53 protein-coding genes and 1 pseudogene (1 of these 54 cut by a window edge) are annotated in these 54595 nt (G+C 66.0%); 30 read left to right on the forward strand and 24 right to left on the reverse strand.

The window, feature by feature from the left end:
• Positions 1 to 934 (reverse strand): alginate export family protein (locus tag F3I62_RS17450; RefSeq protein WP_160490919.1); only part of this gene is annotated, 934 nt, incomplete at its 3' end.
• 337 nt (positions 935 to 1271) lie between these two features.
• Between F3I62_RS17450 and F3I62_RS17455 the strand changes: the two genes are divergently transcribed.
• Positions 1272 to 2051, forward strand: a complete 780-nt coding sequence (locus F3I62_RS17455) for a PhzF family phenazine biosynthesis protein (protein WP_160490920.1) — start codon at positions 1272 to 1274, stop codon at positions 2049 to 2051.
• A gap of 188 nt (positions 2052 to 2239) precedes the next feature.
• Here F3I62_RS17455 and F3I62_RS17460 read toward each other — a convergent pair whose 3' ends face one another.
• The 4 genes from F3I62_RS17460 to F3I62_RS17475 form a co-directional block, all read right to left on the reverse strand.
• Entirely contained in the window at positions 2240 to 3346 is a 1107-nt protein-coding gene (locus F3I62_RS17460) for an ABC transporter ATP-binding protein (RefSeq protein WP_160490921.1), read from the reverse strand.
• On the reverse strand, positions 3343 to 4263 hold the full coding sequence (gene argF, locus F3I62_RS17465; RefSeq protein ID WP_160490922.1) for an ornithine carbamoyltransferase: 921 nt from the start codon (positions 4261 to 4263) through the stop codon (positions 3343 to 3345). The genes F3I62_RS17460 and argF overlap by 4 nt, the downstream gene beginning before the upstream one ends.
• 24 nt (positions 4264 to 4287) lie before the next feature.
• Positions 4288 to 4923, reverse strand: a complete 636-nt coding sequence (locus F3I62_RS17470) for a tyrosine-type recombinase/integrase (RefSeq protein WP_256667808.1) — start codon at positions 4921 to 4923, stop codon at positions 4288 to 4290.
• Between the two features lie 144 nt (positions 4924 to 5067).
• Entirely contained in the window at positions 5068 to 5391 is a 324-nt protein-coding gene (locus tag F3I62_RS17475) for a hypothetical protein (protein WP_160490923.1), read from the reverse strand.
• Between the two features lie 386 nt (positions 5392 to 5777).
• On the opposite strand from F3I62_RS17475, the gene F3I62_RS17480 reads away from it, so the two are divergent.
• The 3 genes from F3I62_RS17480 to grxD all read left to right on the forward strand — a co-directional run bounded on the left by F3I62_RS17480 (position 5778) and on the right by grxD (position 8972).
• Positions 5778 to 6209 carry a hypothetical protein gene (locus tag F3I62_RS17480; protein WP_160490924.1) on the forward strand — a complete coding sequence of 144 codons (432 nt, stop codon included), beginning with the start codon at positions 5778 to 5780 and terminating at the stop codon, positions 6207 to 6209.
• Positions 6210 to 6393: 184 nt separating this feature from the next.
• Positions 6394 to 8502 carry a molybdopterin oxidoreductase family protein gene (locus F3I62_RS17485; RefSeq protein ID WP_160490925.1) on the forward strand — a complete coding sequence of 703 codons (2109 nt, stop codon included), beginning with the start codon at positions 6394 to 6396 and terminating at the stop codon, positions 8500 to 8502.
• A gap of 140 nt (positions 8503 to 8642) precedes the next feature.
• Complete coding sequence (gene grxD, locus F3I62_RS17490) at positions 8643 to 8972, forward strand: Grx4 family monothiol glutaredoxin (protein ID WP_160079218.1); 330 nt, start codon at positions 8643 to 8645, stop codon at positions 8970 to 8972.
• A 56-nt stretch (positions 8973 to 9028) separates the two neighbouring features.
• Here the strand turns inward: grxD and bfr are convergent, their stop codons facing one another.
• Positions 9029 to 9499 (reverse strand): bacterioferritin, encoded by a 471-nt coding sequence (gene bfr, locus F3I62_RS17495; RefSeq protein WP_160490926.1) that lies wholly within the window; start codon positions 9497 to 9499, stop codon positions 9029 to 9031.
• 325 nt (positions 9500 to 9824) lie between these two features.
• Here bfr and F3I62_RS17500 point away from each other — a divergent pair, with 325 nt between their 5' ends.
• Together F3I62_RS17500 and F3I62_RS17505 are read left to right on the forward strand one after the other, a co-directional pair.
• Complete coding sequence (locus F3I62_RS17500; RefSeq protein ID WP_160490927.1) at positions 9825 to 10193, forward strand: DUF2784 domain-containing protein; 369 nt, start codon at positions 9825 to 9827, stop codon at positions 10191 to 10193.
• Positions 10194 to 10327: 134 nt separating this feature from the next.
• Positions 10328 to 11137 carry an SDR family oxidoreductase gene (locus F3I62_RS17505; protein WP_160490928.1) on the forward strand — a complete coding sequence of 270 codons (810 nt, stop codon included), beginning with the start codon at positions 10328 to 10330 and terminating at the stop codon, positions 11135 to 11137.
• 203 nt (positions 11138 to 11340) lie between these two features.
• Here F3I62_RS17505 and rapA read toward each other — a convergent pair whose 3' ends face one another.
• A complete protein-coding gene (rapA, locus tag F3I62_RS17510) occupies positions 11341 to 14202 on the reverse strand; it encodes an RNA polymerase-associated protein RapA (protein WP_160490929.1) in 2862 nt (953 codons plus the stop codon).
• A gap of 179 nt (positions 14203 to 14381) precedes the next feature.
• On the opposite strand from rapA, the gene F3I62_RS17515 reads away from it, so the two are divergent.
• The 7 genes from F3I62_RS17515 to F3I62_RS17535 all read left to right on the forward strand — a co-directional run bounded on the left by F3I62_RS17515 (position 14382) and on the right by F3I62_RS17535 (position 19021).
• A complete protein-coding gene (locus F3I62_RS17515; protein ID WP_160490930.1) occupies positions 14382 to 14687 on the forward strand; it encodes an aspartate-semialdehyde dehydrogenase in 306 nt (101 codons plus the stop codon).
• Between the two features lie 33 nt (positions 14688 to 14720).
• Entirely contained in the window at positions 14721 to 15323 is a 603-nt protein-coding gene (locus F3I62_RS17520) for an alpha-ketoglutarate-dependent dioxygenase AlkB (protein WP_160490931.1), read from the forward strand.
• Entirely contained in the window at positions 15320 to 15481 is a 162-nt protein-coding gene (locus F3I62_RS20180; protein WP_178116701.1) for a hypothetical protein, read from the forward strand. The genes F3I62_RS17520 and F3I62_RS20180 overlap by 4 nt, the downstream gene beginning before the upstream one ends.
• Positions 15482 to 15647: 166 nt before the next feature.
• The gene (gene ccoM, locus F3I62_RS20445; RefSeq protein WP_305984780.1) at positions 15648 to 15767 is read left to right on the forward strand and encodes a cytochrome c oxidase subunit CcoM; all 120 of its coding nucleotides are present in this window, start codon (positions 15648 to 15650) and stop codon (positions 15765 to 15767) included.
• Between the two features lie 177 nt (positions 15768 to 15944).
• On the forward strand, positions 15945 to 17939 hold the full coding sequence (locus F3I62_RS17525; protein ID WP_218572928.1) for an FUSC family protein: 1995 nt from the start codon (positions 15945 to 15947) through the stop codon (positions 17937 to 17939).
• A complete protein-coding gene (locus F3I62_RS17530) occupies positions 17926 to 18132 on the forward strand; it encodes a DUF1656 domain-containing protein (RefSeq protein WP_160490932.1) in 207 nt (68 codons plus the stop codon). The genes F3I62_RS17525 and F3I62_RS17530 overlap by 14 nt, the downstream gene beginning before the upstream one ends.
• A gap of 10 nt (positions 18133 to 18142) precedes the next feature.
• On the forward strand, positions 18143 to 19021 hold the full coding sequence (locus F3I62_RS17535) for an HlyD family secretion protein (RefSeq protein ID WP_160490933.1): 879 nt from the start codon (positions 18143 to 18145) through the stop codon (positions 19019 to 19021).
• Between the two features lie 26 nt (positions 19022 to 19047).
• On the opposite strand, the gene F3I62_RS17540 is transcribed toward F3I62_RS17535, so the two are convergent.
• The 3 genes from F3I62_RS17540 to F3I62_RS17550 all read right to left on the reverse strand — a co-directional run bounded on the left by F3I62_RS17540 (position 19048) and on the right by F3I62_RS17550 (position 21297).
• Positions 19048 to 19518 (reverse strand): MaoC family dehydratase, encoded by a 471-nt coding sequence (locus F3I62_RS17540; RefSeq protein WP_160490934.1) that lies wholly within the window; start codon positions 19516 to 19518, stop codon positions 19048 to 19050.
• Positions 19515 to 20474, reverse strand: a complete 960-nt coding sequence (locus tag F3I62_RS17545) for an alpha/beta hydrolase (RefSeq protein WP_160490935.1) — start codon at positions 20472 to 20474, stop codon at positions 19515 to 19517. The genes F3I62_RS17540 and F3I62_RS17545 overlap by 4 nt, the downstream gene beginning before the upstream one ends.
• A 67-nt stretch (positions 20475 to 20541) precedes the next feature.
• Positions 20542 to 21297, reverse strand: coding sequence for an ABC transporter substrate-binding protein (locus F3I62_RS17550; protein WP_256667809.1), 756 nt, complete (start codon positions 21295 to 21297; stop codon positions 20542 to 20544).
• 20 nt (positions 21298 to 21317) lie between these two features.
• Between F3I62_RS17550 and F3I62_RS17555 the strand changes: the two genes are divergently transcribed.
• The 3 genes from F3I62_RS17555 to fadD1 all read left to right on the forward strand — a co-directional run bounded on the left by F3I62_RS17555 (position 21318) and on the right by fadD1 (position 25084).
• Positions 21318 to 21482 (forward strand): hypothetical protein, encoded by a 165-nt coding sequence (locus F3I62_RS17555; RefSeq protein ID WP_160490936.1) that lies wholly within the window; start codon positions 21318 to 21320, stop codon positions 21480 to 21482.
• Positions 21472 to 23154: a long-chain-fatty-acid--CoA ligase FadD2 gene (gene fadD2 / locus F3I62_RS17560; RefSeq protein ID WP_160490937.1), complete on the forward strand. Its 1683-nt coding sequence runs from the start codon at positions 21472 to 21474 to the stop codon at positions 23152 to 23154. Before F3I62_RS17555 ends, fadD2 begins: the two co-directional genes overlap by 11 nt.
• 238 nt (positions 23155 to 23392) lie before the next feature.
• Complete coding sequence (gene fadD1, locus F3I62_RS17565; protein ID WP_160490938.1) at positions 23393 to 25084, forward strand: long-chain-fatty-acid--CoA ligase FadD1; 1692 nt, start codon at positions 23393 to 23395, stop codon at positions 25082 to 25084.
• Positions 25085 to 25187: 103 nt separating this feature from the next.
• Here fadD1 and F3I62_RS20600 read toward each other — a convergent pair whose 3' ends face one another.
• Both F3I62_RS20600 and F3I62_RS20605 read right to left on the reverse strand, forming a co-directional pair.
• On the reverse strand, positions 25188 to 26072 hold the full coding sequence (locus F3I62_RS20600) for a methyl-accepting chemotaxis protein (protein WP_372240152.1): 885 nt from the start codon (positions 26070 to 26072) through the stop codon (positions 25188 to 25190).
• Positions 26058 to 26699: pseudogene (locus tag F3I62_RS20605) on the reverse strand (HAMP domain-containing protein); the annotation flags it as partial. The gene F3I62_RS20600 and the pseudogene F3I62_RS20605, both read right to left, overlap by 15 nt.
• Before the next feature lie 264 nt (positions 26700 to 26963).
• Here F3I62_RS20605 and hrpA point away from each other — a divergent pair.
• Positions 26964 to 31034 (forward strand): ATP-dependent RNA helicase HrpA, encoded by a 4071-nt coding sequence (gene hrpA, locus F3I62_RS17575; protein WP_160490940.1) that lies wholly within the window; start codon positions 26964 to 26966, stop codon positions 31032 to 31034.
• A gap of 153 nt (positions 31035 to 31187) precedes the next feature.
• Positions 31188 to 31988 carry an ABC transporter substrate-binding protein gene (locus F3I62_RS17580; RefSeq protein ID WP_256667810.1) on the forward strand — a complete coding sequence of 267 codons (801 nt, stop codon included), beginning with the start codon at positions 31188 to 31190 and terminating at the stop codon, positions 31986 to 31988.
• A 142-nt stretch (positions 31989 to 32130) separates the two neighbouring features.
• Here the strand turns inward: F3I62_RS17580 and F3I62_RS17585 are convergent, their stop codons facing one another.
• The gene (locus F3I62_RS17585) at positions 32131 to 32430 is read right to left on the reverse strand and encodes a DUF3303 domain-containing protein (protein WP_160490942.1); all 300 of its coding nucleotides are present in this window, start codon (positions 32428 to 32430) and stop codon (positions 32131 to 32133) included.
• Positions 32431 to 32721: 291 nt separating this feature from the next.
• Between F3I62_RS17585 and F3I62_RS17590 the strand changes: the two genes are divergently transcribed.
• Positions 32722 to 33249: a DUF3087 domain-containing protein gene (locus tag F3I62_RS17590; RefSeq protein ID WP_160490943.1), complete on the forward strand. Its 528-nt coding sequence runs from the start codon at positions 32722 to 32724 to the stop codon at positions 33247 to 33249.
• An 86-nt stretch (positions 33250 to 33335) separates the two neighbouring features.
• Here F3I62_RS17590 and lpdA read toward each other — a convergent pair whose 3' ends face one another.
• From lpdA to F3I62_RS17610, 4 genes are read right to left on the reverse strand one after another with little or no spacing between them, the layout of a single operon-like run.
• Positions 33336 to 34742, reverse strand: coding sequence for a dihydrolipoyl dehydrogenase (gene lpdA / locus F3I62_RS17595; protein ID WP_160490944.1), 1407 nt, complete (start codon positions 34740 to 34742; stop codon positions 33336 to 33338).
• 4 nt (positions 34743 to 34746) lie between these two features.
• Positions 34747 to 36027 carry a dihydrolipoamide acetyltransferase family protein gene (locus tag F3I62_RS17600; RefSeq protein ID WP_160490945.1) on the reverse strand — a complete coding sequence of 427 codons (1281 nt, stop codon included), beginning with the start codon at positions 36025 to 36027 and terminating at the stop codon, positions 34747 to 34749.
• On the reverse strand, positions 36028 to 37080 hold the full coding sequence (locus F3I62_RS17605) for an alpha-ketoacid dehydrogenase subunit beta (RefSeq protein ID WP_160490946.1): 1053 nt from the start codon (positions 37078 to 37080) through the stop codon (positions 36028 to 36030).
• Positions 37077 to 38309 carry a 3-methyl-2-oxobutanoate dehydrogenase (2-methylpropanoyl-transferring) subunit alpha gene (locus F3I62_RS17610; protein ID WP_160490947.1) on the reverse strand — a complete coding sequence of 411 codons (1233 nt, stop codon included), beginning with the start codon at positions 38307 to 38309 and terminating at the stop codon, positions 37077 to 37079. The genes F3I62_RS17605 and F3I62_RS17610 overlap by 4 nt, the downstream gene beginning before the upstream one ends.
• 289 nt (positions 38310 to 38598) lie before the next feature.
• On the opposite strand from F3I62_RS17610, the gene F3I62_RS17615 reads away from it, so the two are divergent.
• On the forward strand, positions 38599 to 39060 hold the full coding sequence (locus F3I62_RS17615; RefSeq protein WP_160490948.1) for an Lrp/AsnC family transcriptional regulator: 462 nt from the start codon (positions 38599 to 38601) through the stop codon (positions 39058 to 39060).
• 243 nt (positions 39061 to 39303) lie between these two features.
• On the opposite strand, the gene F3I62_RS17620 is transcribed toward F3I62_RS17615, so the two are convergent.
• Positions 39304 to 40743, reverse strand: a complete 1440-nt coding sequence (locus F3I62_RS17620; protein WP_160490949.1) for a hypothetical protein — start codon at positions 40741 to 40743, stop codon at positions 39304 to 39306.
• Positions 40744 to 41055: 312 nt separating this feature from the next.
• Between F3I62_RS17620 and F3I62_RS17625 the strand changes: the two genes are divergently transcribed.
• Both F3I62_RS17625 and F3I62_RS17630 read left to right on the forward strand, forming a co-directional pair.
• The gene (locus F3I62_RS17625; RefSeq protein ID WP_160490950.1) at positions 41056 to 42345 is read left to right on the forward strand and encodes an MFS transporter; all 1290 of its coding nucleotides are present in this window, start codon (positions 41056 to 41058) and stop codon (positions 42343 to 42345) included.
• Positions 42346 to 42628: 283 nt separating this feature from the next.
• Positions 42629 to 44074 carry a SulP family inorganic anion transporter gene (locus F3I62_RS17630; RefSeq protein ID WP_160490951.1) on the forward strand — a complete coding sequence of 482 codons (1446 nt, stop codon included), beginning with the start codon at positions 42629 to 42631 and terminating at the stop codon, positions 44072 to 44074.
• Between the two features lie 77 nt (positions 44075 to 44151).
• Here the strand turns inward: F3I62_RS17630 and F3I62_RS17635 are convergent, their stop codons facing one another.
• Positions 44152 to 44583 (reverse strand): helix-turn-helix domain-containing protein, encoded by a 432-nt coding sequence (locus F3I62_RS17635; protein WP_160490952.1) that lies wholly within the window; start codon positions 44581 to 44583, stop codon positions 44152 to 44154.
• A 93-nt stretch (positions 44584 to 44676) separates the two neighbouring features.
• Here F3I62_RS17635 and F3I62_RS17640 point away from each other — a divergent pair, with 93 nt between their 5' ends.
• The 3 genes from F3I62_RS17640 to F3I62_RS17650 are packed head-to-tail and all read left to right on the forward strand — an operon-like array spanning position 44677 to position 46024.
• Complete coding sequence (locus F3I62_RS17640) at positions 44677 to 45162, forward strand: DUF2938 domain-containing protein (protein WP_160490953.1); 486 nt, start codon at positions 44677 to 44679, stop codon at positions 45160 to 45162.
• A 38-nt stretch (positions 45163 to 45200) separates the two neighbouring features.
• A complete protein-coding gene (locus tag F3I62_RS17645) occupies positions 45201 to 45800 on the forward strand; it encodes a flavodoxin family protein (RefSeq protein WP_160490954.1) in 600 nt (199 codons plus the stop codon).
• Positions 45797 to 46024 carry a DUF2798 domain-containing protein gene (locus F3I62_RS17650; protein WP_160490955.1) on the forward strand — a complete coding sequence of 76 codons (228 nt, stop codon included), beginning with the start codon at positions 45797 to 45799 and terminating at the stop codon, positions 46022 to 46024. Before F3I62_RS17645 ends, F3I62_RS17650 begins: the two co-directional genes overlap by 4 nt.
• Positions 46025 to 46117: 93 nt before the next feature.
• Here the strand turns inward: F3I62_RS17650 and F3I62_RS17655 are convergent, their stop codons facing one another.
• Positions 46118 to 46822: a glutathione S-transferase N-terminal domain-containing protein gene (locus F3I62_RS17655; RefSeq protein ID WP_160490956.1), complete on the reverse strand. Its 705-nt coding sequence runs from the start codon at positions 46820 to 46822 to the stop codon at positions 46118 to 46120.
• Between the two features lie 131 nt (positions 46823 to 46953).
• Between F3I62_RS17655 and F3I62_RS17660 the strand changes: the two genes are divergently transcribed.
• Positions 46954 to 47388: an HIT family protein gene (locus F3I62_RS17660; protein ID WP_160490957.1), complete on the forward strand. Its 435-nt coding sequence runs from the start codon at positions 46954 to 46956 to the stop codon at positions 47386 to 47388.
• Positions 47389 to 47441: 53 nt separating this feature from the next.
• Here F3I62_RS17660 and F3I62_RS17665 read toward each other — a convergent pair whose 3' ends face one another.
• Positions 47442 to 48296 carry a tetratricopeptide repeat protein gene (locus F3I62_RS17665; RefSeq protein ID WP_160490958.1) on the reverse strand — a complete coding sequence of 285 codons (855 nt, stop codon included), beginning with the start codon at positions 48294 to 48296 and terminating at the stop codon, positions 47442 to 47444.
• A 247-nt stretch (positions 48297 to 48543) separates the two neighbouring features.
• Between F3I62_RS17665 and F3I62_RS17670 the strand changes: the two genes are divergently transcribed.
• The 4 genes from F3I62_RS17670 to F3I62_RS17685 all read left to right on the forward strand — a co-directional run bounded on the left by F3I62_RS17670 (position 48544) and on the right by F3I62_RS17685 (position 52311).
• Positions 48544 to 48975: a 3-isopropylmalate dehydratase gene (locus F3I62_RS17670; protein WP_160490959.1), complete on the forward strand. Its 432-nt coding sequence runs from the start codon at positions 48544 to 48546 to the stop codon at positions 48973 to 48975.
• 137 nt (positions 48976 to 49112) lie between these two features.
• Complete coding sequence (locus F3I62_RS17675) at positions 49113 to 50000, forward strand: LysR substrate-binding domain-containing protein (protein WP_160490960.1); 888 nt, start codon at positions 49113 to 49115, stop codon at positions 49998 to 50000.
• A 97-nt stretch (positions 50001 to 50097) separates the two neighbouring features.
• Positions 50098 to 51210 (forward strand): agmatine deiminase, encoded by a 1113-nt coding sequence (aguA, locus tag F3I62_RS17680; protein WP_160490961.1) that lies wholly within the window; start codon positions 50098 to 50100, stop codon positions 51208 to 51210.
• A 9-nt stretch (positions 51211 to 51219) separates the two neighbouring features.
• Complete coding sequence (locus F3I62_RS17685) at positions 51220 to 52311, forward strand: extracellular solute-binding protein (RefSeq protein ID WP_160490962.1); 1092 nt, start codon at positions 51220 to 51222, stop codon at positions 52309 to 52311.
• A 181-nt stretch (positions 52312 to 52492) separates the two neighbouring features.
• Here the strand turns inward: F3I62_RS17685 and F3I62_RS17690 are convergent, their stop codons facing one another.
• The 3 genes from F3I62_RS17690 to F3I62_RS17700 all read right to left on the reverse strand — a co-directional run.
• The gene (locus F3I62_RS17690; RefSeq protein WP_160490963.1) at positions 52493 to 53128 is read right to left on the reverse strand and encodes a DUF1326 domain-containing protein; all 636 of its coding nucleotides are present in this window, start codon (positions 53126 to 53128) and stop codon (positions 52493 to 52495) included.
• 105 nt (positions 53129 to 53233) lie between these two features.
• Positions 53234 to 53959, reverse strand: a complete 726-nt coding sequence (locus tag F3I62_RS17695) for an ABC transporter substrate-binding protein (protein ID WP_160490964.1) — start codon at positions 53957 to 53959, stop codon at positions 53234 to 53236.
• 98 nt (positions 53960 to 54057) lie between these two features.
• A protein-coding gene (locus tag F3I62_RS17700) for a LysE family translocator (protein WP_160490965.1) crosses the window boundary here: on the reverse strand, positions 54058 to 54595 show its 3' portion. It continues 74 nt past the right edge of the window; the window shows 538 of its 612 coding nt (coding positions 75-612); its start codon lies beyond the right edge, outside the window — the gene reads right to left on this strand; its stop codon occupies positions 54058 to 54060.

A 54595-nucleotide genomic window follows, 5' to 3' on the forward strand; every position in this document is an offset into this window, starting at 1 on the left:
TGGTCGCCAGCGGGGTCTGGAAGGCGCGGTTGCCCGGGCCCTCGTCGCCGCCGAGCACTTCGTAGCCGGCCTTCAGCGCCACGCCCTTGAGGGTGTAACCGAGTTCGGCCAGGTAGTAATCGCTGTCCAGTTGCAGCGGGTTGTCGGCGTAGTCCTGCTGCTGGGCGTATTCCAGGACATAGCTGAAGCCGGCGATGGCGCCGTTCAGGCGCAGGCCGGTGGTCTCGCTGGACTGGCTGCCGGCGCTGAGGTTGTCGAGGCCGAGCAGGTAATCGTAGGCGGTGACGGTCAGCTCGGGCATGACGACGTACTGGGCGTTGATCAGGTGGCTGTGGCCCTCGATGTTGGCCGGGTTGCCGGCGCTGTCGTACTGGCCATTGCCGGGGCCGAAGATGGTGTTGACCTGATCGATGTAGGCGTAGGTCAGGGTCAGCCCGGCGAGCGGCTTGAACTGGGCCAGGGCGCCATCGTAGGTCTGCTCGTTCTGGCGCCAGGCCACGCCGCCGACGAAGCGCTGGTTGTCCAGGTTGATGCGCTGGCGGCCGAGCACGGCGCTGCCGTACTGGTGGTCGTAGCGCAGCAGGGCCTGGTTGATTTCGCTGCCGTCCGGGTCGGGTACTGCCGAGTACTCGGTCTGGCCGTTGCGGGTGTCGTTGTAGGCGGCGTCGCCGATGCGGCTGACGTTGTCGGCCTCGACCAGGGCGGAGAGGCCGTACCACTTGCCGCTCTGGAAGCCGAGGCGGGTGCGCAGGGTCTGGGCGTTGGCGTGCTTGAGGGCGTTGTCCTGGTCGACGTGTTCAACGCGGTAGCGGGCATCGAAGATCGGCTTGCCCTGGGTGAACAGGTTGCTGAAGTCTTCTGCGGCGAAGGCGGCGTGACTGAGGGTGCTGCTGGCAACGGCCAGCGACAGCAGGGACAGTTTCATCATGCGCATAGCGGTCTTCCTGTAGGCCAAAAAACGCAAAAAAAAACGCCACAGCGTCCACGGCTCCACGAGGGAGGGGATGCTATGACGTCGTTGTCGGTTGAGTGGCAGACACGCCGTTGTGCTGACCGGGGTTGGCCATAGCAGGCGGCGTGCCAGATTTCATAAGTGGCTGATTTGTTAAGGATTAATAAATTTTTAAGAACTTTTTGCGATTGATTGATGCACTGCGCTCGTTCGCCGCGCATTGATACAGTGCAGCTGTAGTGCCGTAATAGGCCGCGACTGTAGTGGGCGCCGCCCGTGCGGACGCGGCATGCTGGCCATCACCCCAAGGAGCGCAACCATGCACCTCGAGTTTCATCAGATCGACGCTTTCACCGACCGTCCCTTCAGCGGCAATCCGGCGGTGGTCTACCGCCTGGATGCCTGGCTGGCCGACAGCCTGATGCAGCAGATTGCCGCCGAGCACAACCAGGCCGAGACGGCTTTCGTGGTGCGCGAGGGCGCCGGTTGGCATATCCGCTGGTTCACCCCGACGGTGGAAATGCCCTTGTGCGGCCATGCCACCCTGGCCAGCGCCTACGCCCTGTTCGAGCTGTATGACGAGCCCGGCGAGCGCCTGGATTTCAGCTGCATGTCCGGGGCGCTCAGCGTCAGCCGCGACAACGGCCGGCTGATCCTGGACTTCCCGCTGGCGCAGGCCAGCGAGACGGTGGTCAGCATCGAGCTGGAGCAGGCGCTGGGCCAGCCGGTGCTGGCGGCGCTGCAGGGCAACGAATTGCTCGCGGTGCTGGAGTCGGAGCAGGCGGTGCGCGCTTGCCAGCCGGACATGAAGGCCCTGGCCAAGCTGCCGGGGCTGGGGGTGATCGTCACCGCGCCGGGGCTCAAGCATGACTTCGTCTCGCGCTACTTCGCCCCGAGCATCGGCATCGACGAAGACCCGGTGACCGGCGCCACCCATTGCCTGCTGACGCCTTACTGGGCCGCGCGCCTGGGCAAGAACGAACTCAGCGCCTACCAGTGCTCGGCCCGCGGTGGCGAGCTGCACTGCAGCCTAGCCGGCGAGCGGGTGAAGATCGCCGGGCAGGCGGTGCTGGTGACCGGCGGCACGCTGTTTTTGTAGGCGGCGGTAGGGCTTTCGGGCAGCCCAACAGCTCCTGTGCTGGGCTGCGAGTGGGCCGTCGTGCGCGCCAAGGTCAGGCGCGGGCTGCTGGTGCGCATGGCGCACCCTACGGGAAACCGAGGTGATTCAGGCGAGCGGGTTGCCCTGGAGCATGGCTCGGATGGGCAAGAGCGTCTGTGCGAGTGCTATCAGTTGCTGCTGGCGCGGCGCACGCCGGATTCACCCAGGCTGACCTGGGCGGCGATGCTGCCCTGGGCGGGGAACACCACCAGGTGGTCGGCCGCCACGCGGATGCCCACCTGCTGGCCCGGCAGATGGTCGGCGTGGCTGGGGAAGATCGCCTCCAGCTGGGTGCCGGTGGCCAGTTGCAGGCGGTACAGGGTGGCCGCGCCGAGGAAGGTCTTGCCGACGATCTGCGCCTTCTGCTCGCTGTCCGGGTCGTAGACGATGTCGTCCGGGCGCAGCAGCACGTCCACCGAGCTGCCCGGCGCCCAGGTGTAGGCGCGGTTGCCGCGGATCACGCCGAGTTCGGTCTGCACCGTGTCCGGGGTCAGCAGCTGGCCGCGGATGAAGTAGCCCTGGCCGACGAAGCTGGCGACGAAGGGCGTCAACGGCTCGTGGTAGAGGTTGAACGGGGTATCCCACTGCTCCAGCCGGCCTTCCTTGAACACGCCGACGTGGTCGCTGACGGCGAAGGCCTCTTCCTGGTCGTGGGTCACCAGGATGGCGCTGGTGCCGCGCGCCTTGAGGATGTCGCGCACCTCATGGCTGAGGCGCCGGCGCAGTTCGCCATCGAGGTTGGAAAACGGTTCGTCGAGTAGCAGCAGCTGCGGCTCCGGTGCCAGGGCGCGGGCCAGGGCCACGCGTTGCTGCTGGCCGCCGGACAGCTCGTGGGGGTAGCGCTTGCCCAGCTGGGCCAGCTTGACCAGTTCCAGCAGCTCCTCGGTGATGCGCTCGCGCTCGGGGTGCTTGCGGATGCCGAAGGCGATGTTTTCCGCCACGCTCAGGTGCGGGAACAGGGCGTAATCCTGGAACACCATGCCGATGCGGCGCTTCTCCGGGGCCAGGGTGAAGCCGGCACGCGAGATCACGTGGCCGCCCAGGGAGATCTCGCCGGCCAGCACCGGTTCGAAGCCGGCAATCGCGCGCAGGGTGGTGGTCTTGCCGCAGCCGGAAGGGCCGAGCAGGCAGCCGATGTCGCCGGCATTGAGGTGCAGGTTGAGCTGCTGCACCACCGGATGCTCCTGGTAGCCGCAGGCCAGCTCGCGCAGGTTGAGGAGCAGGGGCTGGCTCATGCGTGGTGGTAAGCCGGTTCGACGAGGAATTCGAGCAGCGCCTTCTGCGCATGCAGGCGGTTCTCCGCCTGTTCCCAGGCCTGCGCGCGTGGGTCGTCGAGCAGATCCATGCTGATCTCCTCGCCGCGGTGGGCCGGCAGGCAGTGCAGGAAGATCACCGCCGGATCGGCGGCATCCAGCAGGGTGCGGGTGACCTGATAGGGGGCGAACAGCTTGAGGCGCTCGGCGGCTTCCTCTTCCTGGCCCATGGAGGTCCACACATCGGTGCTCACCAGGTGTGCGCCGGCCACCGCGGCCAGCGGGTCGCGGACGATCTGCACGCGCTCGCCGGCGGCCTTGAGCAGCTCGGCATTCGGCTCGTAGCCCTCCGGGCAGGCCACGCGCAGCTGGAAGTCGAACTGCAGGGCGGCCTCGATGTAGGTGTTGCACATATTGTTGCCGTCGCCGATCCAGGCCACGGTCTTGCCCTGGATCGAGCCGCGCTGTTCGATGAAGGTCTGCATGTCGGCCAGCAGCTGGCAGGGGTGCAGGTCATCGGACAGGCCATTGATCACCGGCACCCGCGAATGGGCGGCGAACTCGGTGAGGGTGCTGTGGGCGTAGGTCCGGATCATCACCGCATCGAGCATGCTCGACATGACGATGGCGCTGTCGCCGATCGGCTCGCCGCGGCCCAGCTGGGTGTCGCGCGGGGAGAGGAAGATGGCCTGGCCGCCGAGCTGGATCATGCCGGCCTCGAACGACAGGCGGGTGCGGGTCGAGGCCTTCTCGAAGATCATGCCCAGCACGCGGTTCTTCAGCGGCTCGAACAGTACGCCGCGTCGGCGCAGGTCCTTCAGCTCGATGGCGCGACGGATCAGCCCACTCAGTTCCTGAGGGGTGCAATCCATCAACGAGAGAAAGTGCCTGGCGCTCATCATTCACTACCTTAATTTCTACAACTATCGCTGCGCGGTTTTTCCGGGGAAAAGCAGGCCGGGCAGCGGCTGGAGCCGCGTGGGGGCGACAAATGGGGGAGGCGCGATCTTATAAGCAAATGTCGCATGCTGCCAACATGAGCCTTGATCTGCGCGGCTTGCAGGAGGGTTACTGTTTTGCCTGTACCAATTCCGTACCAACTTCCTGCTTTCCAGCTTCTGGAACTCTGCCCAGTCGGAAGTGGAATTGAGCCACTTCGCATAGGTGGAAGACAGCATTTGTACACTGTGGCCCGGCTGGTTGGCAATGAAAGCGGGGTTCATTCCAGCCATCAGGCACATCGTTGTGTAGGTGTGACGAGTGCCGTACTGGCGCCGGGTGCGGATACCAAGAGCCTCCAGCGACAGGTTGAAGTACTTGCGCGGCGTGGTATCGGTCCTGATCCAGTCGCTGCGCTCATCCTGCGTCGTCGGGGCGAAAACAAAGCCGCTGCGAGCCATGGTCAAAGGCTTTGCCTCATGCAGCGCCCTGTCGTTCAGCAACACGTGCAGATTGTTCTTCGTCTTGACGCGGTCATGGATCACGCCATCGACCTGAAGTCGGCAAACGTGCGCGCTTTTTCCTTGAAAATCGATCTCCTCCCAGCGCAGTGCCATCATCTCGCCAGGGCGCATACCCGTGAAGGCGGGGGAGCCCAATGTGCGCGTTCTGAGCCGGTGGGTCGATGCATTGCCTTGTCGTCGCCCAGCGGTGCCGGTGGCACCGTGGGCCCGCTGGAAAGTTTGGCTGCTGATGAGACCCGACTAGATCAACCGCCTGGAGAAGGCGCAGCTTTCATCCGTTGCCGTGACGTAGGTTGCTTGCTCCTTAGCGAGGATAAAGCCGTGGTTGTAAGTGATCAGGCGTCGGCCATCGCCCTGGTCGGCGACATAGATGTTCCGAGCGATCCTCAAGCTGTCAACCTCGTTGAGGTCGAAAACCTCCAGAGTTACTTTGCCTCCCTTTTCGCAACGGATGGAAAAGTCATGCTTGTCAGAGCCCTGAACCAACGATGGTTTGTCCTGGGCTTGTATTGCTAGGCTTGCTAGGACGATGGGCATTACTGCAGCTGCTTTGAGTCCTTTCATGTGTGGCTCTGTTTTGTGATGGGGCAGACATTCTAAGGGTGGTGGCATATTGATTCCATAGCCTGCGGCGGCACGCTGCTCCGGTTAAGCCTGGATCGCTCCCATAATCCGCGGCACGCCCACCGGCCGCGCCTCGGGCATGCCCTGCGAGCCCCTAAAAGCCCGTCAGCCATCATGAGCAAATGCCGCGCGGGGGCAAATGAGCGGCGTTGCCGGCCATTGCAACACCCTGAATCGGGAGATTTTTCTGCCTGCGGCCGGCGTCACAAAAGTGACATGTCGGGTTGCTGGTGGCTCAAGCCGGCTCCTACCATGCGCCCCGCCTGACCAGGCAGACATGTCCAGCAACTGGGCATTCATGGATTTTCTATGCAAAGGAGTCTTGCATGAAACACGTAGCCTATGCCGCCGCTTTTTCCGCCCTCGCCCTGCTGACTGGCTGTGCCAGCCAGAACTACAGCCAGCCGAGTGCCCCGCTCAATGGTGAAGTGCAAACCAACCTGAAAGCGGACGTGAAAGTCGGCGAGTCCATCACGGGCGAGTCTTCGGTGAACATCCTGTTCGGCATGTTCAAGCTGGGTGGCGATACCCAGTTCGCCGACGGCGTAACCTATGGTGGTGGCGAAGGTGGTTTCGCTCTGGGTCTGGACCCGGTAGCTGCCGCCAAATCCGCCGCTGCCTTCAAGGCCGTCAAATCCTCCGGTGCCGACCTGATCGTCGCGCCGCGCTACGAAGTGAGCGTGCAGGATTACATGGTGTTCAAGGCCGTCAACGTCAAAGTGACCGGCAACAAAGGCACCATCAGCGCCATTCGTTGATCTGTAGGGCTACTCGGCTGCCCGCAGCCGAGCCCGGTCTGATCAATTGATGCGCTGTTGAATCGGCGGGCATGATGCCCGCCGATTCATGAAACTTAGGCCACTGGCCAAGCCTTCCCCTAGCCTCCATAGTCCTGTTTCCACGACCCGACCGGTCGTCTCGAACAAGAACACGAGGCCAGCCATGAGCAAGACCCTCCACCACCGTGCCTGCCACCTGTGCGAGGCCATCTGCGGCCTGACCATCGAAACCGAGCGTCTGGCCGACGGTAGCCAGCAGATCCTGTCGATCAAGGGCGATGCCCAGGACAGCTTCAGTCGCGGCCATATCTGCCCCAAGGCCGTGGCCCTGCAGGACATCCAGCACGACCCCGACCGCCTGCGCCAGCCCATGCGCCGGATTGGCAGCGAGTGGCAGCCGATCGGCTGGGACGAGGCCTTTGCCCTGGTCGCCGAGCGCCTGGCGGCGATCCAGGAACGCCACGGCAAGAACGCGGTGGCCGTGTACCAGGGCAATCCCAGCGTGCACAACTACGGGCTGATGACCCACAGTAACTACTTCCTCGGCCAGTTGAAGACGCGCAACCGCTACTCCGCCACCTCGGTCGACCAGCTGCCCCATCACCTGACCAGCTACCTGATGTACGGCCACGGCTTCCTGCTGCCGATCCCGGACATCGACCACACCCAGTTCATGCTGATCCTCGGCGGCAACCCGCTGGCCTCCAACGGCAGCCTGATGACCGTGCCGGACGTGGAGAAGCGCCTGAAGGCGCTCAAGGCCCGCGGCGGCAAGCTGGTGGTGGTCGACCCGCGCCGCAGCGAGACGGCGGCCATGGCCGACCAGCATCTGTTCGTCCGCCCGGGCAACGATGCGGCCCTGCTGCTGGGCCTGCTCAATACCCTGTTCGACGAGGGCCTGACCCGCGCCAGCCACCTGCCGGTCAACGGCCTGGAACAGGTGCAGGCGGCGATTGCCGAGTTCACCGCCGAGGCCATGAGCGCCCGGTGCGGCGTGCCGGCGGCGACCATTCGCCAGCTGGCCCGTGACTTCGCCGCTGCCGAGTCGGCGGTGTGCTACGGGCGTATGGGCGTGTCCACCCAGGCCTTTGGCAGCCTGTGCCACTGGCTGATCCAGCTGATCAATCTGGTCACCGGCAACCTCGACCAGCCGGGCGGCGCGCTGTGCACCACGCCGGCGCTGGACCTGGTGGCGAGCACCGCCGGTGGCCATTTCGATGTCTGGCAGAGCCGGGTTTCCGGCCTGCCCGAGTACGGCGGTGAGCTACCGGTGGCGGCCCTGGCTGAAGAGATGCTCACCCCTGGCGAAGGCCAGGTGCGCGCGCTGATCACTGTGGCCGGCAACCCGGTGCTGTCCACCCCCAACGGCCGCCAGCTGGAGCAGGCGCTGGAGGGGCTGGAGTTCATGCTCAGCATCGACCTGTATACCAATGAAACCACCCGCTACGCCGACCTGATCCTGCCGCCCACCGCGCCGCTGGAGCACGATCACTACGACAGCACCTTCAATGCTTTCGCCGTGCGCAACGTCACCCGCTTCAACGAGGCGGTGCTGGACAAGCCGGCGGGGGCGCTGGACGACTGGGAAATCTTCGTCGGCCTGGCCCAGGCCTTCGCCGCCAAGGTCGGCAACGAGCTGAAACCGAGCAAGACGCCGCAGCAGATGATCGACCTGGGCCTGCGCTTCGGCCCCTACGGCGATCAGTCGCCGCACAAACTCAGCCTGGCGGCCATCCGCGAGCAGCCCCACGGCATCGACCTGGGGCCGCTGCAGGCGAACCTGGGCGGGCGCCTGAAGACCGAGTCGAAGGCCGTCGAGGCCGCGCCGGCGTTGCTGGTCGCCGACCTGGCGCGCTTCGCCGCGCAACCGCAGGAGGGCGCGGACGAGCTGATGCTGATTGGCCGCCGCCATGTGCGCAGCAACAACTCCTGGATGCACAACTACCAGCGCCTGGTGAAAGGCAAGCCGCGCCACCAGCTGCTGATGCACCCGCAGGACATGGCCGGGCGCAGCCTCAGCGATGGCCAGCGCGTGCGCATCGAGTCGCGGGTGGGGGCCATCGAGGTCGAGGTGCTGGGCAGCGAGGAGATGATGCCCGGCGTGGTCAGCCTGCCGCACGGCTGGGGCCATGCCCGCCCGGGCGTGCAGATGGCGATCGCCAGCGCCCAGCCGGGCGCCAGCGCCAACGACCTGACCGACGAGCGGCAGCTCGATGCGGTCTCCGGTAACGCCGCGCTGAATGGCGTGCCGGTGCGGGTGGCGGCGGCCTGAGCCGGCTGGCAGACGTGGCCGTGGCTGGTGGGCGAGGGTGCCGAGCGCGTTGGCTTAACCCGAGCCCGCAACTGGGATTTTCGGTTACAATCGCCCCATCCAGTCCGGTGCAGTCCGGGAAAGTTCAGACGAGGTGAGTCGTGGATATTATCGATACCATCAAAGAGCAGATCGCCAACAACACCATCCTGCTGTACATGAAAGGCTCGCCGAATGCGCCGCAGTGCGGCTTTTCGTCGAAGGCCGCGCAGGTGGTGATGGCCTGTGGCGAGAAGTTCGCCTATGTGGACATCCTGCAGAACCCGGAAATCCGCGCCAACCTGCCGAAGTACGCCAACTGGCCGACCTTCCCGCAGCTGTGGGTGGCCGGTGAGCTGGTCGGCGGCAGCGACATCATGACCGAGATGTTCGAGAAGGGTGAGCTGCAGACCCTGATCAAGGAAGCCGCACAGAAAGCCAGCGCCGAGTAATCTGGCGCTGCAATGAAAAAGCCCCGCATTCGCGGGGCTTTTTCATTGCAGCTGGATTATTCGTCCATCTGCGACTGCAGGTAGTTTTCCAGGCCCACCTTGTCGATCAGGCCGATCTGGGTCTCCAGCCAGTCGATGTGCTCTTCCTCGGATTCGAGGATGTCTTCCAGCAGCTCGCGGGTGCCGTAGTCGCCGACGCTCTCGCAGTAGGCGATGGCGGCTTTCAGGTCGGGAATGGCCTGGTGTTCCAGCTTGAGATCGCTGGCCAGCATTTCCTTGGTGTTCTCGCCGATCATCAGCTTGCCCAGGTCCTGCAGATTGGGCAGGCCTTCGAGGAAGAGGATGCGCTTGATCAGCTTGTCCGCATGCTTCATCTCGTCGATGGATTCGTGATACTCGTGCTCGCCGAGTTTTTTCAGGCCCCAGTCCTCGTACATGCGCGCATGCAGGAAGTATTGGTTGATGGCCACCAGCTCGTTGCCAAGGATCTTGTTCAGATGTTGGATGACTTTCTTGTCGCCTTTCATGGCTGGCCTCGCTGAGCGGGTTTGAATAACGTTCGAGTCTGCTCCGGGAGTCGCTTTCCGTCAAATCTAAGTGTCTGAAAAATATATGATATTTAATAAAAGTAAGAATGCTTAAGTTCTGCATCCGAACGCTAAGCCATTGAAACCAGTGGATAAGTGAAGGGTCTCAAGAACAGTGGCAGGCCTGTTGCCCATGCGGGCGCCGGCGATTGCTGGCAGGATCGACGAATGGGGCCAGGAGAACCGGGATGCAGGGCGCATGGTTTGGCAGCATCGCGTGGCGGCAGGTCGCCGCCGGCGGATCGGTTAACGGAGGCTGGTGCCGATGATGGCGCGTCTGGCGGCCGATGCCGTGGTGCTGGTGCACCTGGGCTTCATCCTGTTCGTGCTGTTCGGCGCGCCGCTGCTGTTGCGCTGGCGCTGGCTCGCCCTGCTGCATGTGCCGGCGGTGGCCTGGGCGGCGACGGTGGAGCTGCTGCAACTGTACTGCCCGCTGACGCCGCTGGAGAACCAGTTGCGCCAGGCGGCGGGGCAGGTGGGCTACAGCGACGGTTTCATCGAGCACTACCTGATTCCGCTGATCTACCCGGCCGGCCTCACGGCGCAGAGCCAGTTGTGGCTGGGCGTGCTGGTGCTGCTGGTGAATCTGCCGATCTACCTGTGGTTGCTGTGGCGTGCGCTGCGCCGGCGCTGAGAGGTGCAAGCGCAGGTCTGCCCCTAGCCGGGACCGCTTTCTTGCCCGTCATTCAGCGATTTGATGCAGCAAGGCCGCCGCGCCAGCCTTGGTTACACTCTGGGCATCCTCACCAGACAACAAGGCTGTAGACAATGCAAAAGCGCATGATGATTACCGGGGCCGGTTCCGGCCTGGGACGTGAAATAGCCCTGCGCTGGGCGCGCGAAGGCTGGCAACTGGCGCTGGCCGACGTCAACGAGAGCGGCCTGGCGGAAACCCTGCAGCTGGTGCGCGCGGCCGGCGGCGATGGCTTCACCCTGCGTTGCGACGTGCGCGACTACAGCCAGCTGACCGCCGTGGCCCAGGCCTGCGAGGAGCGTTTCGGCGGCCTCGATGTGCTGGTCAACAATGCCGGGGTCTCGGCCGGTGGCTTCTTCGGCGACCTCAGCCTGGAAGACTGGGACTGGCAGCTGGCGATCAACCTGATGGGCGTGATCAAGGGCTGCAAGGCCTTCCTGCCGCTGCTGCTGCAGAGCAAGGGGCGGATCATCAACATCGCCTCCATGGCGGCGCTGATGCAGGGCCCGGCGATGAGCAACTACAACGTGGCCAAGGCCGGCGTGGTGGCGCTGTCCGAGAGCCTGCTGCCCGAACTCAAGCCGCAAGGTGTCAGCGTGCACGTGGTCTGCCCGTCGTTCTTCCAGACCAACCTGCTCGACTCCTTCCGCGGCCCGACCCCGGCGATGAAGCAGCAGGTCGGCAAGCTGCTGGAGCAGAGCCCGATCAGCGCCACGGACATCGCCGACTACATCTACCAGGAAGTCGCCAAGGGCGAGTTCATGATCCTGCCGCACGAGCAGGGGCGCATGGCGTGGCAGATCAAGCGGCAGAACCCGCAGGCGATCTACGACGAGATGACCCTGATGTGCGAGAAGATGCGCAGCAAGCTGGGCGCCGCCTGAAAGCCTGTTCAAAGTCTGCTGCGCGTCGGCCATGCTGCGTTGAAATTGGGCTCGGACTGCTCATTTACACCTCGTAAACTCCGCGTCCTCGCCCAATTTCGCCTTGCCTGGCTCTAGCTCGCGAAAATTTGAATAGGCTTTGAGTTTAGCGGGCAGATGCAACAAGGGCGGCCTAGGCCGCCCTTGTGCTGTCTGCCTGGCTGTCAGCCGGCGACCAGTACGCGGATCGCCTCCAGGCGCATGGCGGCTTTCTCGAAGAAGCTCAGGCCGCTGCTGCGCTGCTTGCGCAGGGCTTCGATCTCGCTGTCGCGCACGCTCGGGTTGACCGCCTGCAGGGCGGTCAGGCGGGCGATTTCCTCGTCCAGGCCGGCGCTGAAGCGCTGGCGCGCTTCGTCCACGCGCTGGCTGTGGCGCGGCAGGATCTTTGCCTCGGCGGCGTTGATCTGCTTGCTCAGCACCTCGCGCTGGGCCTGCACGAACTTGTTGGCACTGGCCCGTGGCACGCTTTCCAGCTGGTCGTTGAGGGTCTCGAAGGCCACGCGCGCGGCCAGGTCGTTGCCGTTGCCGTCGAGCAGACAGCGCAGCGCCACCGGCGGCAGGTAGCGGCTCAGCTGCAGCGAGCGCGGGGCCACCACTTCGCTGACGTAGAGCAACTCGAGCAACACGGTGCCGGGTTTCAGCGCCTTGTTCTTGATCAGCGCCACCGCAGTGTTGCCCATCGAGCCGGACAGCACCAGGTCCATGCCGCCCTGGACCATGGGGTGTTCCCAGGTGAGGAACTGCATGTCTTCGCGGGCCAGGGCCTGGTTGCGGTCGTAGGTGACGGTGACCGCCTCGTCGTCGCCAAGCGGGAAGCTGGCGTCCAGCATCTTCTCGCTGGGGCGCAGCACCAGGGCGTTTTCCGAATGGTCTTCGCTGTCGATGCCGTAGGCGTCGAACAGCTCTTCCATGTAGATCGGCAGGGCGAACTGGTCGTCCTGTTCGAGGATGTCCTCGACCAGCTGCTGGCCTTCGCCGGAGCCGCCGGAGTTGAGTTCCAGCAGGCGGTCGCGGCCGCTGTGCAGCTCGCCTTCCAGGCGTTTGCGCTCGGCCGTGGCCTCGTCCAGCAGGCCCTGCCAGTCGCCGCCGTCGCTTTCTTCCAGCAGCGGCAGCAGGCGCGGGCCGAACTGGTGCTGCAGGGCGTTGCCGGTCGGGCAGGTGTTGAGGAAGGCGTTCAGCGCCTGGTGATACCACTGGAACAGGCGCTCCTGCGGGCTGTTCTCCAGGTACGGCACGTGCAGCTGGATCACGTGTTTCTGGCCGATGCGGTCGAGGCGGCCGATGCGCTGCTCGAGCAGGTCCGGGTGGGCCGGCAGGTCGAACAGCACCAGGTGGTGGCTGAACTGGAAGTTGCGGCCTTCGGAGCCGATCTCGGAGCAGATCAGCACCTGGGCGCCGAATTCCTCGTCGGCGAAGTAGGCGGCGGCGCGGTCGCGCTCGAGGATGTTCATGCCCTCGTGGAACACCGTGGCTGGGATGCCGGAGCGCACGCGCAGGCCGTCTGCCAGGTCCAGGGCGGTCTCGGCGTGGGCGCAGATCACCAGCACCTTGAACTTCTTGAGCATCTTCAGGGTGTCGATCAGCCAGTCGACGCGCGGGTCGAACTTCCACCAGCGCTCGTCCTCGGCGCCTTCCTGCTGGGCCTGGTAGCTGACTTCCGGGTACAGGTCGGCATGCTCGCCGAGCGGCAGCTCCATGTACTCCATCGGGTTGGCCAGCGGGTAGGCGTGCAGCTCGCGCTGGGGGAAACCCTGCACGGCGGCGCGGGTGTTGCGGAACAGCAGGCGGCCGGTGCCGTGGCGGTCGAGCAGCTCGCGGATCAGGCGCGCGGCGGCCTCCGTATCGCCATCGTTGACCGCGGCCAGCAGCGCTTCGCCCTCGGCGCCGAGGAAGCCGTGGATGGTGGCGTGGGCCTGCTCCGACAGGCGGCCTTCGTCGAGCAGCTCCTGCACCGCCTCGGCCACCGGCCGGTAGTTGGCGCTCTCGGCGCGGAAGGCGTCGAGGTCGTGGAAACGGTTGGGGTCGAGCAGACGCAGGCGCGCAAAGTGGCTTTCCAGGCCCAGCTGTTCCGGGGTGGCGGTGAGCAGCAGCACGCCGGGGATCAGCTCGGCCAGTTGTTCGACCAGGCGGTATTCGTCGCTGGCCTTTTCCGGGTGCCAGACCAGGTGGTGGGCCTCGTCGACCACCAGCAGGTCCCAGCCGGCGGCGAACGCGGCGTCCTGCGCCTTGTCGCTGCGCTTCAGCCATTCCAGCGAGACCAGCGCCAGCTGGGTGTCCTCGAAGGGGTTGTCGGCATCGCTTTCGACGAAGCGCTCGGCGTCGAACAGCGCCACTTCCAGGTTGAAGCGCCGGCGCATTTCCACCAGCCACTGGTGCTGCAGGTTCTCCGGCACCAGGATCAGCACGCGGCTGGCGCGACCGCTGAGCAGCTGGCGGTGGATCACCAGGCCGGCCTCGATGGTCTTGCCCAGGCCCACTTCGTCGGCCAGCAGCACGCGCGGAGCGACCCGGTCGGCGACTTCGCGGGCGATATGCAGCTGGTGGGCGATCGGTTGGGCGCGGGCGCCGCCCAGGCCCCACAGGTTGGACTGCAGCAGGCGGCTCTGGTGTTCGAGGCTGTGGTAGCGCAGGGAGAACCAGCTCAGCGGGTCGATCTGCCCGGCGAACAGGCGGTCGCTGGCCAGGCGGAACTGGATGAAGTTGGACAGCTGGGTTTCCGGCAGGCTGTAGGGCGCGTGCTGGGCATCGAAACCGTGGTAGACCAGTAGGCCGTCGACGTCCTCGACTTCCTGCACGGTCATCTTCCAGCCTTCGAAGTGGGTGATCTCGTCACCCGGGGCGAAGCGCACGCGGGTCAGCGGGGCATTGCGCAAGGAATACTGGCGGGTCTCCCCGGTGGCCGGATAGAGCACGGTGAGCAGGCGCCCGTCCGAGGTGAGGATGGTGCCCAGGCCCAGTTCGGCTTCGCTGTCGCTGATCCAGCGCTGCCCCGGTTGATACTGCTGCACAGTGCCACTACTTGCCATGAATTGCCCCAGCTGCGAAAAAAGCCGCGTATGGTAACGGAACGCCGCGCGCAGAGCGACGCCACTTGTGCCTTTGCCCGGAATCAATCGGCCAGGCCCGAGTCCAAAGTGTAGCGAGCGTGCGCTCAAGTTGATCGCCGTCCAGCCGACAGCAGCTATAGAGCCTGGGAGGAAAAATCATGCTGCCGCCCATTCCACACAGCCTGCAGCCGGTGACCGTGCAGCAGGACGTGCCCAAGCCGCGCCCGGAGATTCCCCCGGTCACCCCGGCCAGCGAGAGCCAGAAGGAAAGCGCGGTGGAGCTGGACAAGCGCCATCCCCAGGAAAGCGAGATGCTCCTGCGCGAGGAGCAGCGCCGGCGCCAGCGGCGTGGCTACCGCAGCCCGGCGGACCTGCTCGAAGCCGAGGCGCAGGCCGGCCCGGCCGAGCAGCAGGACCTCGAGGAGCTGCCGCGCCAGGGCCTGTGGGTGGACGTGGAGGTATGATGCGGCGCCTGCTCCCGACCGCTGGCTGAGCCCATGGACCTGTTCGACGACCTGCCCCTGCACCTCCCCGATGCCGAGCTGGACCTGCGCCGGCACTGGCTGGCGCCCGCCTGTGCCGATCGCTGGCTGCAACAGTTGCTGGCGCAGACGCCCTGGACCCAGCCGCAGGTGTTCCTGCATGGCCGCCACTACCCGGTGCCGCGCCTGGTGGCCTGGTATGGCGATGCCGAGGCCAGCTACCGCTATTCCGGGCTGGTTCACCAGCCGCTGCCGTGGACGCCGCTGCTGGCGCAGATCCGCGCCCGGGTCGAGGCGGCGGCGGGGCAGCCGCTCAACGGCGTGCTGCTCAACTACTACCGCGACGGCCGGGACTCCATGGGCTGGCACAGCGACGACGAGCCCGAGCTGGGGCCCGATCCGCTGGTGGCCTCGCTCAACCTGGGTGGCAGCCGGCGCTTCGACCTGCGCCGCAAGGGCCATAGCCGCATCGAGCATTCGCTGCAACTCGAGCATGGCACGCTGCTGGTCATGCGCGGCGCAACCCAGCATCATTGGCAGCATCAGGTGGCGAAAACCGCCCAGCCGGTGGCGCCACGTATCAACCTCACCTTTCGCCTGATCCGGACGCAGTCATGAGCAACGACGACAAACTGATCGACTTCAGCGCCGAACGCGGCAAGCGCATCCACGACCTGCACGACAAGAAACTCGACGAGATGCGCCAGGCTTTCGAGCAGGCGCTGCCGTTGCCCAAGGCCAAGAAGAAGGCCAAGGCCAAGCCGAAGAAACGCTGAAAACCGGCCGGGCAGGGCGCCAGCCCCTCGGCAAACTTGATCCAGATCAACGCCCACACCACCTCCCGCCTGCCGCCCCGCGCGGACATTGACCCCGGTCAATTTCCATCCCCGTGCCTGCGTTACCTTGAAGCCATCCAACAGGGGATTGCACAAGGAGGCAGCCATGTTCGTCGATACAGTGGTACTCGCCGGTATCGGTACGGTTTTGTTGATGGTCGCCTTCTTCGGCGGCGTCGGTTACTTCATCTGGAAGGATGCGCACAAGAAGACCAAGTCGAATTAATCCTTCCGGTTACAGAGCACGCAAGGCAATTTAGGGCGACTTCGGTCGCCCATTTTTTTGCCCGTCGAAAAGATTGGCAGGGGATCCTTCCGGATTTATAGTTAGCAGGCTAATAATTAGCTGGCGTTTTAGAATTTCGCCTAGGCTGATGATTACTCCGCTCATTCTGCTCGGGTCATGCGCGTGCATCCAAACCTGCAGGCTTTCGTGGCGCCTGCGCCGCAGGCCATCCAGTTCGCCATCAAGACCCTCCTGGCCGGCGGCCTGGCGCTCTGGTGCGCGCTGCGTTTCGGTCTGGAGCAACCGCAGTGGGCGCTGATGACGGCCTTCATCGTCGCCCAGCCGCTGGCCGGCATGGTGGTGCAGAAGGGCCTGGCGCGCCTGCTCGGTACCCTGGTCGGCACCAGCATGGGCGTGCTGTTCATGGCCCTGTTCGCCCAGACACCCTGGCTGTTCCTGCTGGTCATGGCCTTGTGGCTGGGCCTGTGCACCCTGGCCTCGACCCTGCTGCGCACGGCCTGGGCCTATGCCTTCGTGCTGGCCGGCTACACCGTGGCGATCATCTGCCTGCCGATCACCGGCAAGCCGTTGCTGGTGTTCGACGAGGCCGTGGCGCGCTGCACCGAGATCTGCCTGGGCATCCTCTGCTCCATGGCGGTCAGCACGCTGCTCTGGCCGCAGCGGGTCGAGCGCCAGCTGGTGCCGCAGGCCCAGGCCACCTGGCAGGCCGGGGTGCAGGCGGCGGCTGCGGCCCTGCGCGGCCGTGGCGAGGGGCGCCAGGGCCTGCTGGACGTGCTCGGGCGCATCGTCGCGGTGGATGCCCAGCGTGAGCATGCCTGGTTCGAAGGCGTGCGCGGTCGCCAGCGGGCCCGTGCCCTGCGCGTGCTGACCCGCGATCTGCTCGGCCTGCTGCGTCTGGCCCGCGGCGTGGCCCGCCAGTGGCGGCAGCTGAGCGGGGTCGAGGCCCTCGGTCTGGCACCCTGGCTGAGCGAAGTGCAGGCGGCCCTGCAGGATGCCGCGGCGGCGGACTGGCCGGCCCTGCAGCAGCGCCTCGACGAGGCGGCCCGCGATCTGCGCCAGCCCATGGCGCGGCAGCACTGCCTGGCGCGTCTGACCCTGATGGTGCGCCAGGTGCAGCGTGCCCACCTGGCACTGGCGGCGGTGGAGCAGGGGGTGGCCCCGGCGGACGCGCCGCCGGCGCTGTCCTGGCACCGCGATGTGCAGACCGCCGCGGTCTATGGCTTGCGCAGCTGCCTGACGCTGCTGGTGCTGTCGGCCTTCTGGATGTTCACCGCCTGGCAGGCCGCCAGTGGCGCGCTGCTGCTGGCCAGCGTGGTGTGCAGCCTGTTCGCCAGCCGCGAGAATGCCGACCTGATCGGCATGGCCTTCCTGCGCGGGATCTTCTATGCGCTGCCGCTGGCCTTTGCCGTCGGCCAGTTGCTGTTGCCGCAGTGGCAGGGCTTCGCGCTGCTCTGCCTGGGGCTCGGCGTGCCATTGTTCTTCGGCCTGCTGGGCATGGCCAAGCCGGCCCTGGCCGGCGCGGCGACGTCCTTCTGCCTGCACTTCATCGTGCTCTGCGCGCCGCGCAACGACATGCAGTACGACGTCGCCTTCTTTCTCAATGAGGCGCTGGCCATGCTGATCGGCGTCGGTTGTGCGGTGCTGGCGCTGCGCCTGATCGTGCTGCGCGACCCGGTGTGGCTGGGGCGCCGCCTGCTGCGCGCCAGCCTGGAGGACCTCTCGCGCCTGAGCCGCCAGGCCCTGGCGGGGGCCGAGAACTGGTTTGGCGGGCGCATGGCCGACCGCCTGCTGCAGCTGGCGCGCTATCACCCGGCGCTGCCGGATGCCAGCCGCAGCCGCTGGGACGATGGCGTCGCCTGCCTGGATATCGGCGACGAGCTGCTGCATCTGCGTGCCTGCCTGGCGGCGGCGCAGCAGGTGCCGCGCCAGGCCGAGCAGCAGTTCTTCGCCGAACTGGACCGGCTGCTGGCCCAGGGCCCGCAGCTGCGGCTGGCCGCGGCCCTGGAACGGCCGGTCGCCGAGCTGGTCGCGGCCCTGCACGAGCAGCCGGCCGAGGCGGCCCTGCGCCTGGCCCAGGCGGCGTTGCAGCAGTTGCAGCACAGCTGGCGGCAGTGGTGCGAACAAACGGGAGAGATTCATGGCACTGCGTGAGTGGGCGCTGGGCGGGGTTCTGCTCAGTCCGATGTTGCTGTACGCGCTGCTGGCGCTGCTGCTGACCGGGCTGCTGCGCCTGGGCCTGCAGCGCGTCGGCCTGGCGCGCTGGATCTGGCATGAGGCGCTGTTCGACTGCGCCTTGTATATCTGTGTACTGGCGGCGCTGGTGGCGGCGCTGAGCCGCGTGTGAGGAGAGAGACATGCGTTCCCTACCGCGAATGCTGGTGACCCCGCTGGTGGTGGCGCTGGCCCTGCTGGCCGGCTACTGGCTGTGGCAGCACTACATGCTGTCGCCCTGGACCCGCGATGCGCGGGTGCGCGCCGATGTGGTGAGCATCGCCCCGGACGTGTCCGGCTGGGTGGTCGAGCTGAATGTGCGCGACAACCAGCAGGTCAAGGCCGGCGAACTGCTCATGAGCATCGACCGCGAGCGCTACCGGGCGGCGCTGGACAAGGCCCTGGCCGTGGCCGAAACCCGGCGCCAGCAGCTGCGCCTGCGCCAGCACGAGGCCTCGCGGCGCACGCGCCTGGGGCCGCAGGCGATCAGCGCGGAGCTGCGCGAAAACGCGCAGATCAATGCCGAAATCGCCCAGGCCGAGTACCGCGAGAGCGAGGCCGACGTGCAGCTGGCCCGGCTCAACCTGCAGCGCAGCGAAGTGCGCGCGCCGCGCGACGGGCAGATCACCAACCTGCACTTGGCCCAGGGCAACTATGTCCAGGCCGGCCAGCCGGTGATGGCGCTGGTCGCCGACGGCTCCTTCTACGTGCAGGCCTATTTCGAGGAAACCAAGCTGCCCGGCATCCGGCTCGGCGCCCCGGTGCGGGTGCATCTGATGAGCGCCGACGAGCCGTTGCCGGGACGGGTGCAGAGCATCAGCCGCGGCATCACCGACCGCAACGCGATCAGCGATAGCCAGTTGCTGGCCAATGTCGAGCCGACGTTCAACTGGGTGCGCCTGGCCCAGCGCATTCCGGTACGGATCGAGCTGGAACAGTTGCCGCAGAAGCTGACCCTGAGTGCGGGCATGACTGCCAGCGTCTGGGTGGAGGAGGTGGCCGCCGAGGCGCAGCACCCTTAGGTGCTGTCGCCCGGCAGCCGGGCTGGTCAGCCGATGGTCACCTGCGGCATGGCCGGCATGGTCAGGGTCTGCGCGGCGCGCGGGGCGAGCACTTCGGCTTCGCCGTCGACCACCTGTTCCTCGTTCTGGTTGAACACCCGGGTGGCCAGCTTGACGCGGCCCTTGGGCAGTTTCTCCAGGACTTCCAGCTTGACCGTGAGGGTGTCGCCGAGCTTCACCGGGCGGGTGAACTTCAGGCTCTGGCCCAGGTAGATGGTGCCCGGGCCGGGCAGGCGGCAGGCAATCGCCGCGCTGATCAGTGCACCGCTGAACATGCCGTGGGCGATGCGCTCCTTGAACAGCGTCTCGGCGGCGAAGGCGGCGTCCAGGTGTACCGGGTTGTTGTCGCCGGAAACGGCGGCGAACAGCTGGATGTCGCGCTCTGAAACTGTCTTCTCGAAACTGGCCTGCTGGCCGACTTCGAGGGCGTCGTAGGGGATGTTGCTGACCTGGGTCATAGGGGCTCCTTGGTGGGGTCGGGGCACTCCCGGCGACGGCTCAGGGCCGCGTTCAGCCAGGTGCGCAGGTGGTCGGTGACGGCGTCGCGATTACTTTCGTTGAGGATCTCGTGACGGGCGTCGGGGTAGATCTGCAGCTGTACATCGCGGATGCCGGCGGTGCGCAGGGCGCCGGCCAGATCAGCAAGACGCTTGCCCTGACTGACCGGGTCACGCGAGCCGCCGACCACCAGCAGCGGCAGGTCGCTGTCGATCTGCGCCAGGTGCTTGATCGGGGTGATCTGCTGGAAGCCGCCGATCAGGTCGACCCACAGCTGGTTGCTGCAGAGAAAACCGCACAGCGGGTCGGCAATGTACTTGTCGACTTCGGCCGGGTCGCGGCTGAGCCAGTCGAAGGCGGTGCGGTTGGGCTTGAAGGCCTTGTTGAACGAGCCGAACGAGAGGAAGTCGATCAGCTTGCTGTGCCCCAGCGGGCCCTGGCGCCAGCGCTCGAAACGGGCGATCAGGCTGGCCACGCGGTACAGGGCCAGCGGCTGGTAGTTCGAGCCGGACAGGATGGCGCCCTGCAGGCTGCAGCTGTGCTGCATCAGGTAGGCCTGGGCGATGTAGCTGCCCATGCTGTGCGCCAGCAGGAAGATCGGCACCCGCGGATGCTGCTGGCGGATATGGTGATTGAGGCAGGCCAGGTCGCCAACCACCTTGTGCCAGCCGCCTTCGTCGGCGTAATGGCCGAGCACGCCCTGTTCGGCGGTGCGGCCGTGGCCGCGCTGGTCGTGGGCGTACACGGCAAAGCCATCGGCGACCAGGGCGGCGGCCAGGCGGGCATAGCGGGTACTGTGTTCGGCCATGCCGTGGGCAATCATCACCACGGCCTTGGGCGGTCCGTCGGCATGCCAGTGGTTGACGAACAGCCGGCTGCCGTCGGGTGTGCTTAGCCAGAACTCTGCGTGCTGCATGGCGGGTCCTTGTGCCCTGGGTATCACGGCATTGTGCATGCCTTGGCGGGGCAGGCAAAGCGCTTGTTCAGGGCGCGGCGCCGGCGTGGCGCTGGAGAATCCGGGTGTACTCGCCGTTGTTGTGCAACTCGGCCAGGCCTCGGGCGAAAATATGCGCCCAGTCCGGCTGCCCGGGGCGCGCCGGGGTGAAGCCGACGAACAGCGGAATGCGCTCCAGTGCCGGCTCCTGCCAGGTCAGGCGCCCGCGCAAGGCCGCATCGCCCGCGATCAGGTGCTGGCCGACGATGCGCTCCAGCAGCACCAGATCGAAGCGCCGCGCCGCCAGTTTGCGCAGGTTGCTGATGTCGTCCACAGCTTCCTCGGCAAGCAAGCCGGAGCTCAGCAGATTGGGAGGATATCCATAGCCACGGACGATGCCGACGCGTTGGCCGCGCAGCTCGCCCAGGGTGGCGAAATGTACCGGGCTGTCCTGGCGCACGAAGAAGCCCAGCTGGCTGTAGAACAGCGGCCGCGAGGCGACCAGGTTCTCCTCGATGATCTCCTGCGGCCAGAGCGCCAGGGCCCCCTGGTACAGGCCATTGCGCAACTCGGCCCGGACCCGTGCCCAGGGCAGGAAGTCTATCCGGGCCTTGTGGCCCTGGCTGGCGAAGGCGCGCTGGGTCAGCTCGACGATGCTGCCGCCGGCCGGCAGGTGCTGGGAGCTGTAGGGTGGATACTCGAGGGTGGCCAGGCGTATTTCGCCTGCCGCTGCCGCAAGGCACAGCCAGAAGGCGAGAAACGCGATGCTGCAGCGTAGGAGCATGGGAACGACGAGGCGGGACATGGGGGCTATAGCTTAACGAGATGATGATCGTTCTGCTGCACTGGGCAAGATTCATGAAGTCAATGAGTGGCCGGCCGCTATTTGCCGGCGTCGGCGGAGCTGCTAAGTTCCGCTGCAGTCCGGCCGCCTTGCAGGCAGCCGGTTGGAATTTTCAGGTCAAGGGGAATAACAACAATGCAACCTGACTTCTGGGACGACAAGCGTCCGGCCGGGGTATCCAGCCAGCTCGACCTCTCCACCTACCGTTCGGTAGTCGAAGTGTTCGAACGCTCCTGCAAGAAATTCGCCGATCGCCCGGCCTTCAGCAACCTCGGGGTGACGCTGAGCTATGCCGAGCTGGAGCGCCATTCCGCGGCCTTCGCCGCCTGGCTGCAGAGGAACACCGACCTTGTGCCCGGCGACCGCATCGCCGTGCAGATGCCCAATATCCTGCAGTACCCGATTGCCGTGTTCGGCGCCATGCGCGCCGGGCTGATCGTGGTCAACACCAACCCGCTGTACACCGTGCGCGAGATGCGCCACCAGTTCAAGGATGCCGGCGTGCGCGCCCTGGTGTACCTCAACACCTTCGGCAAGTCGGTGCAGGAAGTGCTGCCCGACAGCGACATCGAGTACCTGATCGAGGCGCGCATGGGCGACCTGATGCCCGGCCTCAAGGGCTGGCTGGTCAACACCCTGGTGAAGAAGGTGAAGAAGCTGGTTCCGGACTTCCACCTGCCCCAGGCCGTGCGCTTCAAGGACGTGCTGGGCCAGGGCCATGGCCTGAAGCCGGTCAAGGTCGGCTTCGACGATATCGCCGTGCTGCAGTACACCGGCGGCACCACCGGGGTGGCCAAGGGCGCCATGCTCACCCACGGCAACCTGGTGGCCAACATGCAGCAGGTGCACAACTGCCTGCAGCAGACCGGCGAGGACGGCCTGCCGCTGATGCGCGAAGGCGGCGAGATCATGATCGCGCCGCTGCCGCTGTACCATATCTATGCCTTCACCGCGAACTGCATGTGCATGATGGTCAGCGGCAACCACAACGTGCTGATCACCAACCCGCGCGACATCGCCGGCTTCGTCAAGGAACTGGGCAAGTGGCAGTTCTCCGCGCTGCTGGGCCTCAACACCCTGTTCGTCGCGCTGATGGACCACCCCGAGTTCAAGAACCTGGACTTCTCCCGCCTCAAGCTGACCAACTCCGGTGGCACCGCGCTGGTCAAGGCCACCGCCGAGCGCTGGCAGCAGATGACCGGTTGCCCGATCGTCGAGGGCTACGGCCTCACCGAGACCTCGCCGGTGGCCACCACCAACTGCTACGGCAAGCTGGCGCGCCTGGGCACCGTGGGCATCCCGGTGGCCGGCACCACGCTCAAGGTGATCGACGACGAGGGCGTCGAGCAGCCGATCGGCGAGCGCGGCGAGCTGTGCATCAAGGGCCCGCAGGTGATGAAGGGCTACTGGCAGCGCCCCGAGGCGACCGCCGAGGTGCTGGATGCCGATGGCTGGTTCAAGACCGGCGACGTGGCGGTGATCGACCCGGACGGCTACGTGCGCATCGTCGACCGCAAGAAGGACATGATCATCGTCTCCGGCTTCAACGTGTACCCCAACGAGATCGAGGACGTGGTCATGGCCCACCCGAAAGTCGCCAGCTGCGCGGCCATCGGCGTGCCGGACGAGAAGTCTGGCGAGGCGGTCAAGTTGTTCGTCGTGCCGCGCGAGGGCGGGGTCAGCGTGGACGAGCTGAAGGCCTATTGCCGGGAGAACTTCACCGGCTACAAGGTGCCCAAGCACATCGTCTTCAAGGACGCCTTGCCGATGACTCCGGTTGGCAAAATTCTCCGTCGCGAACTCCGCGATATCGCCTGAAAGGCCCGGCCTGACTGAGCTCGCTGGATTTTTCCAGGTAGTCAAGAAAATGACCGTTAAATAATGAACGGTCATTTTTGTGACCGATCAGGGCAGGTTTGGTGCTAGTCGCTGTTTGGCAAAGCTGCTACTCTCGGCGCGGTTTTTTCGTCGATCCGGCTCTGGATCGGCTCGCCAAACACAATAATTAACCGCCTTCGCGTGGTGTAAATAAGCTGTTGCTCAGGAGTAGGCTTCCATGACCGAGAACTTCTGGAAGGACAAGTACCCAGTCGGGATCGCTGCCGAGATCGATGCCGATCAGTACCCCAATATTCAGGCCGTACTGAAACAGTCCTGCCAACGCTTTGCCGACAAGCCTGCGTTCAGCAACCTGGGCAAGACACTCACCTACGGTGAGCTGTACGAGTTGTCCGGCGCGTTCGCCGCCTATCTGCAGAATCACACCGACCTTCAGCCTGGCGACCGCATCGCCGTGCAGCTGCCCAACGTCCTGCAATACCCGGTCGTGGTATTCGGCGCCATGCGTGCTGGCCTCATCGTGGTCAACACCAACCCGCTGTACACCGCGCGGGAGATGGAGCACCAGTTCAACGACTCCGGCGCCAAGGCCCTGGTGTGCCTGGCCAACATGGCCCACCTGGCCGAGGAAGTGCTGCCCAAGACCGGCATCAAGCACGTGGTGGTCACCGAAGTCGCCGACCTGCTGCCGCTGCTCAAGCGCACCCTGGTCAACTTCGTGGTCAAGCACGTGAAGAAGATGGTGCCGGCCTACAACCTGCCGCAGGCGGTGAAGATCAACGAGGCCCTGGCCAAGGGCCGCGGCAAGCCGGTCAAGGAAGCCAACCCGAGCAACGGCGACGTCGCCGTGCTGCAGTACACCGGTGGCACCACCGGCGTGGCCAAGGGCGCGATGCTGACCCACCGCAACCTGATCGCCAACATGCTGCAGTCCAAGGCGCTGATGGGCTCCAACCTCAACGAAGGTTGCGAGATCGTCATCTGCCCGCTGCCGCTGTACCACATCTACGCCTTCACCTTCCATTGCATGGCGATGATGCTCACCGGCAACCACAACATCCTGATCACCAACCCGCGCGACCTGCCGGGCACCGTGAAGGAACTGGGCAACTGGAAGTTCAGCGCCTTCGTCGGCCTCAACACCCTGTTCGTCGCCCTGTGCAACAGCGAAGACTTCCGCAAGCTGGACTTCTCCGGCCTGAAGCTGACCCTGTCCGGCGGCATGGCCCTGCAACTGGCCGCGGCCGAGCGCTGGAAGGAAGTCACCGGCTGCGCCATCTGCGAAGGTTACGGCATGACCGAAACCAGCCCGGTGGTATCGGTCAACCCGTTCCAGAACATCCAGATCGGCACCATCGGCATCCCGGTGCCCTCGACCCTGTGCAAGGTCATCGACGACGCCGGCAACGACCTGCCGATGGGCGAGCGTGGCGAGCTGTGCGTCAAGGGCCCGCAGGTGATGAAGGGCTACTGGCAGCGCCAGGACGCCACGGACGAGATCCTCGACAAGGATGGCTGGCTGAAGACCGGCGACATCGCGGTGATCCAGGCCGACGGCTTCATGCGCATCGTCGACCGCAAGAAGGACATGATTCTGGTATCCGGCTTCAACGTCTACCCGAACGAGCTGGAAGACGTGCTGGTGACCCTGCCGGGCGTGCTGCTGTGCGCCGCCATCGGCGTGCCGGACGAGAAGTCCGGCGAGGCGATCAAGGTCTTCGTGGTGGTCAAGCCGGGCGAAAGCCTGACCAAGGAGCAGGTGATGGAGCACATGCGCGCCAACCTCACCGGCTACAAGGTGCCGCGTTCCGTGGAATTCCGCGACAGCCTGCCGACCACCAACGTCGGCAAGATCCTGCGTCGCGAGCTGCGTGACGAAGAGCTGAAGAAGATCGCCGCCAAGGCCTGATGCCTGCGCCGCAATGACAAAGCCCCGCTTCGGCGGGGCTTTGTCGTTTCTGCGGAGTGCTTTACCGGTAGGGTGCGCCGTGCGCACCCCACATCATCCCCGCTCAGAGCTTGAGCTTGCCCACGGCCTTGCCCAGTTCGGCAGCCAGGCCGACCAGCTCGGCGCTGGTGCTGGCCGAGGCCAGGGTCTGCTGCACGGTCTGCTCGGTGACGTCGCGGATGCCGACCACCGAGCGGGTCATTTCCTCGGCCACCTGGCTCTGCTGCTCGGCGGCCACGGCGATCTGCGTGTTGCTCTGGCGCATCAGCGCCACGGCCTGGGCGATGTTGCCCAGGGCCTCGCCGGCCGCGCCGGCTTCCTGCACGCAGTGGTCGGCCTTCAGCGAGCTTTCGCGCATGAACTCCACGGCGTCGCGGCTGCCGGCCTGCAGGTTGCTGATCATGCGGGTGATCTCGTCGGTGGAGTCCTGCACGCGCTTGGCCAGGTTGCGCACCTCGTCGGCGACCACGGCGAAGCCGCGGCCCATCTCGCCGGCGCGGGCGGCCTCGATGGCGGCGTTGAGCGCCAGCAGGTTGGTCTGTTCGGCGATGCCGTGGATCACGTTGACCATGCCGCCGATGGTCTGGCTGTCCTCGGCCAGTTTCTGGATCATCTCGGCGGTCTGCTGCACGCCCTGGGACAGATTGGCGATGGCGCTGCTGGCGCGCTCGACCACCTGCAGGCCGATGCCGCTGAGGCGGTCCGCCTCGGTGGACTGGTCGCGGGTGTCGGCGGCGTGCTGGGCGATGTGGTGCACGGTGGCGGACATCTCGTTGATCGCCGTGGCGGCCTGGTCGGTCTCGCTCTGCTGGCCGAGCATGCCGCTGCGCACCTGGGTCATGCTGGCTTCCAGGCGCTTGGCGCCGTCGTCCAGGCTGGCTGCGGCCTGGGCCACGGTGGCGACCACGCGCTGGTAGCCGCTCTGCATGGCGTTGAAGGCGTTGGCCATCTGGCCCACTTCGTCCTGGCTGTTGCTCTGCGCGCGGGCCGACAGGTCGCCGCTGCGCTCGACGTGCTGCATGGTGTCCTTGAGGGCGTGCAGGTGGCTGAGGATGAAGCGGATCAGCAGCTGCGAGGCGCCCAGCAGCAACAGCATCAGCACCGCCACGGCCAGGGCATAGGCCCCGGCCCGTTGCTGAAACACCTGCTGCAGGCTCGGGGCACGGGCCAGCACGGCCAGGCGCTGGCCGCTCGCGGCATCCTGCACCCAGGCGCCGACCACGGGGCTGTCGCCCCACAGGCCATCGTGCTCCAGTTCGACCCAGCCACGGCCGTTGGCCAGCGCGGCGCCATCCACCCCGGCCAGGTTCGGCTGGCTGCCGCTGGCGAAGCGCAGCGCCTGGGCGTCGCCCGGCAACTGCTGGTCCTGCGGCCAGGCGGCCAGCAGGTTGGCGCGCGCCTGGGCGGCGTCGCGGGCGGCGTCGGTGAGGCCCTGCTGTTCCTGCTGCATGGCGAACAGCACCAGCAGCAGGGTGGTGACGAAGGCCACCTGATTGACCGCCCAGAACTTGTATTTCAGCGAGAGATTACGAATCCATGTGCCCATATTCGACTTCTTTGGGTAACTGACTGGCATTTGGCCATACTCTGCCGCAGTGCGGCACGCGTGCGGTTGATGCCAGTCAAGGTTGTGGCGAGGCTGCGCTACTCACTGTAGCGGATCGAGGCCGCCGATCTTTAGCCGCGCTCAGCGTTCATCCGCTTGCCGGGTGCGCGCCGAGAATGCTGCCGCACGCCGGGGTTTCCCGAGCGGTGCGGCAATCTGCGACAATCGCCGGCTTCCATTTCCGCTGCCGTCGCGCGCCGACGCAGCCCTGCCGTTCTCCGACAAGTCCCCGCCATGACAGACGCAACGCCCGCCATCGACACCCTGCTGAACAACCTCGACCAGGCCCTGCTGGCCGACCGTCATCGTCTGCGCCGCCAGCTGCACGAGCTGCGCAAGCAGCCGGACGAGGCCAAGCAGGCGCAGTGGCTGGAGCGTTTCCAGGCCTCCGTGGCCAAGGTCGAGGCGCGCAAGCGCAGCGTGCCGGTCATGCGCTACGACGACAGCCTGCCGATCGCCGCCAAGCGCGACGAGATCAAGAAGGCGCTGCAGGAGCACCAGGTGCTGGTGATCGCCGGCGAGACCGGCTCGGGCAAGACCACCCAGCTGCCGAAGATCTGCCTGGAGATCGGCCGTGGCGTGCACGGCCTGATCGGCCACACCCAGCCGCGCCGCCTGGCCGCGCGCAGCGTGGCCACCCGGGTGGCCGAGGAAATCGGCACGCCGCTCGGCGAGCTGGTTGGCTACCAGGTGCGCTTCGAGGACCAGAGCAAGGACAGCAGCCTGATCAAGCTGATGACCGACGGCATCCTGCTGGCCGAGACCCAGCACGACCGCTACCTGGAAAAGTACGACACCATCATCGTCGACGAGGCCCACGAGCGTTCGCTGAACATCGACTTCCTCCTCGGCTACCTGAAAACCCTGCTGCCGCGCCGCCCCGACCTCAAGGTGATCATCACCTCGGCGACCATCGACCTGGAGCGCTTTTCCAAGCACTTCGGCGGGGCCGGCCTTCCGGATGCGCCGATCGTCGAGGTTTCCGGGCGCACCTACCCGGTGGACACCTGGTACCGCCCGCTGGCCGCCGAGGTGGACGAGGAGGGCGAGAGCCTGCTGGATGACCTCACCGTCGACCAGGGCATCCTCGCCGCGCTGGACGAGATCGCCGCCCATGAAAAGGCCGAGGGCAAGCGCCCCGGCGACGTGCTGATCTTCCTCCCCGGCGAGCGCGAGATTCGCGATGCCGCCGAGGCGCTGCGCAAGGCCAACCTGCGCTTCACCGAAGTGCTGCCGCTGTACGCGCGGCTGACCCCGGCCGAGCAGCAGAAGATCTTCGCGCCCATGAGCGGACGCAAGATAGTGCTGGCCACCAACGTCGCGGAGACCTCGCTGACCGTGCCGGGCATCCGCTACGTGATCGACAGCGGCACCGCACGGATCAGCCGCTACAGCTACCGCGCCAAGGTCCAGCGCCTGCCCATCGAGGCCATCTCCCAGGCCAGCGCCAACCAGCGCAAGGGCCGTTGCGGGCGGGTCGAGCCGGGCATCTGCGTGCGCCTGTACAGCGAGGAGGATTTCCTCGGCCGGCCGGCCTTCACCGATCCGGAAATCCTGCGTACCAACCTGGCTGCGGTGATCCTGCAGATGCTCCATCTGCGCCTGGGCAGCATCGAGGCTTTCCCCTTTATCGAGCCGCCGGATGGCAAGGCCATCAGCGACGGCTTCAACCTGTTGCAGGAGCTCTCGGCGGTCGACCGCGACAGCCAGCTCACGCCCATCGGCCGCCAGCTGGCGCGCCTGCCCATCGACCCGCGCCTGGGCCGCATGGTGCTGGAGGCGGCCAAGCTCGGCAGCCTGGACGAGATCCTCATCGTCACCGCCGCGCTGTCCGTGCAGGACCCGCGCGAGCGGCCGATGGACCGCCAGCAGGCCGCCGACCAGGCCCATGCGCAGTGGAAGGATGTGGACTCCGACTTCGCCGCGCTGATCAACCTGTGGCGCGGCTTCGAGGAGAAGCGCCAGGAGCTGGGCAGCAACCCGCTGCGCAACTGGTGCAAGAAGAACTTCCTCAACTACATGCGCCTGCGCGAATGGCGCGACGCCCATCGTCAGCTGGTGTTGATCGCCCGCGAGCTGCAGCTGCAAACGCCGGGTGGGAGCGGCTTCAGCCGCGATGCGGGCCCGCAAGCAGCTGGTCGCGGCCAAGGCCCCTCTCACAAGAGCGCGCCAAGCCCGACCACCGACACCAAGGTCAACGCCATCGCCCGCGAGCAGGCCGAGGCCAGCGAAGCGGCCCAGCGCGCCAAGGGCTACGCCGCCGTGCACAAGGCCATTCTCAGCGGCCTGCTCAGCCAGATCGGCCAGAAGACCGAGGATGGCGACTACCTTGGCGCGCGCCAGCGTCGTTTCTGGATTCATCCGTCCTCGGTGATCGGGCGCAAGAAGCCGACCTGGGTGATGGCCGCCGAGCTGGTGGAAACCACCAAGCTGTTCGCCCGCCAGGTGGCCAAGATCGAGCCGGACTGGATCGAGCCGCTGGCCGGCCACCTGATCAAGAAGAACCACTTCGAGCCGCACTGGGAGAAGAAGCGCGGCCAGGTGGTGGCCTTCGAGCAGGTCACTCTGTACGGCCTGATCGTCGTCGGCCGCCGCCCGGTGCATTACGGTCCGGTCGATCCGGTGGCTTCGCGCGAGCTGTTCATCCGCGAAGGCCTGGTGCGTGGCGAAATCAACAGCCGCGCCAAGTGCCTGAACGCCAACCGCCTGCTGCTGGAGCGGCTCGACGAGCTGGAAGCCAAGGCCCGGCGCCGCGACATCCTCGCCGACGAGGAAACCCTGTTTGCCTACTACGAGGCGCGCATCCCGGCGGAGATCAACCAGGCTGCCACCTTCGAGCACTGGTACAAGAGCGAGAGCGCGAAGAACCCGCAGCTGCTGATCATGCGCGAGGAAGACGTGCTGGCGCGTGATGCCAAGGAAGTCACCGCGCAGCAGTACCCTGACATCCTGCATATCGGCGAGCTGCAACTGCCGTTGACCTACCACTTCGAGCCGAATCACCCGCGCGACGGCGTGACCCTGCGCGTGCCGGCGCCGCTGCTGCCACAACTGCCTCCCGAGCGCCTGGAGTGGCTGGTGCCCGGCCTGCTGGAGGCCAAGGCCATCGCCCTGGTGCGCAACCTGCCCAAGGCCCTGCGCAAGAACTTCGTGCCGGTGCCGGACTTCGTCGGCGCCGCGCTGAGCAAGCTGACCTTCGCCCAGGGCAGCCTGGCGGACAGCCTCGGCCGCGAACTGCAGCGCATGACCGGGGCGCGGGTCTCCGAGGAAGCCTGGAGCGAAGCCGCCGCGCAGGTCGACAGCCACCTGAAGATGAACCTGGAGGTGGTCGACGCCCGCGGCAAGTTCCTCGGCGAGGGCCGCGACCTGGCTGAGCTGTGCGCGCGCTTTGCCGAAGCCAGCCAGGCCGCCCTGGCCATCCCGCAGAGCGACAAGGCGCAGCAGCCGGTGCAGGCCAAGGCGTTCGCCGAAGTCGCCGAGAAGACCCAGCAGAAGATCGCCGGGCTCTCCATGACCGTATTCCCGGCGCTGGTGGAGGAGGGCGGGGTGGTCAAGGAAGGCCGCTTCCCGACCCAGGCCGAAGCCGACTACCAGCACCGCCGCGCCCTGCAACGCCTGTTGTTGCAGCAACTGGCCGAACCCGCCAAGTTCCTGCGTAACAAGTTGCCGGGGCTGACCGACCTGGGCCTGCTGTATCGCGACCTGGGCCGGGTCGAGGCGCTGGTCGAGGACATCCTCCTGGCCAGCCTCGACGGCTGCATCCTCGACGGCGAGACGAGCCTGCCGCGCGATGGCGCCGCCCTGGCCGCCCTGGCCGAGAAAAAGCGCGGCGCCTGGGCCGACCACGCCGAGCGCCTGGCCAAGCTGACCCTGGAAATCCTCAAGCTGTGGCACGGCCTGCAGAAGCGCTTCAAGGGCAAGATCGACCTGGCCCAGGCCATGGCGCTCAACGACATCAAGGCGCAGCTGGCCAACCTGGTGTATCCCGGTTTCGTCCGCGAAACCCCGGGCGAGTGGCTCAAGGAAGTGCCACGCTACCTCAAGGCCATCGAGCAGCGCCTGGACAAGATCGCCGGCCAGGTGCAGCGCGACCGCGTCTGGGCCGGCGAGCTGGCTGGCTACTGGGAGCAGTACCAGGCACGCCTGGCCAAGCACGGCCAGGAGGGCAAGCGCGACGCCAACCTGACGCTGTATCGCTGGATGCTGGAGGAATACCGCGTGTCGCTGTTCGCCCAGCAGCTGGGGACCAGGATGGCGGTGTCGGACAAGCGCTTGAGCAAGCAGTGGGCTGCGGTGGAGGCCTGATGCCGGCCATGCCTGCTCTTTTCCGGGGATGGCCGCTGTCGTTTGCCAGCTTTCCCACCCCGGTGGCGCAGCGTTTGCGGAAAATCTGCTCGGGCACCGGGCTCTTTCTCTAGACTCAGGCAAAGCCCGCCGAATCGGCCATGAGGGATGATCTTGGATAAAGCCGTTGCAGGAGCCTTGTCCCAGCCGCACAGCAGCTATTCGAAAGTCTTTCTCCTCCTGCTGACGCTCCTGCCCGGCGCAGTGCTGGCCTGTGAGAAGACCCTGCGCTGGGACGACGACCCGCCATTCAGCATGCTACTGCCCAGTGGCGAGGTCGCCGGTATCTATGTCGACATCAACCGCGCGGCACTGGCGCGCCTGGGATGCCAGACCCGCCTGGTCAAGCTGCCCTGGGCGCGGGCGCTCAAGGCGCTGGAGCAGGGGCGTCTGGATGTACTGTCCGGCGCCTTCCGCAAGCCCGAGCGCGAGGTCTACGCCCACTTTTCCGGCAAGGTGCTGCCGCCTTCGCGCAATATCCTGTTCATGCACCGGGACGCCCTGGCGCGCTGGCCGGTCAGCCATCTGCTCGAATTGCAGGACACCCCGTTTCGCCTCGGCGCGCAGATCAACGTGGCCTACGGTGATGACTATCAGCAGCTGATGAGCCGGGAGGCCTTCGCGTCGCGGGTGTCGTTCAACGCCAGCCGCCACAACCTCTGGCGGATGCTCGAGCGGCGCCGCATCGACGGCCTGATCGCCGATGAGCACACCGGTGGCTACGAGATCCACCAGCTGGGCCTCGACCAGCGGATCAAGGCGACGGCCGTGGTGGTTTCCAGCGAGGCCGCCGAGGTGGCCTTCAGCAAGGCAACCACCAGCCCGGAGTTCGTCCGGCGCTACGGCGTCGCCCTGGAGCAGCTGGTGGCGGACGGCAGTTACGCACGGATCGTGCAGCACTATCTGGCCGAGTGAATCGGCGGTGCGCCACCTTGCCGCTCTTGGCAGCCAGCGGGCAGGGCCTTCCGGTCTCCGCTTGAAGTGGCTGGGCAAAGGCCCACTCCCTCGCGCAGCGCAGGAATGCGGCCGGGCAAGCAGGCTGGCGTCCTGATCGCGGCTATTTCACCGATGCCCGCCAGCTGCTGGTTTTGGCGTGAATCTGCATGGCTTGTTCGATCTCGAGGATGGGCACCGTGGTGAATTCGAAGAACGGCGTCCAGGCGCTGTGCACTTCCAGTGCGGCGGCAGCCGAGTCGATCTCGACCAGGGCCAGGCCGCCATTGCCATCGGCGTTGGTGTAGTGGGCCTTGAACACGTAACCGGCAGGCGGCGTCCAGTTGGCGAACAACTTGAGCGAGCGGCCAGCGGTATCCTCGGTGATGGTGCCCCGGGTCTTGTAACTGACGGCGAACAACATACGCACCTCCTGAAACGATGGTGGAAGGAACTCGATGTTCGGTTCGAATCGCAGGCGATCGGCCATGGGCAGAAGACGAGACAACCCACTCAAAAACTATAAGCCAGCCCTTGGCCGCCCTCGGGCGTGGGCTAGAAACGAGTGGCGATAGGCGCATAAAGCTTTGGTGATATCGAGGCGGGCTCGCCAGCGTTGCCGGCCATTATCCGAAGCCTGAGCTGCATCTATGTGTCGCTTAGGGGTGATAATGCGCGGCCTGTCCCCCATTTGCCCCGGAGCCGCACCGCCCTCATGTTCGAGATCAAACCGCACAACCCCGAAGACTACCGCCGGCAAACCCGGCGCATCACCCTGGTGATCGCCGCCACCTTCGTGGGCCTGGCCCTGCTGCTGTCCACCTTGCTGGTGCAGCTGTTCGGCACGGCCGGCGGCGACAATTTTCGCTGGAACCTGATCGGCGTGCTGGCCGGGCTGGGGCTGACCATCGCGCTGGTGCGCTTCAAGCTGTGGGCGCTGCCGTGGATGGCGCCGGCGGTGTATGGCTGGCAGCTCAAGCGCAACCTGATGCGCATCACCAACGTCATGCACCATGTCGAAAGCGGGGTGGCGGCCGGCGACCCGACGGCGATGAAGCTGCTGCGCTTCTACCACCTGGGCGTGACGCAGATGCACCAGCTGGACGGCAACACCGGCGAAATCAGCCAGATGCTGCGCGAGATCGATCAGCACCGCGCCAACATGGAGGCGCAGGGATTGGAGCTGGAGCAGAGCCGCCTCGATCCGGCCTGGTTGGTGGCGGTTAAGCGGGCGGGTGGGTAAACCACAATCTCGCAGGGTGCGCCGTGCGCACCACCGATTGCGTGCGGGCCTCTGGTGCGCACGGCGCACCCTACGAGGTTCTCTGTTCAGATATGCAAGGCATGCCCCAGCGCCCGCAGCGCCGCTTCCTGCACCGCTTCGCCGAGGGTCGGGTGGGCGTGGATGGTGCCGGCGATGTCTTCCAGGCGCGCGTTCATCTCGATCGACTGGATGAAGGCGGTGGACAGCTCCGACACCGCCTTGCCCACCGCCTGCCAGCCGAGGATCAGGTGGTTGTCGCGGCGCGCCACCACACGCACGAAGCCGTCGCTGGACTCCAGGGTCATGGCGCGGCCGTTGGCGGCGAAGGGGAAGCTGGCCACGATGCAGTCCAGCCCGGCGGCCTTGGCCTGATCCGGTGACTGGCCGACCACCACCACTTCCGGGTCGGTGAAGCATACCGCCGGGATCGCCGTGGGGGTGAAGGCGCGGCGTTTGCCGGCGATGATTTCCGCGACCATTTCGCCCTGGGCCATGGCGCGGTGCGCCAGCATCGGCTCGCCGGCGATATCGCCGATGGCCCAGACATTGCGCATCGAGGTACGGCATTGCTCGTCGATGCGCAGCGCACGGCCGTTCATCTCCAGGCCCAGGCTTTCCAGGTTCCAGCCGGCCGTGTTGGGGTGGCGGCCGACGGCGACCAGCACCTGGTCGGCCTCGATCACCCGCTGCGCGCCCTGATCGTCGCGCACGCGCAGACCGTGGCCGTCTGGTTCCAGGCCCAGCACGCTGTGGCCCAGGTACAGTTCCACGCCTAGCTTGCGCAGCGCGGCCGCGACGGGCTTGGTCAGCTCCTCGTCATAGCTCGGCAGGATGCGCGGCTGCGCTTCCACCACCGTTACCTCGACGCCCAATTTGCGGTAGGCGGTGCCCAGCTCCAGGCCGATATAGCCGCCGCCGACCACCACCAGGCGCTTGGGCAGGGTCTTCGGCGCCAGGGCCTCGGTGGAGGAGATGACGTTGCCGCCCAGCGGCAGGAACGGCAATTCTGCCGACTTCGAACCGGCGGCCAGCAGCAGGTGCTGGCAATGGATGCGACGTTGCTCACCACCGCTGAGCGCGACGTCGACGGTCTTGCCATCAACGATGCTCGCCCAGCCCTGGACGACTTCCACGCCATGCTTCTTCAGCAGTGCGCCGACGCCGCTGGTGAGGCGCTCGACGATGCCGTCCTTCCACGCCACGGTGCGGGCGATGTCGATACGCGGCGCCTGCACCTGGATGCCCAGGGGCGAATGGGCCGCGTACTCGCGGGTCTTGAGAAACTCCTCGGCGGCATGGATCAGCGCCTTGGACGGGATGCAGCCGATGTTCAGGCAGGTACCGCCCAATGCGGCGCCTTCCACCAGCACGGTGCGGATGCCCAGCTGGCCGGCGCGGATGGCGGCGACGTAGCCGCCGGGGCCGCCGCCGACGATCAGCAGGGTGGTTTCGAGGGTCTGGTTCTGTTTCACAGGCTCACTCCAGGAACAGGCTGGCGGGGTGTTCGAGCAGGCCGCGCACGGTCTGGATAAAAGCCGCCGCGTCCATGCCGTCGACCACCCGGTGATCGAAGGAAGAGGACAGGTTCATCATCTTGCGCACGACGATCTGGCCGTTGATCACCACCGGCCGTTCGACCATGCGGTTGACCCCGACTATGGCCACTTCCGGCGCGTTGATCACCGGCGTGCTGACGATGCCGCCCAGGGCGCCGAGGCTGCTCAGGGTGATGGTCGAGCCGGACAGCTCGTCGCGCTGGGCCTTGCCGCTGCGCGCGGCCTCGGCCAGGCGGGCGATCTCCGCCGAATTGCCCCACAGGTCGCGGGACTCGGCGTGGCGCAGCACCGGCACCATCAGGCCATTGTCGCTCTGGGTGGCGACGCCCACGTGCACCGCGCCGTAGCGGGTGACCACTTCGGCCTCGTCGTCATAGCGGGCGTTGAGCTGCGGATGCTCGCGCAGCGCCACCACCAGGGCGCGGATCAGCAGCGGCAGCAGGGTCAGCTTGCCGCGCTGCTGGCTGTGCTTGGCGTTCAGGTGCGCGCGCAGGGCTTCCAGGTCGGTCACGTCGATTTCCTCGACGTAGCTGAAGTGCGGAATGCGCCGCTTGGCCTCGGCCATCTTCTGCGCGATCTTGCGGCGCAGGCCGATCACCGGGATGGCCTGCTCGTCGTGGCGCGCGGCATAGCCACTGGCACGCGGCATGCCGCTCTGGCCACGGCTCAGGTAGGCATCGAGGTCTTCGTGGCGGATCTGCCCGATCGGCCCGCTGCCCGTGACGAACTGCAGTTCGATGCCCAGCTCGCGGGCGCGCTGGCGCACGGCCGGCGAGGCCAGCGGCTTCTCGCCTGGTTCACGGCGTACGCTCGGGGTGGGTGCCGGGCTGGCGACCGGGCGCGCCGGGGCAGCGGGGGCGGGCGGCGCAGCCACGGCCTTGACCGGCTCGGCAGCAGCTGGCGGCTCGGTACGCTGCGCCACGCCGGGCGCGGGCTCGCTGGCCTTGGCATTGCCGGCGCCGGCCACTTCCAGGCGGATCAGTTCGCTGCCGACGGCCATCACCTGGCCCGGGGTGCCACCCAGGGCCAGCACCGTGCCGGCCACCGGCGAGGGGATTTCCACCATGGCCTTGTCGGTCATCACATCGGCCAGGGTCTGGTCCTCGCTGACGGTCTCGCCGACCTGCACATACCACTTCACCAGCTCGACTTCGGCGATGCCTTCACCGATGTCAGGCATCTTGATCACATGGGTACCCATTCAGACCTCCATTGCGCGCTTGAATGCCGCGCCGACCCGCGCCGGCCCCGGGAAGTAGTCCCATTCCTGGGCGTGCGGGTAGGGCGTGTCCCAGCCGGTGACCCGTTCGATGGGCGCCTCCAGGTGGTGGAAGCAGTGCTCCTGCACCAGCGCCATCAGCTCGGCGCCGAAGCCGCAGGTACGCGTGGCCTCGTGGGCGATCACGCAGCGCCCGGTCTTCTTCACCGAGGTGACGATGGCCTCCAGGTCCAGCGGCCAGAGGCTGCGCAGGTCGATGATCTCGGCATCCACGCCGGTTTCCTCGGCGGCGGCCTGGGCCACGTAGACCATGGTGCCGTAGGTCAGCACGGTCAGCGCGTTGCCGGGGCGGGCGATGGCGGCCTTGTCCAGCGGCACCTTGTAGTAACCCTCCGGTACCTGGCTGGCCGCGTGCTTGGACCAGGGCGTCACCGGGCGGTCGTGGTGGCCGTCGAACGGGCCGTTATACAGGCGCTTGGGTTCGAGGAAGATCACCGGGTCGTCGTTCTCGATGCAGGCGATCAGCAGGCCCTTGGCGTCGTAGGGGTTGGACGGCATCACCGTGCGCAGGCCGCAGACTTGGGTGAACATCGCCTCCGGGCTCTGGCTGTGCGTCTGCCCGCCGTAGATGCCGCCGCCGCAGGGCATGCGCACGGTCATCGGCACGGTGAAGTCGCCGACCGAGCGGTAGCGGATGCGCGCCGCCTCGGAAATCAGCTGGTCGGAGGCTGGGTAGACGTAGTCGGCGAACTGGATCTCCACCACTGGGCGCAGGCCGTAGGCGCACATGCCGACGGCGGCGCCGATGATGCCGCTCTCGGAGATCGGTGCGTCGAACACCCGCGAGGTGCCGTACTTCTGCTGCAGGCCCTCGGTGCAGCGGAACACGCCGCCGAAGTAGCCGACGTCCTGGCCGAACACCACCACGTTGTCGTCGCGCTCCAGCATCACGTCCATCGCCGAGCGCAACGCCTGGATCATGGTCATGCTGGTGACCGCCTGGCTGTTCTCGTGTTGCGTATTCATGGCGGTCATACCCCCAACTCCTGGCGCTGGCGGCGCAGGTGCTCCGGCAGCTCCTTGTAGACATCCTCGAACATGTTGGCGGCGCTGAAGACGTGGCCGTCGACCAGCGAACCGTGGCTTTCCGCCTCCTTCTGCGCGGCCAGTATTTCGGCCTCCAGTTCCTTGTGCAGCGCTTCGTGCTGCGCCTCGGACCAGATGCCCAGGCCGAGCAGGTGCTGCTTCAGGCGGGCGATCGGGTCGCCCAGCGGGAAGTGCGAATAGTCGTCGGCCGGGCGGTATTTCGACGGGTCGTCCGAGGTCGAGTGTGGGCCGGCGCGGTAGGTCACCCACTCGATCAGGCTCGGCCCGAGGTTGCGCCGGGCGCGCTCGGCGGCCCACTGCGAAGCGGCGTAGACGGCGAGGAAATCGTTGCCGTCGACCCGCAGCGAGGCGATGCCGCAACCCACGCCGCGGTTGGCGAAGGTGGTGCCTTCACCGCCGGCGATGGCCTGGAAGGTGGAGATCGCCCACTGGTTGTTGACCACGTTGAGGATCACCGGCGCGCGGTAGACGTGGGCAAAAGTGAGGGCGGTGTGGAAGTCCGACTCGGCGGTGGCGCCGTCGCCGATCCAGGCCGAGGCGATCTTGGTGTCGCCCTTGATCGCCGAGGCCATGGCCCAGCCCACCGCCTGGATGAACTGGGTGGCCAGGTTGCCGGAGATGGAGAAGAAGCCGTACGCACGGCTGGAATACATGATCGGCAGCTGGCGGCCCTTGAGCGGGTCGGCCTCGTTGGACAGCAGCTGGCAGATCATCTCCTTCAGCGGGTAGTCGCGGGCGATCAGGATGCCCTGCTGGCGATAGGTCGGGAAACACATGTCGCCGTCCTGCAGGGCCAGGGTGTGCGCGGTGGCGATGGCTTCCTCGCCCAGGCACTGCATATAGAAAGACATCTTCTTCTGCCGCTGTGCGGTGGTCATGCGCGCGTCGAAGATGCGCGTCTTGAGCATCGCGCGCAGGCCGCGCAGCAGTTGCTCGCTACTCAGCTGCGGGTTCCACGGGCCGACGGCGTTGCCCTGCTCGTCGAGCACGCGCACCAGGCTGTAGGCCAGGTCGCTGGTCGCGGCCGGTTCCACGTCGATGGCCGGTTTGCGCACGGTGCCGGCGGCGGACAGGTGCAGGTAGGAAAAGTCGGTCTTGCAGCCCGGTCGCCCGGTGGGCTCCGGCACGTGCAGGCGCAAGGGCGCGTAGTCAGTCATGTTGCCTCCAGCCAAAAGTGATCGGGAACGGATCAGCAGCGAATCAGCGTGGCGGACTGGGCGGATGCAGCCGGGCAGGCTGAACGGAGGCGCAAAGGGCATGCGCGCGGTGGGTGCGGCAGGGGAGGCGGGTGTGCGTGACATCACTCATGGTGAGGCCCTCGTCGTTGTTCTTGTGATTTCAGTATATGCTTCGACTGCTAGTTTTTTGCTCCAAAGTCACTAGTTTTGCTCGGCTGTATTAGTATGTTTGAGCTAATAAAACCAATAATCGTAGAAGCATGCCGCCATGCCCGAACTTGACCGCATCGACCTGAAAATCCTCCGCGCCCTGGCCGAAGACGGCCGCATGAGCTGGCGCGACCTGGCCCTGAAAGTCGGCCTGTCGATGACCCCGACCCTGCGCCGGGTGCGTCGCCTGGAGGACGAGCAGTACATCCAGGGCTATTTTGCGCGCCTCGACGAGGAACGCCTGTCCGGGGCGATGAGCGTGTTCGTCTCGGTCTCCTTAGAAAAGCAGACCGGCGACTACCTCGCCCGTTTCGAGGAGCGCATCGTCGAGGCGCCGCAGGTGATGAGCTGCTTCCAGATGACCGGCGACGCCGACTACATGCTGCGCGTGGTGGTCAAGGACCTGGCCGCCTACCAGGCCTTCCTCACCCACACCCTGACCTGCATCCCTGGCGTCGCCGGAATCAAGTCGGCCTTCGCCCTGAAGTCGGTAATGCTGCGCTCGGCGCCGCCGATCTGAGGATTGCCACGCTGACCGGCGCTGGAGATAGCCAGAGAGCAGATAGCGACCCAGCGCTGTCTGTCGAAAAGCTGGCGGACAAGTAAAGGTTGTTCACCCTACGGAGTTGCCGGGGCCGCGTAGGGTGGAAAACCACGAAGCGTTTTCCACCGTGCAGGTATCCAGGCTACTTGCTGCAACTCCTCCTAGGTCAGCAAGCGGGTTGTACCCACCCGACATTTCTTGGCTGAATACTGTCGAGCGTCATTCTTTGCCTTCCGTCTTTTTATCGAGCACCTTACCTACAGCTTTGCTTAAAACGTCATACAGCGGGTGCGATGCAGGCTCCACAGGCTGACCTTTTGCTGGGTTATTGCGGATCTCTAGGAAGACCTCAGCCGTAATTTCTTGCTCGAATCCGGGTGCCTGTCGTTTGAAACCATCAACAGACATTGCTAGGGCTGCCTTATGAGCATACTCACGTTCAAGGTGAAAAAGCTCGGCATAAGACTTAGTAAAAAATGCAGTTAGCCAAGTTGCCGGCAATAGCAGCATGAACTTGCCCAGCACCGCGTAAGGACTTCCTTCTGCCGAGGCGTCCATAGTCGGAATCCAACCTCCAAAAAGGCCGGGAAGAAGATGCGCAGCCAGCGGCAATGAGGACGCAATCAGCAACATGACGGCGATATAGAATCCGCGTCTAGCAGTATTCATTCGCGTTTCATAGCGTACTCGAGTGTCTTCCATGCTTTTCGCGAGCCCTGCTGTTGTGGCGCCAGATATCATGACGTCCGCTAATTGGGTCAGCCGTATAATTTCCTGTTCCCGCTCCCCTAAAGTCTGCTCGATCTTTTCTCGCTCTTGCTGAAACTTTTTGAATTCAGTATTTCGGTCTTCAAGCTGCTTCTGGAAGGCGCTGAACTTAACTTGATAGTCTGAGATTAGGCTCTCCAAAGCACCGGCATTGGCGCCAGTGGTCTTGATCTGCTCGATAAGGCTTGCAACAGCACCAACATCGGTACTGGCTTGGCTTTGTAATGCTCGAATTGCAGCTAGTGAAACATTGATCTCTGTCTCGGCGTCTTTGGCTTCTTTCGCGCTACCAGCAGCATGCTCGGCACTAACTTCTGTGGCGGCGGCGGAAGCTTGAGCCTGCTTGCGAAGTGACTCTGTTTCTCGTATGACCTTTCCAAGAGCTTCCGCCCTCTTGGACAGATCATTGACACTCTTAGCTTTGGTGAGTGGTAGCGTGGATCCCACAACTCCTAACAAGGCATCGGTAAAGGCGTTCAGTTGTGAGAAATTGTTAGTCAGATCAAGGTTGGCATAGTGCTGCTCGTCTTCAAAAAGCTGCCAAGAAAAGTGTTCGTTGCTATCCCGAATTGATGTCTTCTCGCGCCAGTTCTGCCTCATTTGAGAGAGAACAGAGTCAACCTGACTTATAAATCCTTGAATGTTAGGGCGCAGATCTCTGAGCCGGCCGCCAAGCACAGCCGCTTCGATGTCACCTTCCTTGCTTGGGAGCATCGCCAGCAAGCTTTCAAAGACCAAGCGGACTCGATGAGTGAATATGGTAAAGGACTGCTGGTTAAAAATTGGACGAGTTTTCTCGAAGTCGTACCGGCTCTGGCTGAGTAAATCCATAACTGCTTCCCAAGCAGTCTGCGCCGTTTGCAGTTCAGTTTCGAAGTCCTTGAGGCTCATGGTTTCCCTTTTTATGAGAGAGGTTGCTGAATAAAGACTCTTCGCCCGAAAGCCATTCGCTAGAGACTTTGATTGAGCACTTTACTCGATTTTCTGGTTAGGCCAATCGAGTAGCATTTCTGAATAAAAGTGTGCTGAGTCGCCTCAGCTGTGACGCTGTCCGTGCCCCTGGCGGTCTCAGTTCATGGGCTGTCGGTTTCGGCAATGTCCAGCCCCTGTCTTTTGCTTGACTGAACCATACTCCAGTCCATCCCCGATAAGCCTGTGCGGCCTGTTTCCCAGGCTCTCCCTGATCGAACCATCGAGCAGTCCATGACCAGTATTTGGAAGTCGTTTCGCTCACTGTATTTCGCCACCCTGCTGATGCTGATCGGCTCCGGCCTGTTGAGCACCTACCTGGGCCTGCGTCTGGCGGCGGACAAGGTCGATACCGCATGGATCGGCGCGCTGATGGCGGCCAACTACCTGGGCCTGGTGCTGGGCGGCAAGGTCGGCCATCGGCTGATCGCCCGGGTCGGCCATATGCGCGCCTTCGTTTCCAGCTCGGGCGTGGTCGGCGCCGCCGTGCTCGGCCACGGTTTGATCGACTGGCTGCCGGCCTGGCTGGTGCTGCGCGCGCTGGTGGGCCTGGGCATGATGTGCCAGTACATGGTGATCGAGAGCTGGCTGAACGAGCAGGCCCAGGCCAGCCAGCGCGGGCGGGTGTTTTCCGGCTACATGATCGCCTGCTACCTCGGCCTGATGCTCGGCCAGCTCACGCTGGTGCTGCATCCGGCGCTGGGCCTGGAGCTGCTGATGCTGGTGGCGCTGTGCTTCACCCTGTGCCTGGTGCCGGTGGCCATGACTCGCCGCAGCCACCCGGCGCCGATGCAGCCGGTGGCGCTGGAACCGCTGTTCTTCATCAGACGGGTGCCGCAGTCGCTGACCACCATCCTGGTCTCGGGCCTGGCCATCGGTTCCTTCTATGGCCTGGCGCCGCTGCATGCCTCGCGCATGGGCCTGAGCACCCTGCAGGTCGGCCTGTTCATGGCCAGCTGCATCCTCGCCGGCCTGCTGGTGCAGTGGCCGCTGGGCTGGCTGTCGGATCGCTACGATCGCGGCGCGCTGATCCGCAACTGCGCAGTATTGCTGACCCTGGCCAGTCTGCCCCTGGCGATCCTGACCGAGCTGCCGCTGGAGCTGCTGTTTCCCCTGGGGTTTGTCTTCTGCCTGTTGCAGTTCAGCCTGTACCCGCTGGCCGTGGCGTTCTCCAACGACTACATCGAGGCCGAGCACCGGGTTTCGCTGACGGCCATGCTGCTGGTGACCTTCGGCATCGGTGCCTGCCTGGGGCCGCTGACCGCGGGGCTGCTGATGCGCGAGCTGGGGCCGAACATGCTCTATGCCTTCGTCTGCTTCTGTGCATTTATCCTGATCTTTCGCGTGCGCCCGGACACCATCAAGCACATGCAGCCGGTGGAGAATGCCCCGCTGCAGCACGTGGCCGTGCCGGACAACATGACCAGCTCGCCGCTATCGGCCGCCCTCGACCCGCGTGTGGAGGAACGCACGGTGCATGAGCAGATGCAGCGCGCCAATCCGGCGACCGAGAGCAGCGACTAGTCAGCTAGGTGATGGCGGGGAAGGGACATTAGCCTGTGGCGGATCTGCCGTAGGGTGCGCCGTGCGCACCAGAAAGCCCGCAGATATCCCCGGTGCGCGCAGCGCACCCTACGTGAGCAGGAGGGATGACGTTCCGCTTGGCCGCCACACTCATGCGCCGGTCTGGTTCACGCGCGGCCCGGCCAATCACTGGCCGGCCCGCACGCATTTCCGTAACATCCGCGGCCCTCGTTCCCCACACGCTCCGCGGCCCGGCCTTGCCGGTCCGCCCTTGGGTCATTGCATGAAAGTGAAACGTCTGCGTGCCGACGTCCTGGCCGGGCTCACCACCTCCTTCGCGCTGGTGCCCGAGTGCATCGCCTTCGCCCTGGTGGCGCACCTCAATCCGCTGATGGGGCTGTACGGCGCCTTCATCATCTGCACCCTGACCGCGCTGTTCGGCGGGCGGCCGGGCATGGTCTCCGGTGCCGCCGGCTCGATGGCGGTGGTGATAGTCGCGCTGGTGGTCGAGCACGGCGTGCAGTACCTGCTGGCCACCGTGTTGCTGGGCGGGCTGCTGATGATCGCCTTCGGCGTGTTGCGCCTGGGCAAGCTGATCCGCATGGTGCCGCACTCGGTGATGATCGGCTTCGTCAACGGCCTGGCGATCATCATCGCCCTGGCCCAGCTGGAGCACTTCAAACAGGGCGAGGCCTGGCTCAGCGGCAACGCGCTGTACCTGATGCTCGGTCTGGTGGCGCTGACCATGGCCATCGTCTACCTGCTGCCGCGCCTGACTCGCAGCGTGCCGCCGGCGCTGGTGGCGATCCTCGGCGTGGGCCTGGCGGTGTACCTGCTCGGCCTGCCGACCCACACCCTGGGCGACATGGCGCACATCGCCGGCGGCCTGCCGGAGTTTGCCCTGCCGCAGGTGCCCTGGACCCTGGAAACCCTGCGCATCGTCGCGCCCTACGCGCTATTGATGGGCCTGGTCGGCCTGCTGGAAACCCTGCTGACGCTGAACCTGACCGACGAGATCACCGAGAGCCGCGGCTTTCCGGATCGCGAGTGCGTGACCCTGGGCGCGGCCAACATGGTTTCCGGGGTGTTCGGCGGCATGGGCGGCTGCGCGATGATCGGCCAGACCGTGATCAACCTCAGCTCCGGCGGCCGCGGCCGGCTCTCCGGCGTGGTGGCCGGGGTGATGATCCTGCTGTTCGTGCTGTTTCTCTCGCCCTTGATCGAGCGCATTCCGCTGGCCGCGCTGGTCGGGGTGATGTTCGTGGTGGCGCAGCAGACCTTCGCCTGGGCCTCGCTGCGGGTGCTCAACCGGGTGCCGCTGAACGATGTGCTGGTGATCATTGCGGTAACCAGCATCACCGTGTTCACCGACTTGGCCACCGCGGTGCTGTGCGGCATCGTCATCGCCGCGCTCAACTTCGCCTGGCAGCACGCCCGCGAACTGTATGCCGACAGCCATCTGCAAGCCGATGGCAGCAAGCTCTACAGCCTGCACGGCACGCTGTTCTTCGCCTCGACCACGCCCTTCCTCGACCAGTTCGACCCGGCCAACGATCCGCAGCAGGTCGTCCTCGACTGTCGCCACCTGAGCTTCGTCGACTACTCGGCCATCGCCGCGCTGAAGACCCTGCGCGAGCGTTACGCCAGGGCCGGCAAGCAGCTGCGCGTGTTGCACCTGTCCGGGCGCTGCAAGCAACTGCTCAAGCGCTATGGCATGCCGCATGAGTGAGGTCGCTGCGCGCCGCCAGCGGCCTTTGTTGTCCTCCGACTAAAGCGTGCCCGGCAGGCCGGGGCAGTCCGCTCAATTCACTTACGCAAGCCCTTGCGCTCGCCCTTGCGGTGCTTGCGCTCATGCGCGCTGGCCGCCGCCGCTTGCACCAGGCGCTGGAAGGTGGGGCACTCGGCGTGGCTCGGCGCCGGGCAGGCCGCCGCATGGCGTAAGCCATTGCTCATGGCCTGCAGGCGCTTGATGGTGGCATCGAGCTCATCGGCCTTGGCCGCGAGCATCTGCCGGTCGATAGCCGGCGCGCCGCCGGGGGCGAACATCGAGCGTATTTCGTCTAGGGTGAAGCCGGCGGACTGGCCGAGGGAAATCAGTGCCAGCTGGTCCAGAATCTGCGGCGCAAAGCTGCGTCGCTCACCCTGGCGGCCGAGCGAAGCGATTAGCCCCTTTTCCTCGTAGAAACGCAGTGCCGATGCCGGTACGCCGGAGCGTCGGGCTACTTCAGCGATATCCATCAGATACCCCTTGACCTCAAGTTTACTTGAACTTGTAGATTCAGGCAGAACCCCTGGCGGGTCAACCTTGAGGAGGTCCTGATGACGCACTTAATGCAATTCATAACCCTGGCTGCCGGCATCGGCATCGTGGCGACGGCGCTGATGGATGCCTGGCTGATGCTGTTGAAGTACAGCGGCGTGCCGACCCTGAACTTTGCCTTTATCGGCCGCTGGGTGGGGCACCTGCTGCGCGGCCAGGTGGCCCATGCGGCCATCGCCAAGGCGCCGCCGATCCGCGGCGAACTGGCCCTGGGCTGGCTGATGCACTACGCCACCGGCATCGCCTTTGCCGCGCTGCTGCTGGCCCTCGTCGGCCTGGACTGGGCCAGCAGGCCGACCCTGCTTCCCGCGCTGCTGGTAGGGGTCGCCACGGTCAGCATCCCCTTGCTGGTGATCCAGCCGGCCATGGGCTCCGGTTTCGCCGCCAGCAAAACGCCAACCCCACTGCGCAACTGCATCAAGAGCGTGGCCAATCACGGCGTGTTTGGCCTGGGCCTCTACCTGGCCGCTGTATTGATCGGCGCACTGTTGCGCTGAGCGCAGAAACAGATCACTCATCACCTGGAGTACCAGTCATGAAGAAAGTCGCGGTGATTTACCACAGTGCCCATGGGCATACCGAGCACATTGCCCGCATCGTTGCCGAGGGTGCGCGCAGCGTGCCCGGTATTGAAGTTGACCTGTTGCAGGCGCAAGACCTGGCCACGGCGCCAGAGGCCTTGCTCGGCTTCGACGCCTACCTCCTCGGTTCACCCACTTACCTCGGCGGGGTGTCGGCCCAGGTCAAGGCATTCATGGATGCTACCGGTGGGCTGTGGCGCACCCAGCAGCTGCGCGGGCGCTTGGCGGCAGGTTTCACGGTGTCGGCGTTGCCAGCCGGGGACAAACAATCGACGTTGCTGTCGATGTTCGTCTTCTGCATGCAGCACGGCATGCTGTGGGTCGGCAATCCGATTCTGCCGGAGCAGCACCTTGGGGTTGCGTACGATGAGGCGGCGAACCGTCTCGGTTCCTGGTCGGGCCTGATGGCCCAGGCGGAAAAGGCCTCATCCGCCGACTCGTTTGTGCCGGGCGATATCAAGACCGCGCGGCTGTTCGGGCAGAACTTCGCCGCCACGCTGCAGCGCCTGCAGCACGGCAGCCCGCTCAAGCAGAGCCCGGAGACCGTTCGATGATCCCGAGAAAATACAGCCCGCTGCTGTTCGCCCTGATTCTCTCGGGGGTGATGTCTCTGCTGGTGTCGGGACTTTCCACCTTCCGTGCCACGGGCCTGATTCCCAGCTTTGCCAGCCTGTGGCTCAGCGCATGGCTGACGGCCTGGCTGCTGGCGTTCCCGTTGGTGCTGCTGATCAGCCCGCTGACTCGCCGCGTGGTCGAGAGACTGGTGCGCAGCGATTAGAGGGCCAGCTTGAAGGTACTTGACCTGGGCGGCGGGATTGGCCTGCAGCTTCGCCTGCGAACACCGAGAGCATTGGGCGCAGGCGCCAACCGTTCAATCCCGCTGCGGAATCCCCAGCCCCCGCACTACCGCCGGGCGCGCGAGGAATCGTTCGAGAACCCGCTGCACCTGGGTAAAGCGCTCGAACTCCACCAGTTCGCCGGCCCCGTAGAAGCCGATCAGGTTGCGTACCCAGGGGAAGATGGCGATGTCGGCAATGCTGTAGGCGTCGCCCATGACCCACTCGCGGCCTTGCAAGCGCTGGTCGAGCACGCCGAGCAGGCGCTTGGCTTCGTCGATGTAGCGATCGCGCGGGCGTTTGTCCGCGTAGTCCTTGCCGGCGAATTTATGGAAGAAGCCGACCTGGCCGAACATCGGGCCGACGCCGCCCATCTGCCACATCAGCCACTGGATGGTCTGGTAGCGCGCGGCGGCGTCCCGGGGCAGCAGTTGGCCGGTCTTCTCGGCGAGATAAAGCAGGATCGCGCCGGACTCGAACAGCGCCAGTGGCAGGCCGTCCGGGCCATTGGGGTCGAGGATGGCGGGGATCTTGTTGTTCGGGTTGAGCGAGAGGAATTCCGCGCTGAGCTGGTCGTTGCGCTCGAAGCTGACCAGGTGCGGCTCGTAGGGCAGGCCGGTCTCTTCCAGCATGATCGACACCTTGACCCCGTTGGGGGTGGGCAGCGAGTAGAGCTGCAGGCGCTCGGGCTGGGTGGCGGGCCATTTTTGCGTGATGGGGAAGGCGGACAGGTCTGGCATGGGCGCTCCGGTCGGGGTGGCGGAAAAGGGCAGGATAACGGCGAATGTCCGCTCGGTCAGGTCTCGGGTTTTGCCCGGCGGGTCGAAACCGGTATGGTTCGCTCCTTCGCCCACCCTACTGGAGAACCCTGATGAGCCTGCACGGCACTTACGATGAACAGAACATCTTTGCCAAGATCATTCGCGGCGAGGCCCCCTGCTACAAGCTGTACGAGGATGACGAGGTGCTGGCCTTCCTCGATGTGTTCCCGCAGTCCTTCGGCCACACGCTGGTGATCCCGAAGCAGGCGCAGGCGCGCAATATCCTGGAAATCGACAGCGCCAGCCTGGCCAAGGTGATGGCCGTGGTGCAGCGCCTGACCCGCGTGCTGGTGGACGAGCTGCAGCCGGCCGGCGTGCAGGTGGCACAGTTCAACGGCGCGCCGGCCGGGCAGACGGTGTTCCACATCCACATGCATGTGATCCCGCGTTATGCCGGCGAAAGCCTGGGCATCCACGCCAGCGCCAAGGCCGACCCGGCCGAGCTGGAAAAACTGCAGGCACGCTTGCTGGCGCGCCTGGGCTGAGTATGGCGTGTGGAGCGCCGCCCCGGCTGCGTACCGGGCCGTGCGCACCGGGCTTATTGCTCCAGGGCCAGGGCGACATCCGGGCAGCGGGCTTCCTCGCTGACGGTCTGGCGCTTGAGCCACTGTTCGGCCTGGGTGTACCAGGCGGTATCGCTGGTATCGAGTTCGGCGATGGCGTCCTTATGGCCACTGGCCGCGGCCTTTTCCAGCCAGAGACGGCGCTGGATCTGGTTGCTCGGCATGCCGCGGCCGATGCTGTAGGCATGGCTGAGGGCGTACTGGGCTTGCTCATGGCCGCCCAGGGCGGCCTTGCATAACCACTGCAGAGCCTTGTCGTCGTTGCTGACGTAACGCTCGGCGAGCCCGTCGTCGCTGCTGATGTCCTGAATGCCGTTGTCGTCGGTCCAGTATTCCTCGGCGAGGAGGTACTGGGCGTGGGTGTTGCCCTGCACGGCGGCCTTTTCGAACCACTGCATGGCGATGAACTGTTGCTGCAGGTCGTCGCCCTGGAGCAGGTAGTCGACGCCCAGCTCCACCTGGGCCAGGTCGAGGCCCTGGTTGGCGGCCTGCTCCAGCAGGGGAATGCGTTTGGCATCGCCACCGGGGAGCAGCTCGTCGCGGTAGAGGATGGCCAGCTCGAAGGCCGCGCGGGCGACCCCCTGGTCCGCGGCCTGGGCATACCACAGCTCGCTGACGGGGTAGGCCTGGCGCGTGTAGTACACATAGCCGAGGTTGAACTGGGCGCAGGCATCGCCCACTGCGGCCTTTGCCTTGAGCGCCTCGACGCCGGGCGCATCGGACGGATCGACGACGATGGTGCAGGTGGTGGCCCAGGCGCTCCCGGCGCCGAGGCAGCCGAGCAGGGCCAGGCTGGCCAGGAAGTGTGGAAGAGGGCGGGGGGACTGCATGGCGGGGCTCCTTGCCGGTTCTGGCTCCGTGGCCGCCACCGCGCTCCATGCGCGGCTGGCCTGTCGGCGACATTAGCCATTCGCCGCAGGCCGCACAAGTTGCCCGTGGCGGGCTGTGGCACAGGCTGGGGTCCACCCCGGCTGGGACGGCGCACGGGGCGGCAAAGTCTGTACGCGCCCGGCTTGTGGCGAACGGCGCGAGCGCCAATACTGGGGCCACATCTTCGATCGCCCAAGGAGGGCTTCCATGCGCTTGATCTCTGCGGTTCTGCCTCTGTTGTTGCTCGCCGGTTGCTCGTCTTTTCGTGCCGATTCCGAGGATGTGCGTCCGGTGCCGGCCGATCGACTGCTGGCCTTTCAGGAGGCGCGCGAGGGCGGCGGGCAGATCGTGGTCAACCGCGACCTGGGCATGATGGGCGGCGGCTGCTACGTGGCCATCGAGGTGGATCGCCAGGTGGCCGCGCGCATCGGCGTGGGCGAGGTGGCGAGCTTCCAGGTGCCGGCCGGCACCCGCGTGGTGGGCATCACCCTGGACAAGCAGGACGACACCCTGTGCAGCAAGGGCCGCCTGCTGCGCGAGCTGGCCGTGCCGGTCAAGGCCGGCGAGACCCATGCCTTTCGCATCGTCAGCCAGAACAAGGGCGGCTTCGACATTCTGCCGGATCAGCCGCAGCCCTGACTCCCCCTGCAAGCCTGTATCGGCGGGCGTGCGCTGTTCGCTGTTAGGCGAGTGTTGGTGGTGCCTGAGCGGTCTTGGCGCTGGACGCCAGCGGCCATCCTGGGCAAGCATGCGGCTTTTGCCGGGAAGCCATTGTGATGCGTCGCCTGCCGTCCCTCACCGCGTTGCGTACCTTCGAGTCGGCGGCGCGGCACGCGCATTTCGGTCGCGCCGCCGCCGAGCTGTGCGTCACCGACAGCGCAGTCAGCCACCAGATCCGCCAGCTCGAAGAGCAGCTCGGCACGCGGCTGTTCCAGCGCGATGGCCGCCAGGTACGCCCCACGCCACAGGCCAAGCGCCTGCTGCGCAGCCTGCAGCAGGCCTTCGAGCTGATCGGCGAGGCTTGCGACGAGCTGCGCGACCCCGGTTCCCAGGCGCAACTGCGCATCGCGGTGACCGCCGAGCTGGCGCAGAAGTGGCTGGTCGGGCGCCTGGCCGATTTCAGCGAGCGCTACCCGCAGATCACCCTGCACCTTTACGAACAGCCGCTGGAGGCGACCCAGCCTGGCGAGGAGATCGACCTGGCGATCACCTATGGCACCGGCCCGGCCGATGGCAGCGCCTACTTCGTGCGGCCGTTGCCGATCCTGCTGTTCTTCCCGGTGTGCAGCCCCGGCCTGTTCAACCAGCTGCCGCTCAAGCACCCGCGCGACCTGGCGCGCCACTGCCTGCTGCACGACGATCAGGACGGCAAGACCTGGACCGCCTGGCTGACCACCCATGCCGGCGATATCCAGCCACAGCGCCATCTCTACCTCGGCCATGCCGGGCTGACCATGGAGGCCGCCGCGCGCGGCCAGGGCGTGGCCATCGGCGACAACCTGACCAGCGCCGAGGATCTGGCCAGCGGCCGTCTGGTGCGCCCGTTCGCCGCCAGCGTGGCCTCGCTCGGGCAATACGCGCTGGTCTGCGAGCGGCTGCGCCTGGATAAACCGGCGGTGGCGCAGTTCGTCGAATGGTTCACCGATCAGCTGGTCGACCTGTGAATTAGATTCAGCTATCCCGCGATAATGGTCATTGGTCGCGGGCGCTCTGCCGCGGGTACTGTCGAGCTATCCAACAGCCACCGACGAGTACCCTGCAATGGCCCGTTCCCTGACCTCTCTGCCCAAAACCGACGGCTTCCGCCTGCCCGGTGAATTCGAACCCAAGGCCCGTTGCTGGCTCGGCTGGCCGGAGCGTACCGACGTGTGGCGCAACGGGGCCAAGCCGGCGCAGAAAGTCTGGGTCGATATCGTCAGCGCCATCGCCAGCAGTGAGCCGGTCACCGTGTGCGCCTCGGCCAGCCAGTACGCCAACGCCCGTCGCCAGCTGCCGGCCCATGTGCGGGTGGTGGAAATGACCTGCAACGACACCTGGTTTCGCGACAGCGGCCCGGCCTTCCTGGTCAATGACGACACCCTTGAGGTGCGCGGTGTGGACTTTGAGTTCAACGCCTACGGCGGCCTCGACGGCGGCTTGTACTACCCGTGGGACAAGGACGACCAGATCGCGCAGAAGATCCTCGAGATCGAAGGCTACGACCGCTACCGCGCGCCCTTTATCGCCGAGATGGGCGGCATCCAGACCGATGGCCAGCGCACCCTGCTGACCACCGAGCAGTGCCTGCTCAACCGCAACCGCAACGCCCACCTGGGCAAGGACGAGATGACCCGCCGGCTCGGCGATTACCTCGGTGCCGAGCAGGTAATCTGGTTGCCGCGCGGCTGCAAGTTCGACGAAACCGACGGCCATATCGACGACCTGGCCTGCTTCGTTCGCCCCGGCGTGGTGGTGATGCAGTGGACCGACGACCGCAACGATCCGCAGTGGGAAATCTACCAGGAGGCCTACGACATCCTGCGCAGCAGCCGCGACGCCCGAGGGCGTGAGCTGCAGGTGCACAAGCTGCCGCAGCCGCGTGTGCTGCAGTGGACGGCGGAGGAGGCCGAGGGCCTGGACCAGGACGACGCGACCCACACGCGCCAGGCCGGCACGCAGATCTGCGCCTCCTACATCAACTACTACGCCGGCAACTCGGCCATCGTCGTGCCGCTGTTCAACGACCCCTGCGACCGCGTGGCCCAGGCCACCCTGGCCGAGCTGTTCCCGCAGCATCGCATCCTCGGTATCGACAACTCGCGGGAAATCCTCCTCGGCGGCGGCAACGTCGCCTGCATCACCATGCCGCAATACGCCGCGCCGCAGCGCGCCTAGGAGGCTCCGATGAAACTGCATGCCACTCTGTTGGCCCTGGGCCTGGCCGTTAGCGCGCACGCACTGGCGGGCGAGGCGCCCAAGCAGGTCAACCTGTATATCTGGAACGAGTACCTGGCGCCGGACACCCTGTCGTCCTTCGAGGCGAAGACCGGGATCAAGGTGGTGGTCGACCACTTCGACTCGCTGGAGACGGTGGAGACCAAGCTGCTCACCGGGCGCAGCGGCTACGACCTGGTGCTGACCGCCGGCCAGCACCTGCAGCGGTCGATCCAGAGCGGTGCGCTGCAGCCGCTGGACAAGGCCGCGCTGCCGCACTTCGCCGGGCTGGATGGCGAGTTCACCGGGCATATGGCGGCCTTCGATCCGGGCAATCGCTATGCCGGGTTGTACGTGTGGGGCACCACAGGGTTCGGCTATCAGCAGCAGGCCATCGCCAAGCGCATGGCGGATGCGCCGACCGACAGCTGGAGCATGCTGCTCGACCCGGCGGTGGTGGCCAGGTTCGCCGACTGCGGGGTGAGTTTCCTCAACGATCCCAACGAGGTGTTCGCCGCGACCTTCCGCTACCTGGGCCTGGACATCAACCGGCAGAGCCTCGACGACCTCAAGCTGGCCGCGGCGCACCTGGCCAAGGTGCGGCCGTCGATCCGCTACTTCGACAACGACCGCAATATCGCCGACCTGGCCAATGGCGATACCTGCCTGGCGATGTCGTGGAACGGCAACGTGTCGATTGCCGCCGGCCAGGCGCAGCAGGCGGGCAAGCCGTACAGCCTGCACTACAGCATCCCGCGCGAAGGCACGCTGATCTGGTTCGACGCCATGGTGATTCCCAAGGATGCGCCGCATCCGGAGGCAGCGCTGGCGTTGATGGATCACCTGATGACCCCGGAGGTGATCGGTGCCATCAGCAACAGCATCTACTACGCCAATGCAGTGCCGGCCGCGCAGGCGACGGTCGACCCAGCCCTCCTCGCCGACCCCGGCACCTACCCGCCGCAGGCGCTGCGCAATGGGCTGTACACCAAGAACGACAACAGCCCGGCGTTCAACCGGGCGCTGACCCGGGCGTTCAGCAAGTTGAAGTCGGGGTTGTGAACAGCGCCAGGGCAGCTGCAGCCCGCCACCTGGGCTGCCCCTGCTGAAGTCCTCGGGTCTAGGCTCGGGCGATCAGCAGCGACAGGCAGCCCGGCACCCGCCCTGGCCTGTTGCCGAGCGGGCGGTTGTCGTTGACCGCAGCGGCTAGCAGGCCGTTGAAAAACGTACTGGGTTTACACAGCTAGCGCACCACGCCGCGCCCGGTGAAGTGCAGGTGGGCGAAGTGGCCATGGCTGTGCTGCGCCTGGATGTGGATCGGTCCCTGAGTCTGGAAGCTGCCGCTGGCCATTTCCGCTTCGTTGAACTCGAAGCCGTCGGGCAGCACCAGGCGCACGCGCTGGGCTTCGCCGCTGACCGGATTGCGGATCGGCTCGCCGCTGGCTTCCAGCACCTCGGGAATGCGGACCCGGGCCTGGCGCCCGGCGACATCGACGCTCAGTTCGATGGCGACGAACTGGGGGTCGTGCATCTCGCTGATGGTCCCGGCGAACACATTGAACACGGTGGCGCCGGGGTCGGTTTCGGCGCCGGAGAGAATGGTCAGCAGGGCGTTGCGCTGTTCGGCGCTGGCGCGCTGGTCGATGAACACCTGGCAGCGGCCGTTGCCTTCGTGGATGGCGCCCGGCCAGGCGAACATGCCGACCCAGCACAGGCCGTCGAGAAGGGTTTCGTTGAAATGGCCCCGGTCGATGCGCATCGACACCACGGCTTCGCACTTGCCGCGGCTGGGTCGGGCGCTGAATTGGCAGGGGCAGCCCCAGTCGCAGTTGCAGGTGACGAATTCGTCGCCCTGCATCCGCCAGTCGGCCATGGACATGGCTTCCTCCTTCCCGCCGCAGCGGGGTTGGCAATCCCCCATTTGTCAGGCTAACCCCGCATCCGGGTGGGCGGGGCGCGAGCCGACTAAAGGCGGGCCGCCGGCTCAGCGGTACTTGGCCAGGATCGCCTCGAACTCGCCGTCCAGCTTCATTCGTACCAGGGCGCGCAGCAGGCGCATGGTCGGCACATCCGGCTCGTCGCGGACGATGCAGGCAACCGGGTCGGCGGTCACTTCGCCCACCGCTTGCAGCTTGCGTTCGGCGGGCTGCCGACGGTTGTACCAGTCGAGGGACAGCTCGTTGCTGACGGCGTAGCGGTAGCGCCGCGCCTCCAGCTTGTCCAGGGCCTGTTCCTGGGTGCGGGCGTCGTCGCGGCGCAGCTGGCCGCTGGCGAACAGCGCTTGCAGCTGCGGATAGCTGAAGCCCAGCACGGTGCCGATCGTTTCGCCCGGCAGTCGGCGCGGGTCGAGCGCGGCGCTGTCGCGGCGGCTCACCAGCAGGTCGCGCTGGACCATGAAGGGCACGCTCCAGATGTACTGGTGATGGGACTCCTGCAGCCAGTCCTGGGTGACGTAGCAGCGCACGTCGATCTCGCCGCGCACCAGCATCTGCTGCACGCGCAGGCGCGGCATGACCAGCAGTTCGGCGCGCCGCCCGATCTTCTGCGCCAGGCGGGTCTGCAGGTCGTAGAGAATGCCACCGGTGGCGCGCCGGCCGTCGATCTGCATCATCGGCATGGCCCAGCTTTCGGTCACGGCAAAGCGCAGCGGCCGCTCCTCGGCGGCGAGGGCGGCGCTCAACAGCAGGAAAGCGAGCGGCAGTAGGTGCATGGCGATGGCGGGTGGCGACCTTGGGCTGGGGCGCGGGCGCGCGCTACACAGCTTACCGAGAAACCGGCTCGCTCGGGAGGCGGATGCGTGTGCCGGTTTCAGCGGGTCAGCGGCAGGGCCAGGCCCATCGCGGTGAACAGGCCGCCGCAACCACGGTTGAAGACCTTGCCGCTGCGCTCCAGCCAGGGGCGGATGCGCTGGGCCATGCGCGCCAGGGCATATTCCACCAGGCCTTCGACCAGGGCGAAGGTCAGCGCCATGACGGCGAACTGCAGCCAGAGGTCCGCCGCCGGGTCGAGGAACTGCGGCAGGAAGGCGGCGTAGAACAGGATCACCTTGGGGTTGGAGACCGCCGCCAGCAGGCCCTGGCGCAACAGCAGCGGACCGGGCCTGGCGGCTGCCGGGACGAGCGCGGCCAGGTGCAACGGCGGGGCGCGCCAGAGCTGCACGCCGAGCCAGATCAGGTAGGCGCCGCCGAGCCACTTGAGCAGGATCAGCGCGTCGACCGAGGCCTGCAGCAGGGCGGCCAGGCCGAACATCGACAGGGCCATCAGCAGGACGAAGCCGAGCACGCCGCCGCTCACCGTCCACAGGGCGCGCCGGTGGCCATACAGGGCGCCGTGGCTGAGGGCGAGC

The sequence above is a fragment of the Pseudomonas sp. R-28-1W-6 genome (genome assembly GCF_009799925.1).
In the GTDB taxonomy this organism is placed as follows: Bacteria; Pseudomonadota; Gammaproteobacteria; order Pseudomonadales; family Pseudomonadaceae; genus Aquipseudomonas.

Coding starts and splice junctions, on each gene's coding strand:
- F3I62_RS17455 (WP_160490920.1), top strand. CDS start 1,272: ATGCACCTCGAGTTTCATCAGATCGACGCTTTCACCGACCGTCCCTTC.
- F3I62_RS17460 (WP_160490921.1), bottom strand. CDS start 3,346: ATGAGCCAGCCCCTGCTCCTCAACCTGCGCGAGCTGGCCTGCGGCTAC.
- argF (WP_160490922.1), bottom strand. CDS start 4,263: ATGAGCGCCAGGCACTTTCTCTCGTTGATGGATTGCACCCCTCAGGAA.
- F3I62_RS17470 (WP_256667808.1), bottom strand. CDS start 4,923: ATGATGGCACTGCGCTGGGAGGAGATCGATTTTCAAGGAAAAAGCGCG.
- F3I62_RS17475 (WP_160490923.1), bottom strand. CDS start 5,391: ATGAAAGGACTCAAAGCAGCTGCAGTAATGCCCATCGTCCTAGCAAGC.
- F3I62_RS17480 (WP_160490924.1), top strand. CDS start 5,778: ATGAAACACGTAGCCTATGCCGCCGCTTTTTCCGCCCTCGCCCTGCTG.
- F3I62_RS17485 (WP_160490925.1), top strand. CDS start 6,394: ATGAGCAAGACCCTCCACCACCGTGCCTGCCACCTGTGCGAGGCCATC.
- bfr (WP_160490926.1), bottom strand. CDS start 9,499: ATGAAAGGCGACAAGAAAGTCATCCAACATCTGAACAAGATCCTTGGC.
- F3I62_RS17500 (WP_160490927.1), top strand. CDS start 9,825: ATGATGGCGCGTCTGGCGGCCGATGCCGTGGTGCTGGTGCACCTGGGC.
- F3I62_RS17505 (WP_160490928.1), top strand. CDS start 10,328: ATGCAAAAGCGCATGATGATTACCGGGGCCGGTTCCGGCCTGGGACGT.
- rapA (WP_160490929.1), bottom strand. CDS start 14,202: ATGGCAAGTAGTGGCACTGTGCAGCAGTATCAACCGGGGCAGCGCTGG.
- F3I62_RS17515 (WP_160490930.1), top strand. CDS start 14,382: ATGCTGCCGCCCATTCCACACAGCCTGCAGCCGGTGACCGTGCAGCAG.
- F3I62_RS17520 (WP_160490931.1), top strand. CDS start 14,721: ATGGACCTGTTCGACGACCTGCCCCTGCACCTCCCCGATGCCGAGCTG.
- F3I62_RS20180 (WP_178116701.1), top strand. CDS start 15,320: ATGAGCAACGACGACAAACTGATCGACTTCAGCGCCGAACGCGGCAAG.
- ccoM (WP_305984780.1), top strand. CDS start 15,648: ATGTTCGTCGATACAGTGGTACTCGCCGGTATCGGTACGGTTTTGTTG.
- F3I62_RS17525 (WP_218572928.1), top strand. CDS start 15,945: ATGCGCGTGCATCCAAACCTGCAGGCTTTCGTGGCGCCTGCGCCGCAG.
- F3I62_RS17530 (WP_160490932.1), top strand. CDS start 17,926: ATGGCACTGCGTGAGTGGGCGCTGGGCGGGGTTCTGCTCAGTCCGATG.
- F3I62_RS17535 (WP_160490933.1), top strand. CDS start 18,143: ATGCGTTCCCTACCGCGAATGCTGGTGACCCCGCTGGTGGTGGCGCTG.
- F3I62_RS17540 (WP_160490934.1), bottom strand. CDS start 19,518: ATGACCCAGGTCAGCAACATCCCCTACGACGCCCTCGAAGTCGGCCAG.
- F3I62_RS17545 (WP_160490935.1), bottom strand. CDS start 20,474: ATGCAGCACGCAGAGTTCTGGCTAAGCACACCCGACGGCAGCCGGCTG.
- F3I62_RS17550 (WP_256667809.1), bottom strand. CDS start 21,297: ATGTCCCGCCTCGTCGTTCCCATGCTCCTACGCTGCAGCATCGCGTTT.
- F3I62_RS17555 (WP_160490936.1), top strand. CDS start 21,318: ATGATGATCGTTCTGCTGCACTGGGCAAGATTCATGAAGTCAATGAGT.
- fadD2 (WP_160490937.1), top strand. CDS start 21,472: ATGCAACCTGACTTCTGGGACGACAAGCGTCCGGCCGGGGTATCCAGC.
- fadD1 (WP_160490938.1), top strand. CDS start 23,393: ATGACCGAGAACTTCTGGAAGGACAAGTACCCAGTCGGGATCGCTGCC.
- F3I62_RS20600 (WP_372240152.1), bottom strand. CDS start 26,072: ATGGCCAACGCCTTCAACGCCATGCAGAGCGGCTACCAGCGCGTGGTC.
- hrpA (WP_160490940.1), top strand. CDS start 26,964: ATGACAGACGCAACGCCCGCCATCGACACCCTGCTGAACAACCTCGAC.
- F3I62_RS17585 (WP_160490942.1), bottom strand. CDS start 32,430: ATGTTGTTCGCCGTCAGTTACAAGACCCGGGGCACCATCACCGAGGAT.
- F3I62_RS17590 (WP_160490943.1), top strand. CDS start 32,722: ATGTTCGAGATCAAACCGCACAACCCCGAAGACTACCGCCGGCAAACC.
- F3I62_RS17600 (WP_160490945.1), bottom strand. CDS start 36,027: ATGGGTACCCATGTGATCAAGATGCCTGACATCGGTGAAGGCATCGCC.
- F3I62_RS17605 (WP_160490946.1), bottom strand. CDS start 37,080: ATGACCGCCATGAATACGCAACACGAGAACAGCCAGGCGGTCACCAGC.
- F3I62_RS17610 (WP_160490947.1), bottom strand. CDS start 38,309: ATGACTGACTACGCGCCCTTGCGCCTGCACGTGCCGGAGCCCACCGGG.
- F3I62_RS17615 (WP_160490948.1), top strand. CDS start 38,599: ATGCCCGAACTTGACCGCATCGACCTGAAAATCCTCCGCGCCCTGGCC.
- F3I62_RS17620 (WP_160490949.1), bottom strand. CDS start 40,743: ATGAGCCTCAAGGACTTCGAAACTGAACTGCAAACGGCGCAGACTGCT.
- F3I62_RS17625 (WP_160490950.1), top strand. CDS start 41,056: ATGACCAGTATTTGGAAGTCGTTTCGCTCACTGTATTTCGCCACCCTG.
- F3I62_RS17630 (WP_160490951.1), top strand. CDS start 42,629: ATGAAAGTGAAACGTCTGCGTGCCGACGTCCTGGCCGGGCTCACCACC.
- F3I62_RS17635 (WP_160490952.1), bottom strand. CDS start 44,583: ATGGATATCGCTGAAGTAGCCCGACGCTCCGGCGTACCGGCATCGGCA.
- F3I62_RS17640 (WP_160490953.1), top strand. CDS start 44,677: ATGCAATTCATAACCCTGGCTGCCGGCATCGGCATCGTGGCGACGGCG.
- F3I62_RS17645 (WP_160490954.1), top strand. CDS start 45,201: ATGAAGAAAGTCGCGGTGATTTACCACAGTGCCCATGGGCATACCGAG.
- F3I62_RS17650 (WP_160490955.1), top strand. CDS start 45,797: ATGATCCCGAGAAAATACAGCCCGCTGCTGTTCGCCCTGATTCTCTCG.
- F3I62_RS17655 (WP_160490956.1), bottom strand. CDS start 46,822: ATGCCAGACCTGTCCGCCTTCCCCATCACGCAAAAATGGCCCGCCACC.
- F3I62_RS17660 (WP_160490957.1), top strand. CDS start 46,954: ATGAGCCTGCACGGCACTTACGATGAACAGAACATCTTTGCCAAGATC.
- F3I62_RS17665 (WP_160490958.1), bottom strand. CDS start 48,296: ATGCAGTCCCCCCGCCCTCTTCCACACTTCCTGGCCAGCCTGGCCCTG.
- F3I62_RS17670 (WP_160490959.1), top strand. CDS start 48,544: ATGCGCTTGATCTCTGCGGTTCTGCCTCTGTTGTTGCTCGCCGGTTGC.
- F3I62_RS17675 (WP_160490960.1), top strand. CDS start 49,113: ATGCGTCGCCTGCCGTCCCTCACCGCGTTGCGTACCTTCGAGTCGGCG.
- aguA (WP_160490961.1), top strand. CDS start 50,098: ATGGCCCGTTCCCTGACCTCTCTGCCCAAAACCGACGGCTTCCGCCTG.
- F3I62_RS17685 (WP_160490962.1), top strand. CDS start 51,220: ATGAAACTGCATGCCACTCTGTTGGCCCTGGGCCTGGCCGTTAGCGCG.
- F3I62_RS17690 (WP_160490963.1), bottom strand. CDS start 53,128: ATGTCCATGGCCGACTGGCGGATGCAGGGCGACGAATTCGTCACCTGC.
- F3I62_RS17695 (WP_160490964.1), bottom strand. CDS start 53,959: ATGCACCTACTGCCGCTCGCTTTCCTGCTGTTGAGCGCCGCCCTCGCC.